The sequence below is a fragment of the Nesterenkonia sp. LB17 genome (assembly GCF_022565915.1).
Taxonomy (GTDB): Bacteria; Actinomycetota; Actinomycetes; order Actinomycetales; family Micrococcaceae; genus Nesterenkonia.
In genome coordinates this window covers 511325-568266 of the sequence record NZ_JAJOYX010000001.1, presented here as the reverse complement: position 1 = coordinate 568266, position 56942 = coordinate 511325, and the positions used below count along the sequence as shown (strand labels likewise).

Annotated in this window: 54 protein-coding genes (1 of these 54 cut by a window edge); 17 read left to right on the top strand and 37 right to left on the bottom strand. The window is 66.5% G+C overall.

All coding sequences use genetic code 11. The features are described 5' to 3' along the window. Window positions 1–828: the 3' portion of an IS110 family transposase gene (locus tag LTH96_RS02555; protein ID WP_241464156.1), read on the top strand. It extends 255 nt beyond the left edge of the window; the window shows 828 of its 1083 coding nt (coding positions 256–1083); its start codon lies off the left edge, out of view; the stop codon is at window positions 826–828. Window positions 829–865: 37 nt separating this feature from the next. On the opposite strand, the gene LTH96_RS02550 is transcribed toward LTH96_RS02555, so the two are convergent. The 3 genes from LTH96_RS02550 to LTH96_RS02540 form a co-directional block, all read right to left on the bottom strand. Next, entirely contained in the window at window positions 866–1927 is a 1062-nt protein-coding gene (locus LTH96_RS02550) for an IS110 family transposase (RefSeq protein ID WP_241464154.1), read from the bottom strand. A 350-nt stretch (window positions 1928–2277) separates the two neighbouring features. Then, on the bottom strand, window positions 2278–2985 hold the full coding sequence (locus tag LTH96_RS02545) for a hypothetical protein (RefSeq protein ID WP_241464152.1): 708 nt from the start codon (window positions 2983–2985) through the stop codon (window positions 2278–2280). An 87-nt stretch (window positions 2986–3072) separates the two neighbouring features. Continuing rightward, complete coding sequence (locus LTH96_RS02540) at window positions 3073–3771, bottom strand: DUF6308 family protein (RefSeq protein ID WP_241464150.1); 699 nt, start codon at window positions 3769–3771, stop codon at window positions 3073–3075. A gap of 213 nt (window positions 3772–3984) precedes the next feature. Here LTH96_RS02540 and LTH96_RS02535 point away from each other — a divergent pair, with 213 nt between their 5' ends. Both LTH96_RS02535 and LTH96_RS02530 read left to right on the top strand, forming a co-directional pair. Continuing rightward, window positions 3985–5088 (top strand): hypothetical protein, encoded by a 1104-nt coding sequence (locus LTH96_RS02535; protein ID WP_241464148.1) that lies wholly within the window; start codon window positions 3985–3987, stop codon window positions 5086–5088. Window positions 5089–5273: 185 nt separating this feature from the next. Beyond that, a complete protein-coding gene (locus LTH96_RS02530; protein ID WP_241464146.1) occupies window positions 5274–5807 on the top strand; it encodes a DUF805 domain-containing protein in 534 nt (177 codons plus the stop codon). A gap of 24 nt (window positions 5808–5831) precedes the next feature. On the opposite strand, the gene LTH96_RS02525 is transcribed toward LTH96_RS02530, so the two are convergent. The 3 genes from LTH96_RS02525 to LTH96_RS02515 are packed head-to-tail and all read right to left on the bottom strand — an operon-like array spanning window position 5832 to window position 8909. Next, window positions 5832–6890 (bottom strand): PPK2 family polyphosphate kinase, encoded by a 1059-nt coding sequence (locus LTH96_RS02525; protein ID WP_241464145.1) that lies wholly within the window; start codon window positions 6888–6890, stop codon window positions 5832–5834. Between the two features lie 47 nt (window positions 6891–6937). Next, window positions 6938–7828: a polysaccharide deacetylase gene (locus LTH96_RS02520; protein WP_241464143.1), complete on the bottom strand. Its 891-nt coding sequence runs from the start codon at window positions 7826–7828 to the stop codon at window positions 6938–6940. Between the two features lie 46 nt (window positions 7829–7874). Continuing rightward, window positions 7875–8909, bottom strand: a complete 1035-nt coding sequence (locus LTH96_RS02515; protein ID WP_241464142.1) for an asparaginase — start codon at window positions 8907–8909, stop codon at window positions 7875–7877. Between the two features lie 136 nt (window positions 8910–9045). Between LTH96_RS02515 and LTH96_RS02510 the strand changes: the two genes are divergently transcribed. The 3 genes from LTH96_RS02510 to LTH96_RS02500 all read left to right on the top strand — a co-directional run bounded on the left by LTH96_RS02510 (window position 9046) and on the right by LTH96_RS02500 (window position 12650). Then, window positions 9046–10107, top strand: a complete 1062-nt coding sequence (locus tag LTH96_RS02510; protein ID WP_241464140.1) for a hypothetical protein — start codon at window positions 9046–9048, stop codon at window positions 10105–10107. A 133-nt stretch (window positions 10108–10240) separates the two neighbouring features. Next, window positions 10241–10942, top strand: a complete 702-nt coding sequence (locus tag LTH96_RS02505; RefSeq protein ID WP_241464139.1) for a hypothetical protein — start codon at window positions 10241–10243, stop codon at window positions 10940–10942. 223 nt (window positions 10943–11165) lie between these two features. Next, entirely contained in the window at window positions 11166–12650 is a 1485-nt protein-coding gene (locus LTH96_RS02500) for a benzaldehyde dehydrogenase (RefSeq protein ID WP_241464137.1), read from the top strand. A 2-nt stretch (window positions 12651–12652) separates the two neighbouring features. Here LTH96_RS02500 and LTH96_RS02495 read toward each other — a convergent pair whose 3' ends face one another. Then, complete coding sequence (locus LTH96_RS02495; RefSeq protein ID WP_241464136.1) at window positions 12653–13258, bottom strand: TIGR03085 family metal-binding protein; 606 nt, start codon at window positions 13256–13258, stop codon at window positions 12653–12655. Window positions 13259–13308: 50 nt separating this feature from the next. Between LTH96_RS02495 and LTH96_RS02490 the strand changes: the two genes are divergently transcribed. Beyond that, entirely contained in the window at window positions 13309–13854 is a 546-nt protein-coding gene (locus tag LTH96_RS02490; RefSeq protein WP_241464135.1) for a TspO/MBR family protein, read from the top strand. 26 nt (window positions 13855–13880) lie between these two features. On the opposite strand, the gene LTH96_RS02485 is transcribed toward LTH96_RS02490, so the two are convergent. From LTH96_RS02485 to LTH96_RS02475, 3 genes are all read right to left on the bottom strand, one after another. Then, entirely contained in the window at window positions 13881–14585 is a 705-nt protein-coding gene (locus LTH96_RS02485) for a VIT family protein (protein ID WP_370642690.1), read from the bottom strand. An 81-nt stretch (window positions 14586–14666) separates the two neighbouring features. Continuing rightward, the gene (locus tag LTH96_RS02480; RefSeq protein ID WP_241464132.1) at window positions 14667–14927 is read right to left on the bottom strand and encodes a glutaredoxin domain-containing protein; all 261 of its coding nucleotides are present in this window, start codon (window positions 14925–14927) and stop codon (window positions 14667–14669) included. Between the two features lie 45 nt (window positions 14928–14972). After that, entirely contained in the window at window positions 14973–16499 is a 1527-nt protein-coding gene (locus LTH96_RS02475; protein ID WP_241464130.1) for a TIGR01777 family oxidoreductase, read from the bottom strand. 210 nt (window positions 16500–16709) lie between these two features. On the opposite strand from LTH96_RS02475, the gene LTH96_RS13140 reads away from it, so the two are divergent. Continuing rightward, window positions 16710–17603 carry a LuxR family transcriptional regulator gene (locus LTH96_RS13140; protein ID WP_241464128.1) on the top strand — a complete coding sequence of 298 codons (894 nt, stop codon included), beginning with the start codon at window positions 16710–16712 and terminating at the stop codon, window positions 17601–17603. Here LTH96_RS13140 and LTH96_RS02465 read toward each other — a convergent pair. Further along, entirely contained in the window at window positions 17600–18718 is a 1119-nt protein-coding gene (locus LTH96_RS02465; protein ID WP_241464126.1) for a class II histone deacetylase, read from the bottom strand. The genes LTH96_RS13140 and LTH96_RS02465 overlap by 4 nt on opposite strands. Window positions 18719–19044: 326 nt before the next feature. On the opposite strand from LTH96_RS02465, the gene LTH96_RS02460 reads away from it, so the two are divergent. The 3 genes from LTH96_RS02460 (at window position 19045) to LTH96_RS02450 (ending at window position 23480) form a co-directional block, all read left to right on the top strand. After that, window positions 19045–19437: an HNH endonuclease gene (locus LTH96_RS02460; protein WP_241464124.1), complete on the top strand. Its 393-nt coding sequence runs from the start codon at window positions 19045–19047 to the stop codon at window positions 19435–19437. 50 nt (window positions 19438–19487) lie between these two features. Beyond that, window positions 19488–21665, top strand: coding sequence for a RecQ family ATP-dependent DNA helicase (locus LTH96_RS02455; protein ID WP_370644359.1), 2178 nt, complete (start codon window positions 19488–19490; stop codon window positions 21663–21665). A gap of 150 nt (window positions 21666–21815) precedes the next feature. Continuing rightward, a complete protein-coding gene (locus tag LTH96_RS02450; protein ID WP_241464122.1) occupies window positions 21816–23480 on the top strand; it encodes an FAD-dependent oxidoreductase in 1665 nt (554 codons plus the stop codon). Here LTH96_RS02450 and LTH96_RS02445 read toward each other — a convergent pair. From LTH96_RS02445 to LTH96_RS02420, 6 genes are all read right to left on the bottom strand, one after another. Beyond that, window positions 23458–24360, bottom strand: a complete 903-nt coding sequence (locus LTH96_RS02445; protein WP_241464119.1) for a ribokinase — start codon at window positions 24358–24360, stop codon at window positions 23458–23460. The two genes, LTH96_RS02450 and LTH96_RS02445, sit on opposite strands and share 23 nt — an antisense overlap. Before the next feature lie 278 nt (window positions 24361–24638). Then, on the bottom strand, window positions 24639–24917 hold the full coding sequence (locus LTH96_RS02440) for a metal-sensitive transcriptional regulator (protein WP_036473958.1): 279 nt from the start codon (window positions 24915–24917) through the stop codon (window positions 24639–24641). A 33-nt stretch (window positions 24918–24950) separates the two neighbouring features. Further along, a complete protein-coding gene (locus tag LTH96_RS02435) occupies window positions 24951–25793 on the bottom strand; it encodes a sulfite exporter TauE/SafE family protein (RefSeq protein ID WP_241464118.1) in 843 nt (280 codons plus the stop codon). After that, complete coding sequence (locus LTH96_RS02430) at window positions 25790–26437, bottom strand: rhodanese-like domain-containing protein (RefSeq protein ID WP_241464116.1); 648 nt, start codon at window positions 26435–26437, stop codon at window positions 25790–25792. Before LTH96_RS02430 ends, LTH96_RS02435 begins: the two co-directional genes overlap by 4 nt. A gap of 57 nt (window positions 26438–26494) precedes the next feature. Continuing rightward, window positions 26495–27886, bottom strand: coding sequence for a rhodanese-like domain-containing protein (locus LTH96_RS02425; protein ID WP_241464115.1), 1392 nt, complete (start codon window positions 27884–27886; stop codon window positions 26495–26497). A 147-nt stretch (window positions 27887–28033) separates the two neighbouring features. After that, window positions 28034–28759 carry a metalloregulator ArsR/SmtB family transcription factor gene (locus LTH96_RS02420; RefSeq protein ID WP_241464114.1) on the bottom strand — a complete coding sequence of 242 codons (726 nt, stop codon included), beginning with the start codon at window positions 28757–28759 and terminating at the stop codon, window positions 28034–28036. 204 nt (window positions 28760–28963) lie between these two features. On the opposite strand from LTH96_RS02420, the gene LTH96_RS02415 reads away from it, so the two are divergent. From LTH96_RS02415 to LTH96_RS02405, 3 genes are all read left to right on the top strand, one after another. Then, complete coding sequence (locus LTH96_RS02415) at window positions 28964–30250, top strand: MFS transporter (RefSeq protein ID WP_241464112.1); 1287 nt, start codon at window positions 28964–28966, stop codon at window positions 30248–30250. A 50-nt stretch (window positions 30251–30300) separates the two neighbouring features. Then, on the top strand, window positions 30301–30603 hold the full coding sequence (locus LTH96_RS02410; protein ID WP_241464110.1) for a rhodanese-like domain-containing protein: 303 nt from the start codon (window positions 30301–30303) through the stop codon (window positions 30601–30603). Window positions 30604–30947: 344 nt separating this feature from the next. Further along, window positions 30948–32252: an MFS transporter gene (locus LTH96_RS02405; protein WP_241464108.1), complete on the top strand. Its 1305-nt coding sequence runs from the start codon at window positions 30948–30950 to the stop codon at window positions 32250–32252. Here LTH96_RS02405 and LTH96_RS02400 read toward each other — a convergent pair. The 15 genes from LTH96_RS02400 to LTH96_RS02330 all read right to left on the bottom strand — a co-directional run bounded on the left by LTH96_RS02400 (window position 32237) and on the right by LTH96_RS02330 (window position 46127). Further along, the gene (locus LTH96_RS02400) at window positions 32237–32515 is read right to left on the bottom strand and encodes a hypothetical protein (protein WP_241464107.1); all 279 of its coding nucleotides are present in this window, start codon (window positions 32513–32515) and stop codon (window positions 32237–32239) included. The two genes, LTH96_RS02405 and LTH96_RS02400, sit on opposite strands and share 16 nt — an antisense overlap. A 246-nt stretch (window positions 32516–32761) precedes the next feature. Then, window positions 32762–34999 (bottom strand): polyribonucleotide nucleotidyltransferase, encoded by a 2238-nt coding sequence (locus LTH96_RS02395; RefSeq protein WP_241464105.1) that lies wholly within the window; start codon window positions 34997–34999, stop codon window positions 32762–32764. Window positions 35000–35280: 281 nt separating this feature from the next. Next, window positions 35281–35550, bottom strand: coding sequence for a 30S ribosomal protein S15 (rpsO, locus tag LTH96_RS02390; RefSeq protein WP_036473966.1), 270 nt, complete (start codon window positions 35548–35550; stop codon window positions 35281–35283). A gap of 115 nt (window positions 35551–35665) precedes the next feature. Then, on the bottom strand, window positions 35666–36553 hold the full coding sequence (locus tag LTH96_RS02385) for a class I SAM-dependent methyltransferase (RefSeq protein ID WP_241464103.1): 888 nt from the start codon (window positions 36551–36553) through the stop codon (window positions 35666–35668). A gap of 14 nt (window positions 36554–36567) precedes the next feature. Beyond that, window positions 36568–37599 (bottom strand): bifunctional riboflavin kinase/FAD synthetase, encoded by a 1032-nt coding sequence (locus LTH96_RS02380; RefSeq protein WP_370644358.1) that lies wholly within the window; start codon window positions 37597–37599, stop codon window positions 36568–36570. Continuing rightward, window positions 37599–38066, bottom strand: coding sequence for a hypothetical protein (locus LTH96_RS02375; protein ID WP_370642648.1), 468 nt, complete (start codon window positions 38064–38066; stop codon window positions 37599–37601). The genes LTH96_RS02380 and LTH96_RS02375 overlap by 1 nt, the downstream gene beginning before the upstream one ends. Beyond that, entirely contained in the window at window positions 38048–38404 is a 357-nt protein-coding gene (locus LTH96_RS02370; protein ID WP_342357715.1) for a hypothetical protein, read from the bottom strand. The genes LTH96_RS02375 and LTH96_RS02370 overlap by 19 nt, the downstream gene beginning before the upstream one ends. A gap of 5 nt (window positions 38405–38409) precedes the next feature. Then, a complete protein-coding gene (gene truB, locus LTH96_RS02365) occupies window positions 38410–39501 on the bottom strand; it encodes a tRNA pseudouridine(55) synthase TruB (protein WP_241464097.1) in 1092 nt (363 codons plus the stop codon). Between the two features lie 27 nt (window positions 39502–39528). After that, window positions 39529–40026, bottom strand: a complete 498-nt coding sequence (rbfA, locus tag LTH96_RS02360; RefSeq protein ID WP_241464096.1) for a 30S ribosome-binding factor RbfA — start codon at window positions 40024–40026, stop codon at window positions 39529–39531. A 147-nt stretch (window positions 40027–40173) separates the two neighbouring features. Continuing rightward, on the bottom strand, window positions 40174–43065 hold the full coding sequence (gene infB / locus LTH96_RS02355; RefSeq protein ID WP_241464094.1) for a translation initiation factor IF-2: 2892 nt from the start codon (window positions 43063–43065) through the stop codon (window positions 40174–40176). A gap of 223 nt (window positions 43066–43288) precedes the next feature. Next, window positions 43289–43564: a YlxR family protein gene (locus LTH96_RS02350; protein ID WP_241464093.1), complete on the bottom strand. Its 276-nt coding sequence runs from the start codon at window positions 43562–43564 to the stop codon at window positions 43289–43291. Window positions 43565–43618: 54 nt separating this feature from the next. Further along, the gene (nusA, locus tag LTH96_RS02345; protein ID WP_241464092.1) at window positions 43619–44596 is read right to left on the bottom strand and encodes a transcription termination factor NusA; all 978 of its coding nucleotides are present in this window, start codon (window positions 44594–44596) and stop codon (window positions 43619–43621) included. Between the two features lie 24 nt (window positions 44597–44620). Continuing rightward, window positions 44621–45166 (bottom strand): ribosome maturation factor RimP, encoded by a 546-nt coding sequence (rimP, locus tag LTH96_RS02340; RefSeq protein WP_241464090.1) that lies wholly within the window; start codon window positions 45164–45166, stop codon window positions 44621–44623. Between the two features lie 164 nt (window positions 45167–45330). Further along, the gene (locus LTH96_RS02335) at window positions 45331–45687 is read right to left on the bottom strand and encodes an SHOCT domain-containing protein (RefSeq protein WP_241464088.1); all 357 of its coding nucleotides are present in this window, start codon (window positions 45685–45687) and stop codon (window positions 45331–45333) included. Then, window positions 45684–46127, bottom strand: a complete 444-nt coding sequence (locus LTH96_RS02330; protein ID WP_241464086.1) for a DUF6325 family protein — start codon at window positions 46125–46127, stop codon at window positions 45684–45686. The genes LTH96_RS02335 and LTH96_RS02330 overlap by 4 nt, the downstream gene beginning before the upstream one ends. A gap of 205 nt (window positions 46128–46332) precedes the next feature. Here LTH96_RS02330 and LTH96_RS02325 point away from each other — a divergent pair, with 205 nt between their 5' ends. Next, complete coding sequence (locus tag LTH96_RS02325; protein WP_241464084.1) at window positions 46333–46719, top strand: SHOCT domain-containing protein; 387 nt, start codon at window positions 46333–46335, stop codon at window positions 46717–46719. A 10-nt stretch (window positions 46720–46729) separates the two neighbouring features. On the opposite strand, the gene LTH96_RS02320 is transcribed toward LTH96_RS02325, so the two are convergent. Continuing rightward, a complete protein-coding gene (locus LTH96_RS02320) occupies window positions 46730–49174 on the bottom strand; it encodes a LuxR C-terminal-related transcriptional regulator (protein ID WP_241464083.1) in 2445 nt (814 codons plus the stop codon). Between the two features lie 254 nt (window positions 49175–49428). Here LTH96_RS02320 and LTH96_RS02315 point away from each other — a divergent pair, with 254 nt between their 5' ends. Both LTH96_RS02315 and LTH96_RS02310 read left to right on the top strand, forming a co-directional pair. After that, complete coding sequence (locus LTH96_RS02315) at window positions 49429–51234, top strand: proline--tRNA ligase (RefSeq protein WP_241464082.1); 1806 nt, start codon at window positions 49429–49431, stop codon at window positions 51232–51234. Between the two features lie 29 nt (window positions 51235–51263). Next, the gene (locus LTH96_RS02310) at window positions 51264–52058 is read left to right on the top strand and encodes a TSUP family transporter (RefSeq protein ID WP_370642650.1); all 795 of its coding nucleotides are present in this window, start codon (window positions 51264–51266) and stop codon (window positions 52056–52058) included. A 61-nt stretch (window positions 52059–52119) separates the two neighbouring features. Here the strand turns inward: LTH96_RS02310 and LTH96_RS02305 are convergent, their stop codons facing one another. From LTH96_RS02305 to ispG, 4 genes are all read right to left on the bottom strand, one after another. Beyond that, on the bottom strand, window positions 52120–53523 hold the full coding sequence (locus tag LTH96_RS02305; protein WP_241464080.1) for an FAD-binding oxidoreductase: 1404 nt from the start codon (window positions 53521–53523) through the stop codon (window positions 52120–52122). A gap of 205 nt (window positions 53524–53728) precedes the next feature. Next, entirely contained in the window at window positions 53729–54814 is a 1086-nt protein-coding gene (locus LTH96_RS02300) for a hypothetical protein (RefSeq protein ID WP_241464078.1), read from the bottom strand. Continuing rightward, window positions 54815–55723 carry a DUF4081 domain-containing GNAT family N-acetyltransferase gene (locus tag LTH96_RS02295; protein WP_241464076.1) on the bottom strand — a complete coding sequence of 303 codons (909 nt, stop codon included), beginning with the start codon at window positions 55721–55723 and terminating at the stop codon, window positions 54815–54817. It lies immediately after the preceding gene. Beyond that, complete coding sequence (gene ispG / locus LTH96_RS02290) at window positions 55683–56831, bottom strand: flavodoxin-dependent (E)-4-hydroxy-3-methylbut-2-enyl-diphosphate synthase (protein ID WP_255727281.1); 1149 nt, start codon at window positions 56829–56831, stop codon at window positions 55683–55685. The genes LTH96_RS02295 and ispG overlap by 41 nt, the downstream gene beginning before the upstream one ends. Window positions 56832–56942 lie beyond the last annotated feature (111 nt).

Here is a 56942-nt window from a genome sequence, read left to right as displayed (position 1 = left end):
ATGGCGGAAGCAGGCTACCGGGTAGTGGAAGCGCCCCCGCCAGCGAAGCAACGTGGACGAGCCAAGACCGATGGGCTTGATGCTTTCTCGGCTGCCCGATCGACGCTGTCGATGCCGGTGTCCGCTCTGCGAGACCGTAGAGCTGGCGAGATCCATGACGCACTACAGGTGCTCAACTCAGCTCGAGACCATCTCAACGTTGAGCGGCTCAGGTCCACTAATGCCCTGACGGCTCTGGTGAGGACCTACGATCTCGGTATCGATGCGCGCAAGGCGTTGAGCTCGCAACAGATTGAGCTCATCGCTGCATGGCGACACCGCGAAGAACCCGTCGGGGTGTGTGCCGCTCGGGCCGAAGCCGTTCGGCTGGCCCGAAGAATTCGTGTCCTGAATGTGGAGCTCTTTGAGAATCGCACGGTCATCACAGGGCTCGTCGAAGCTGCGGCCCCGCAGCTGCTTGAACTTCCCGGAGTTGGAGCTGTCACCGCCGCGGTGGTGCTCGCTGCGTGGGCCTATCCTGGCAGGGTCCGCGGGGAGGCCGCGTTCGCGCGCATCGCTGGTACTTGCCCGATCCCGGCCTCCTCGGGGAACACGGTGAGGCATCGGTTAAACAGAGGAGGAGATCGCCGACTCAACAGAGCGCTGAACACGATTGTCTTGACCCGAATGCGCACGGATCCCGACACTCGACGCTACATCGAGCGAAGAAGAGCAGAGGGACGGACCACCAAGGAGATCCGTCGCTGCTTGAAACGCTACGTCACCCGCCAGCTCTACCGCACCCTGTCCGCCGGAACTCAGGGCGAGGTGCTCACCACCATGGGTTGACTCACATAGAAGCATCCTGGGACGGTCCTATAGAGCGTCAAGGGACCCCGAGGTCGGTCTTGAGGTCGTTGTAGACCTCTCTCGCGATGTACCGCTTCAGGCATCGCAGAATGTCCTTCTTCGAGAGCCCGTCAGTCTGGCGCCGCTGCATGTAGGCACGTGTTCTGGGGTCGTACCGGAGTCGGCAGACTGCAATCATGTGCAGGGCTCTGTTCGCTTGCCGGTCACCGCCTCGATGCAGACGCATGCGGTGAGATTTGCCCGAGGACACCGGGATCGGAGCAACGCCGCACAAGCGTGCGAATGCTGCCTCCGAATGCAACCTGTCGATGTTCTCCCCGGCCGTGATCAACAATTGGGCGGCATGGCCGGTGCTGATCCCGACCCGGGTCAGAAGTGTGGGTGCGGCGTCTGCGACCATGTGGGCAAGGTGCGCATCCAGGGTCGCGATCTCCTCGTCGAAGCCTCTGATACGCACAGCCAACATGCGCAAGGCCAGCTTCGCAGCGTGTAATGGTTCACCCAGTCGACCCACGTCCGCGCGCAATCTCAGGCATTGAACGGCTTTGCCGGCACCCGATGACGCGGTGATGCGTTCGCGCACAGGATCTGGGGCGGTGATCAGCAGCGCCTGCAGCTGCACCAGCGCGCTTGATCGGGCTTTGACCGCTGAGTGTCTGGCCAGTGTCAGGTGGCGAATGGATTTGATGAGACCTGTGGTTGTTTTCGGCACCGCTGTTGCGTCACCAGCGAGCGTTTTGCGGGCGGCCGCCTCGTCGTCGATTGCATCACTCTTGCCGCGGCGTGCCTTAGTATGGGCGTGGGGCATATTGACTTCTCTCACATCGATGCCCTCTGCGGTGAGGAATCGAGTCAAACCCGCTGCATAGGATCCCGTCGATTCCACACCGATCCTATCGATGAGTCCGAATGCGGCGACCCAGTCCAGCAGTGCTCTGTACCCGGGTGGGCTGGCGGGGAACTGCTGATCACCGAGCAAGGCGCCGGTATGGGTGAGTACCGCAACGTGATGGGTGTCCTGATGGGCGTCAATTCCGGCGATCACGACTTCTTGGGTGACAAGAGATGGAACCGTCATGGTGAGATCGTCTCCTTCGCGAGAGCTTCGCGCTGGATGACTCTAGGCCGGGCTGGGCGGACACAACAGTGACGGGTCTCGTTGCACAGGGTCCTATGAAGTCACATCCCTGCTCGATCTGGGCATCCAGACCATTCAGCGAGAGCTCCGGGAGGAATCGACGGGTCCCAGGCAGGACAACACCGTTCGAGGGTGCGTCAGTTTGATTGGAAAGTCAGACCCCTCCCGAAGCCCTCCATCCCATTTTCACTATTGATGGAGACTCTGGTCTGCCCCGGGTTCCGAGGAGTTCACAATAGTTCGACGATGTCCTGCTCATGGACACGCATGGGCCCGACCACAGTGATGGATCAACGCACAAGCCAGTCTTCCTGCCACGCGGCTATGCGCCCCCGGCGGGCCGCGAGGAACTCCTCATGGCGCCGCCTGAATCCTGCGTAGGACTCGACTGACACGGGCACGCCGGAACTCCGGAAGCCATCGAATGGAAGGAAGAAGCTCACCTGCGAGGCATCTGGTATCACGAGATCTTGCAGATGAAAGAAGTCGATGTAGCCATGAAAGTCTTCGAACAGGTCGAAGAAGTCGGCGTAACGAGCAAGGGTCTCGGACAGCGGACTCTGCTCCCGCGCGTAGTGCCTGCGGACCACCTCGAGCGTCAGGTCCATCCGATCAGCGATCTTGCTGTTCAGGCCGCGGGCCGCGTTGATGGTTGGCTTTTTCTCGATCTGATTGCCCGGCCAGATGATGACCCCGGCAACGGAGTTCCCCAGCGCTCTGTAGTCCTCGTTCTCGGCCTCCGAAAAGCTCGACGCCAGGGCCTGGAGACGCCCACCCCACCCGGCGAGCCCCTGAGTGATCCGGTCGCTTGAGAGGAAAAATTCACCGAGGTCTGACTTGTGGTGCAGGTAGCAATTCCGCCGTGTCTCACTCAGGCTGAACGTCTCACCGCCAGGGAGCGGCTTGCTCCAGAGCACGCGGTGATACGTCCGCAGGGTGGGGCTGTGACGATCGGGGTCAAGTCCTGGCGGAGTGTCGGATCGGAAGTCGAACGTCACGTCGATTGACCGAAGGGTGGTGCTATCGGGTCCCACGTCCAAGAATCATCTCCATAACTGTTCCGACTCTGAGCTCAGGAGCGCACGCTACATTCCTCTGTTCTCGTCCCCACCAAATCGCCAGAGCGCCGCGTCCAATAACCGGAGGGGCTCCGCTTCGATGCTCAGTGGTGTCCCCTCATGTGCCTCACGCGCGAGATCTGGGAGCTCAGACAGCAGACCTTGAATCTCCTGATCTCGCAGAAGCTTACGGAAGACATACCAGTCCTTTTCTCGATCGTTGAGGTTCTGGATGCCAAGGTACTTGCACACAACTCGGTCTCGAACCGGGTAAAGCTCCGGACGCTTACGGGCAGTGATCTTGCTCGCCGTCACCCATGGATTTGATGACGCAGTGTCCGCTCGTGCCAATGAAGCCTTAACCAGGTCATAGAACTCACACATCGACGCGAAGTCAGCGGGCGTGGTTGATTCCAGCTTCACAGGTGGCAGCGCAGACAAAAGGCGAGAGAGTTCTCGCTGGGTCTCTGCGTCCTCCAAAATTCTGCGCACCGCGCGCGGCGGGATCGTCACCGAAAGAGTTCCGGTGGCCAACAAGTCGACCGCCGTCACTGCGTCAGAGTCGCGAGGACCCAATTGCGTGAAGGTTGACCCGGCGAAATTACTCTCGGGATCGTAAAACTTGCCGACTTTCTCCGCCGTACTCTCGTGCGATAAGGCCCGAAGCGCCTGGTCGCGAGCTTGCGTCTGAATCTTCGTGTCTACTGATGGAAAATCTACGATCATGGGCTTTTGACTCCTCCATTCGCTGAGCATCTAGTTGCATACTGAATTAAAAAGTACCTTAACGTCAGTCAGGAAACCCTAGGTGAGGGCATGATCTGTGCCGAGTCGGAGTCCGTCTCGCTTCTGCTACCGAAGTGAACAGTCCGTTCAGTAGCGTTGACCTTGCCCAATCGGATTGCGAACCACTCACGCTCAAAGACGGAGGAACAACCCATGCCGACACAGATCGGGGTGTGGCGTCTGGACGGACCCGCACCGAAACGACTTCCGCCTGGACATCTGCCAACTGAGGCCGAGTTGGAAACGTTCCTCGAGCACGACCCGTCACTCCTGGGTCAACGTCTGCTCGTCATCGGGCGACAAGTCAAGACCCCATACAACAAGTGGATTGACCTGCTCGCCATGGACAGTGACGCCAATCTCCACGTCCTCGAACTCAAAAGAGACCGAACCCCACGTGAAGTAACTGCCCAGATACTCGACTACGGGTCATGGGTCTCCACGCTGGACCCTGGCACCATCGTCGAGATCGCCAACGAACACCTTGCTAGGAACCGTCCCGCGATGGAGTTCGAACCAGCATTCAATGAGCTCTTCGGCTTTTCTCCGCCTGACGAACTGAACACCGAGAAGATCACTATGACGATCGTGGCGACGAGCCTCGACGACAGCTCGGAGCGGATCGTCAATTACCTCAGAGAGTTCGGCCTCGCCATCAACGCCGTGTTCTTCTCCTACTTGGAAGACGAAGACCGTCGCTACCTGGCACGCTCCTGGCTCGCGCCTGATTCACCGTCCGCCACTACTTCCAGCACACCCAGGGCGAGCAAGAAAGCAGAGTGGAACGGTCGCGACTGGTTCGTTACGTTCGGAGAGAGCGATCACCGCGACTGGGAGGATGCTCGGACTCATGGATTCGTCTCCGCAGGCGGAGGGGAATGGTATTCCAGGACCCTTCGCAGCCTGCCCGTGGGAGCAAGAATTTTCGTTCATATCCCCAAGTACGGCTACGTCGGTGTCGGTGAGACTATTGGGGAGGCGAGGAGCTTTGCCGAGGCAGAGGTCTTATCAAATGGCAGTTGGAAGCGACTGAGTCAGCATCCACTCAATGCTCCATATGAGCACGAGGACCCGGGGCTCGAGTCAGGGATAGACATGGCGGAATACGTGGTCCCAGTCCGGTGGGAAACCACAGTCTCGAAATCAGAGGCCTACTGGGTCAAAGGTATGTTCGCCAACCAGAACAGTGCAGGAAAACTCCGACAGGCTTTCACACTGGATCGGCTCATCGACCACTTCGAACTCCAGGATGAGTAGCCGTCCGACTCTCGACGTGACGGCCCCGGGAACCCGGCCATCACTAGGCCCGAGGGTGCGAACGAGTCCTTCGTAATGGGATCACTGACCCTGGAGATTTAGAGATTCACACTAAGTCTTCCCAGATCAGCGCCCTGCGCCTTAGGGTTGAACATACATAAGCGTCAACACCGGAGTGAATCACCGTGAGCAGCTACAGCACCGATCCGTCCCAGACTTCAGAAGCCTCTGCTCCCTCATTGAACGAGCCGCTCTACGGCGCCACACTCGGCCAAGCCGTGCGGCTTTTCTTCGGCAAGTACACGCACTTCAAGGGGTACGCCTCGCGCAGCGAGTACTGGTGGGTGCAGCTCTTCATGACCGTAGTCGGCGGGCTGATATCAATCCCGCACATGCGCACCTATGATCCAGCCCTGGGCTACTTCGACCTGACTCAGGGCACCGGCAACGTCGAGGGACTGGTTCTGGCGAGCTCGCTCGCGGCCTTTGTCTGGGGCGCTGTAACGGTTCTTCCGATGCTCGCGGTGAGCTGGCGCAGGCTGCACGACGCAGGGCTCCCAGGACCCGTCTATTTCCTGGGACTGATCCCCTTCATCGGCCCCATCATTGTTCTGATGTTGATGATCTTGCGGACGCGGTTCGATATACGGAACCCGAAGTGGGAGTACCCGACGGAACCAGCGCCCGAGGCGTCGAGCGCGGGACGCTCCCTCCCCTAGGCGCTCAGCTTCGTCAGCAGGCCCTCACGACTCCAGCAGCCGCGTCCGTTCCGTCTCCACGTCATAGTCCGCTGCGGGCCAGCGCAGCTTCAGGTCAGAGAGCGCGGCGATGAGCAGCTCCTGGACCGCAAGTCGGGAGTACCACTTCCGGTCCGCGCCGATCACATGCCAGGGCGCGTGGTCGGCGTCGGTGGCTTCCATAAGGCGAGAGTAGACCTCCTGGTAGAGGTCAAACTCGGCCCGGGCATCGGCGTCGGAGGGGTCGTACTTCCAGTGCTTCTCCTTCCGGTCCAACCGGGAAACCAGCCGGTCCAGCTGCTCCTCCTGGGAGATGGTGAGCTTGACCTTGATGATCACGAAGCCCAGCCGGACGAGTTCGCGCTCGAAGAGCATCAGCGCCTCGGTGCGGCGCTCGAGCTCCTCCGCGCTCTCGCTGCCAAGGATGGTGGGCACCAGCACGTCTTCGTAGTGGGAGCGGTCGAAGACTCCCACATGCCCGGGGCGTGGGAGCCTGCGGATGATGCGCTCCAGGTAGTGCTCGCGACTCTCCGCTGCGGTGGGCTTGCCGAACCCGGCCACGTCCACACCCATCGGGTCCATGGAGGTCACGACCTGCTTGACCACCCCGCCCTTGCCGGAGGCGTCCATGCCCTGCAGCACCAGCAAGATCCTGGGCCCCCGCGCCAGGTTGCTGAGCGCCTTCTCCACCTCGGGTGAGAACAGCTCCTCCCGACGGGCCTTCTCTGCAGGTGTTCGCCGAGGCACTCGGCCGGCGATGGCCTTGGCCACCTCGCGCTGGTCCTCTTCAGACGCTGAGACGACATGTGCCCACATCAGCTCCTGCAGGTCGGCCAGCATCTCGGCGCGTTCATCGAGCGCGTCCTCACCGTCGTCCTTCTTGCCCTTGAACCCGACCTTCTCACGGGTGGGGGCATCTGCAAGTGAGAACGGGGACGGGTATTGGTTCACCCGCCAGAGCTTGCGGGGGTCGCCCTCGAACGGGGTCTTCTTCGCGCCCTTGGGTCCGCGGACGCCGTCCAGGGGGACATCGAGCCGGTGGGCATTCTTCTCATTCTTGGACACGGTGTCTCCTTGTGGCAGATGCAGCGGTGGTTTCAGGGGCAGGAAGGTCAGTCGGTTGTGCGCGGTGAGCGGCGGATGAAGTCATCGGCGATGTCATTGAACTGCGCCCACTTCACGCCTTCGTGGGAGTTGATGTGTTCGATCAGCCGCTCCAGCATCAGCAGCACCTGCGGGCGTCCGGAGACGTCGGGGTGGATGGTGATGGTGAAGACCGCGTAGTCGCTCTCCCGGTAGACCCAGTCGAACTGGTCGCGCCACATCTCTTCGAGCTGGCGTGGGTTCACGAAGCCGTGGCTGTTGGGGCTGGACTTGATGAACATCATCGGCGGCAGGTCATCGAGGTACCAGGAGGCCGGGATCTCGACCAGGTCGGTCTCCTCGCCGCGGATCAGGGGCTTCATCCAGGAGCTGGCGGGCTTGTCGTAGTCGATCTTCGAGTGCTCCCAGCTGTCCCCGACGCGCACGTAGTAGGGCTCGAAGTCCCGGTGCATCAGCGAGTGGTCATACTTGATGCCCTGTTCCAGCAGCAGCTCATTGGTGACCGTCGAGAACTCCCACCAGGGCGCCACATAGCCGGTGGGGCGGCGCCCGGCGCGCTTCTCGATCAGATCGATGCAGTAGGTGAGGATCTCGGTCTCCTGCTCGCGGGTCATCGCGATCGGGTTCTCATGGCTGTAGCCATGGACTCCGATCTCGTGTCCTGCGGCGACCACCTGATCGAACTGCTCGGGGAAGGTCTCGATGGAGTGACCGGGCCAGAACCAGGTGGAGGGCAGGTCGTATTTGGCCAACAGGTTGTTCAGCCGGGGCACCCCGACCTCCCCGGCGAACATGCCGCGGGAGATGTCTCCCGGGGAGTCCTCGCCGCCATAGGAGCCGAGCCAGCCGCCGACCGCGTCGACGTCGATGCCCAGTGCTACGTAGATCTCTTTGGCCATGATGTGAGTACCTCTTCCGTGTCTGGTGCAGTGCGTCTGAAGTGTTCTAGGTCTGCGGGTTCAGCCGTGCCTTCAGCTGGTCTCTGGCTTGGGTGGGTGAATGGGCGCTCAGCAGCAGCGCCATCAGGATCCGGGCCTGGGTTGCGGGCAGGTCTGAAAGCGGGATGGCTCCGGCGGCGACGGCGTCCACCGCTCCCCCGCCTCCGTAGATCACCGCGACGGGCCCGGCCCCGGTGCGGGTGCCCAGACCCACCAGGACGCCCTGAGCGGTGGCCTGCGCGATGGCATCGGTGAGCGGAACACCGGGGTTGCCTGCCCCTGCGCCGAGCGCGACGACGCCGGTGGCCCCGGCCTCGAGAGCTGCGTGCATCAGCGCGGCGTCGGCCCCGGGATAGCCCAGGACCATGTCCACCCGCTGATCTTCGAATGCCGCGTTGGGCAGCGGGAGCGGCTCGGGTGTCAGCGCCTGGGCGAAGTAGTTGGTGCCGGAGCCGACGACGGCGCCCAGCACGCCTGCACTGCGGTGGCCGAAGGGCTGCGGGGCCAGGGTGTGGTTCTTGCGCAGACCCAGTGCGCTGTGGATCTCCCCGCCGAAGACCAGCAGCACGCCTTGGTCGCGGGAAGCTGGCGAGGCCGCGGTGTGGATGGCGTCGTGGAGGTTGCGTGGGCCGTCGCTGTCGGGGTGATCGGGGCTGCGTTGGGCTCCGGTGAGCACCACCGGCCGCGGATCATCATGGGTGAAGCCCAGCAGCGCGAGGGTCTCTTCCATGGTGTCGGTGCCATGGGTGACGACTACGCCGTCCACGTCTTCTCGGCGCAGGATCCGCGCGACCTCGTGGGCGATCCGGGAGAGGTCGGCTAGAGAAAAGTTGAAGGAGTTCTGCACCGCAACGTCCTCGGACTCGAGTTCGACGCCGGCTCCGAAGTCGTCGAGTCCGTGCGTACTCAGGGCGCTGATCAGGTCTGCGGCGTCATCCTTGGCGCGGGACCCGCCTGCCGAGCTCTGACGGGAGGAGATGGTTCCTCCGGTGGCCAGCACGACGATGCGGGTCATGTCAGCCTCGATTCTTGTGGTGGCCACTGTCTTCCTTGAGTCCATCACAGACCAGCGGTGAGGACAACGACGTTCACTGTAGTTACGCTCGAGGTGACGCCTCACGCTGATCTCTCCCGATATGGGCCTGGCTCTGCGCGGGGAGACTGAAGGAGAACCGCACATGTCATCCCCCGACACACCCTTGCGCTTGATGCTGATCGCGGATCCGGGAGTAGCCACCCGAAGGATCCAGGCGATCACCGAACGTTTCACCACCGAGGTGAGGCAGGTGCTGACGAAAGATGTCGAGGTGGAGGTCGAGACCCGAAGCGTGCGCATCGACACCGACGGCGCGCTCGACATCGTGGCCATCGGCGAACTCGACGCCGAGCACCTCGACGCTGATGCAGTGCTGGTGCTCACCGAAGTACCTCGCTACGAAGAAGGACAAGCCCTGGTCGCGGAGATCTTCTCCGACAAGCGAACCGCGATCATCTCTTTCCCCACTCTGGGCGTGTGGGACACGAAGCGCAGGATCCGCGAGATCTTCATGAACTGTCTTCTCAAGCTGCTGCCAGACGAGCACGGCCCGGTGGAGAAGAAATACTCCCAGCGATGGGCTCGCTGGAGGTCCACGGAACCAGGCGACCAACACCGCTTGTTTGCGCACACCGTGACCGGAGATCCGCGAACAATTCTAGGCATGACCGTCGCCAACGAGCCGATGCGAACCGCCCCCAAACTTTCAGGGGCACTCGCAGCAGCCTCAGCTGTTGGCGCGTTCGGCATCTTCTACTACTCGATCTGGCAGATGGCCGACGCACTGAGCACCGTGCGCCTGCTCTCCATCGGAGTCGCGGTGATCCTCAGCATGGTGGCATGGCTCATCTTCACCAACCGGCTGTGGGACAAACCCATCAATAAGCACGTGGGCCGAGTGGTCATGCTCTACAACGGCTCTACGATCCTGACGCTGCTGGTCGCCGTGACCATGCTCTACCTGGCACTTGTGGTGGCGATCTTCTTCGGCGCCCTCGTGGTCATCGACCCGGACTTCCTCGCTGATCTCATCGGCAGTGACGTAAGCCTGTTGAACTACCTCGACATCGCCTGGCTCAGCGCGGCGATGGGCGTCGTCGCCGGCGCCATAGGGTCCACTTTCGACTCCAGTATGGACATCCGCCGCGTGACGCACGGCCAGCGCGAGTTCCAGCGCCGATATACCGAAGATGATCCTCGGTAGTTGTTGTATCTGTTCGGCTCGCATTCATGTCCATGGTCGCACCTAAGGTGATTTTTACTGACGCAGAAAATGTTTTGTTCTCCGCGTCGGCGCACTGGATCTCCCAGTGAATGACCCGAGGGAAAGGAACACCATGAATCACTCGCACCAGGACCAGCACCCAACCGAGCAGCACCCCAACACTCAGTACTCCAATGAGCAGCACCAGCCTTACCCGCCGGCTGCAGGCGGTGCGGACTCACCGGAGAAGCCCAGGAAGAGCCGTCGCTGGCCGTGGATAGTCGGCATCGTAGTGGCACTTATTGCGGGGGTCGGTATCGGCAGCAGCGGAGAGCCCGAACCTGAGATCGTCACCGAGACCGAGACGGAGACCATCACCGAAGAGGTCGAGGTGGAAGTCGAAGTGGAACCGGCAGACCTCGAGGAGCGCCGCGAGGTCATCGCCGAAGACGAGGAATCCATCGAGATCCGGGCATCCGAGCTCGAGGACCGTGAAGATGCCCTGGACGCACGGGAGGAGGAGCTGGCATTGCAGGCCGAGGAGGAAGCCGAAACGGAAGCGGCCGAGCAGTCCGCACAGGAAGAAACATCAGCCTCGCATTCCGGATCCATCCCGGGCTCAGGAACGTTCCTGGTCGGCGAGGAGATCCAGCCGGGCACCTATCGCACCGAGAGCACCTCAGGGTTCTGTTACTGGGCCCGACTCTCAGGACTCAGCGGTGAGTTCGACGACATCATCACCAATGGACTCCCCGAGGGACAGGGATTTGTCACCATCGCCGAGACGGATGTCGCCTTCGAGACCAGCGACTGCGGCGAATGGACTGCACAGTAGAGATCTCGTCGACATCACCGGGTGAGTCCGGGTGCCCGGACTCACCCGGTTCCACGCTCAGAATGAGCTCTCAATGCCTGACTCAGGTCGTTGTCGCACTTCACCGCGACACATGTGAAAGTCGACTTTTTCGCACACGACACTTGAATTGAGCTGTGCGGCAGATCACTATGGAGATAGGCAAAATTGCCGTGCAGTCTTTCCCCTCCCGAGAGGTCACCACATGTCCACCACCTCCACGCTTGACACGACCACACTCCTCGACGACGCCCGCTGGGACAGCAAGGTCTTCACCGGCCAATGGCAGACCGGCGGGGGTGAGCTGATCCCGATCACCGAGCCCGCCACCGGCGACAGCCTCGGCACCGCCGGCGGCGCCTCCGTCGCCGACGTCGAGCGCTCCGCCACCGCGGCGGCCGCCGCGCAGAAGAAGTGGGCCGCGATGAAGCCCTCCGAGCGCGCCGCAGTGCTGCGCCGCGCCGGAACCCTCTTCGAGGAGCACGCCAAGGAGATCGAGACCTGGATCATCCGTGAGACCGGCGGAGTCCCGGCCAAGGCCGCGCTGGAATCCCACGTCGCCGCGGCCGAGTGCTTCGAGGCCGCCGCACTGCCCTCCGCTCCCGCCGGTGAGGTGCTGACCACCGAGCAGCCGCGCTGGTCCTTCGCGCGGCGCCGCCCCGCCGGCGTCGTCTCGGTGATCTCCCCGTTCAACTTCCCGCTGATCCTCTCCATCCGCTCCGTCGCCCCCGCACTCGCGCTGGGCAATGCGGTGCTGCTGAAGCCGGATCCACGCACCACCGTCTCCGGCGGCGTGACCATCGCCCGGATCTTCGAAGAAGCCGGCCTGCCCGCCGGCGTGCTGCACCTGCTACCCGGTGGCGGCGAGGTCGGCAAGGCGCTCACAGAGGCACCCGAGGTACGCATCATCTCCTTCACCGGCTCCACCGCGGCCGGACGAATGGTCGGTGAGACCGCGGGCAAGCTGCTCAAGCGCGCCCACCTGGAGCTCGGCGGAAACAACGCCCTGGTGATCCTGCCCGGTGCCGACCTGGACAAGGCAGCCTCGGCCGGTGCCTTCGGCTCCTTCCTGCACCAGGGTCAGGTCTGCATGACCACCGGACGCCACCTGGTGCACGAGTCCCTGAAGGACGAGTACATCGCAAAGCTGAGCCAGAAGGCGAAGAACCTTCCGGTGGGCAACCCGGCGGAGGACGGCATCGCCATCGGCCCCATCATCGACGCCAAGCAGCTCGACCGGATCCACTCGATCGTGGAATCCTCCACCGCAGACGGCGGCACGGTCGAGGCCGGCGGCGTTTTCACCGACCTCTTCTACTCCCCCACCGTGATCTCCGGGATCACTCCTAAGAACCCGGCCTGGACCGAGGAGATCTTCGGCCCCGTGGCTCCGGTCATCTCCTTCTCCACCATCGAGGAGGCCGTGGAGATCATCAACAGCAGCGAATACGGGCTCTCGGTGGGCGTGCTCGGCGATGTCGGCCTGGCCATGAAGATCGCCGACCAGGTCGACTCCGGCAAGGTCCACATCAACGAACAGACCGTGGGCGACGAAGCGAACGCGCCCTTCGGCGGGGTCGGCGATTCCGGCACCGGCTCCCGGCTCGGCGGCGCGAGCGCGAACATCGAGTCCTTCACCGAGACCCAGTGGCTGACTGTGCGCTCGGAGATCGCGTCCTACCCGTTCTAGATTCAGCCCTCGCTGATGCTGACCTGGGCCTTCTCCTCGCGGCCGAAGGCCCAGAGCAGCAGCTCCTCGGGCGCGCCCTGAATCTCCTGCAGCGGGGCGGAGGACGGTCCGCTCGTCGTCGCGCCGTAGCCGGGGCTGATGAACGTGATGCGCCGCTTCGCCTTGCGCGCGGCCATCGCGAACATCGCGGTGGAGCCCTGCTTCCAGAGTCGCCTGCGCAGCTTCTCGGAGATGCGGCGCGGGCTCTTCGGATCGAAGTCCGACTGCGCGCGCAGCACGTCCTCGGTGTGGATGTAGAACTCCGCGGTGTTCATCAGATCGTTGAGCGGTGGGAGGCTCTGCGGGAAGTAGAGAGGCGGCCCGGCCTCCGCCCGGTTGACCAGTGACTCATACCCGGTGGCGCGCAGCTTATCCAGGGTCCTGCGCGCCGCGTCGCCCACCAGCGGCAGCGCCGGACCGATGATCAGGTCCGGGCGGGAATCGCGGATCACGATGTGCAGAGCCAGGTCCTCGGCGGCCCACCCTTCGCAGAGCGTCGGGGCGTCGGCGGGGACACTGCGCAGTGCAGTGACCAGGGCTTGGCGTTGCTCAGAAGCTGTAGAGGTCATAGGCCCAAGTGTATGGTCGGGGCATCACTTGGGTACGGAAGGACCGTGAGATGACTCCGCAGGCACGCACCGAAACTTGGCTCGATCCACATGGCACCCCGGACTCCACGGTGAAGCAGCTCATCGCGCTGATCCTCTTCGTCGGGATCCCGCAGGCCGTGGGGTTCCTGGGCAACATTCTCACCGCCGATGAGACCGACGGTTGGTACGCCGACGCGGACAAGGCCGCCTGGACACCGCCGGATGCGGTCTTCGGTCCGGTCTGGACCGTGCTGTATCTGCTGATGGGCGTGGGCGCCTGGCTGGTCTGGCGCCGTCGGCACAGCGTCAACGCCACCCCGGCACTGGCGCTGTTCGTGGGGCAGCTGGTGCTCAACAGCATCTGGTCCCCGCTGTTCTTCGGCGGCTATCCGCTCTTCGGCACCGCAGCTCTTTGGGCCGCGATGGTGCTCATCGTGGTGTTGATCGTCGCGATCGGGCTGACCATCTGGCGGTTCTGGCCGATCTCCCGGGTGGGGGCATACTTGCTGCTCCCGTACTTGGCGTGGACGCTGTATGCCTCGACGCTGAACTTCTACATCGCGCTGATGAACTGAGCGTCCAGGGCTTGCGCGGGACTCGACTACCCGAACCCGGTGCCCAGCAGCGTGCCGATGATGAACGTGGCCGCGAGCGCGATCGCTCCGCCGATCACCACCCGCATGGTGGGCCGCAGCATCGGACTGCCGCCGAGCCGAGCACCTAGTGCCCCGGTCAGCGCCAGGGTCAGCAGCACCAGCGCGAAGGTCGCCGCGATCCGGATATCAGGCGGCAGCAGGATCGCGGCGAAGGGAATGATCCCGCCGACGGTGAAGGCCGCGGCCGAGGCGAACGCCGCCTGCCACGGGCTGATCAGGTCCTCCTGATCGATGTTGAGCTCGACGGAGAGGTGCGCCGCCAGCGCGTCATCCGCGGTGAGCTCCTCGGCGACCTTGCGCGCGGTCTCGGCGGAGAGCCCCCGCGCTTGGTAGAGGCCCGTGAGCTCGTCGAGCTCCTGCTCCGGCATCTGTGCGAGCTCTCCGCGCTCCTTCTCGATCAGCGCCTTCTCACTGTCGCTCTGGCTGCTGACCGAGACGTACTCGCCCAGCGCCATGGAGATCGCGCCGCCGACCAGGGCGGCGGTGCCTGCGGTCACGATGGGCGCGAGCTGGTTGGTCGCTCCAGCCACGCCGACGACGATGGCCGCGACGGAGATGATCCCGTCGTTCGCGCCGAGCACCCCGGCGCGCAACCAGTTCAGCCGTCCCGCGATGCCTGCGGTGTGCGGCTCTCCGGCGTGGACTGGCATATTCATCCGGCGTCCCTCAGGATTCGGCAGCTGGTCGGGCAGATCTGCTGCGCCCATTGGACCGTAGACCTGAGGCTCAGCTCAAGAGGTCGCGCCCAGCTCCCGAAGCTTGGCCTCGACATCGGCGTTGGAGGGCTCCACCTGGTGTGAGCCGTCGGGGTAGACGACCACGGGAATCTGCTTGCGTCCGGAGATCTCCTCGGCCACCTTCGCGGCGGCGACGTCGTGCTCCAGGTCGATGTAGTCATAGTCCAGCTCGAGCGCGTCGAGCTGGGCCTTGGTCCGCCGGCAGTCCCCGCACCACTGGGCGCCGAACATCCGGATCTTGGTGTCTTCTGTCATTGGGCAGTCTTCCTTCTCTGGACCAGGGTCAGCTGTCTGACGGTGTCAGCTGCCGAGCACGTGCTCGAGGGCCTCTTGCAGGGTGTGGTGGCGGAACGCGTATCCCAGGGACTGGGCCTTCACCGACGTGACCTGCTGATCCGCGCCGACGATCTCCTTGGCACCCTGCTCACCGAGGACCAGCTTCGGACCGAAGGCCGGCACCGGGATCGCCGAGGGGCGGCGCATGACCGCGGCCAGGGTCTTGGAGTACTGCTTGGCGGTGACCGGCTCAGGCCCGACACCGTTGACCGGACCTTCGGCGTGCGGGTTCAGCGCCAGGTGCACGATCAATGAGGCGATGTCATCGATGCTGATCCAGCTCTGCCACTCCTTATCACCCAGTGGTCCGCCAGCACCGAGGGTGTAGAGCGGCAGCAGCTGAGAAAGCGCGCCGCCGGCGGGGGTCTGCACGATCCCGGTGCGGACGATCCCGACCCTGACCCCGGCCTTCTTCGCCGGCGCGGTGCTCTCTTCCCACTTCTTGCAGACGTCAGCGAGGAAGTCAGTGCCCGCAGGTGAGTCCTCGGTCAGGATGGCGCTGCGGCTGGAGCGATCGGCCGGCGTCGCACCGTAGTAACCGATGGCGGAGCTGCTGATCAGCACGCGGCCGCGCTGATCGGCTTCTTCCAGGTGCGCGAGGGTGGTGGCGATCAGCGAGGTCCCCTCCACGCGGGAGTCGAGGACCTTCTTCTTGTGCTCATCGGTGAAGCGGGCGGCCAGCGGGTGTCCGGCGAGGTGGATGACGGCGTCCACGTCGCGCAGCGCCTCCGGGTCAAGGGTTCCGGCCTCGGGATCCCAGATGATCTCTCCGGTCTTTCCGCCAGAGGAGTCCCCGTGGCCGCGGACCATCCGGCGGACCTCGATGCCGGCACCGCCGAGCAGCGCGCAGACCTGGCGTCCGATCAGCCCGGACGCGCCGCTCACGGCGACCACCTTGATCGGGGCGACCTCGGGCACGTGGTGGGGGTCTTGGTTCAGCTGTGAAGCCAGGCGGCCGTGGGACTGCTGGAAGGCCAGGTCATCGCTGCTCTGTCGGCCGCGGTAGGCGAAGATCCGGTTCAGTTCGGCCTCGAACTGGCGAGCGACCACCTTCTGCACCGCGGCGGGGAGCTTGTCCACCAGGGGCAGCTCGTAGGTGACCTTTTCACGCAGGACCATCCCGGCGCCGTCGTCCTCGAAGCTGCGGTCATGCCGCCAGGACTTCGCGGGACCCGAGATCATCTCATCGGAGAAGCCATGTCCGGGCTTGAAATTGGTGTGCCGCGAGCGCCATTTGGTGTACCCGCGCATCGGCAGCGAGCTGGCCGCGCCGGCCATATCGGCGAGGGAGGACAGGGTGGTGCCGAAGAAGCTGGGCATGTTGATCCCGAGCACCGACTCCGACCCGTCCTGCAGACCATTGGTGGGCTCCTCGATCACTCGGCCGGCGAAGGGCGGATGCAGCCGCACCAGCGCACCCGGGCGGGCGTACCAGTCGAAGACGTCTTCACGGGAGAAGGGCAGGTGGGTCTCGTACTCGAAGATCGGCATAATGCCTCCTGGTAGACCTGGCGCGGCAGCTTAGCCGGAACGCTACCAGGCCTCACTGCCCGGTGTCTGGGAGGAGCCTTGCTTGGCACGCTGACTGGTCGGGCCTAGCCTCTACCTATGAGAGGGCTACCCAGTGAACCCCCACCGAGACACGGTCTGACGATGGCGCTTGGCCAATTGCAGCGCCACATACTCTTCGACTCGGCCCTGGTGATTCACCAGCCGGGGAGCGGCGACTCTCGGGTGGTCACCCGGCTCGGGTACAGCAACGGAACGGCCTGGGCGCTGCAGAACCTCTTCCCGCTGAACTACGAGATAGGTTTCACCGACCGCCTCGATCCAGTCGATCACCTGCCCCCTTCGATCAGTGACATCGGGGCGGACCTGCGTGAGCAGTTCGTCCGGACACCTCTGTTCCGCCGCTATCTGAGCACCGAGGGGTATCGCGACGGAATGAGCCTCGAGCTGTTCGACGAGTCCGAGTATCTTGGGCTCGTCCACTTCTCCGCGAGACAGTCCGGCACGTTTCAACCCGCCCAGCGGGCTTTGGCGCAGAGCTTGTCGGGCCTCCTTGCTCTGGGGCTGCGCAGTCATGCCGCTCGTCAGTCCACCGCAGAGACTGTGCATCTGCGGTGGACTGCGGGAACACCGTGCCCGTCGACGCAGGAGAGCGTCCCGCTGTTGAAGGATCCGAACTTCATCATGGTGGTGGCTGAGTTCTTGGAGAGTCCCCTCGACACTCTCCGATACATCTGGCATTTCGACGGCAGCTGGGTCCGCGTGACCTTGTCCCGGCGCTCAGAGAACGACGACCTCGCGGTGACCGCTCAGGAGGTCACGCGGGAAGATCTCTGGCAGCTGAGCCTGCAGGAGCTGCGCGTCCTGAGCGGCCTGGTCATCGGTCGGACAGACACAGAGATCGCGACGGCGCTCACGCTCAGCAAACGGACGATCAACACCCATATGGCCAGCATTCGGCGGAAGATGGGTGTCGGGAGGAGAGCGGAGGCCGCCGCAAGAGCTGCGACGGCCTCGATCTTCATTCCAGGTCCTTCCACTGCGCCTATCAGGGACCTTGCGCGGGTCTTCAACAGAGTGCGCTAGTGGATGTCTGAGACCAGCACGCCTGCCAGATCGACCGCCTCGCGTTCGTGGTCGAGAAGTTCATCGCCGCCCATGGCACCAAGGATCGGCGTGTAGGCATCCGACGTTCCTGTGTGTACGCCCGCCAGCTCTTCGATCACCGCGAGTCCACAGAACGGAACGTAGATGGGGCTGTATCCACCCTCCTGCAGACAGACGAGTCTGCCCTCGGACACCTCGGCGGAGAGATCCACCAGCTTTCGCGCCAGGCTTCGGAACCCATCACTGCGCATCATCATGCGCGCCAGCGGATCCATGATGGACGCATCGAAACCGCTGGCGACGATGATCAGCTCGGGCTGATAGGCCCTCACGGCGGGCAGAACGACAGTATCGAATGCGTACTCGTAGGCACCGTTTCCTCCGCCCGGAGGCAGTGGCACATTGAGCGTGTAGCCGAATCCTTCCCCCTCACCTCGCTCATCGCGAAAACCAGAATCAGAGGGGAAACAACGGTCTTGGTGCACCGAGATGTTCAGGACTTCGGCAGACTCGCGGAAGATGTCCTGAGCTCCATTGCCATGGTGGACATCCCAGTCCACGATGGCAACTCGCTTCAGACCCAGCACCTCGAGAGCGTATGCGGCGGCGATGGCTCCATTATTGAAGGTGCAGAAGCCCCTGCCGGTGCTGCGTTCGGCGTGATGCCCGGGAGGGTTGATGAGCGCGTAGGCGTTGCTGACATGACCCTCGACAACCGCGCGGACTGCCTCGATGGCCCCTCCGGCGGCCAGCAGGGCGATCCGGTGCCCCCCATTGCCGAACGGCGAGACCCCGTCACCGGCGTCGCCACCCTTGGGAAGGGCGCTTTCGGCGAGGATTCGGTCGTAGTGCGCCTTGTCATGGACCCGCAGGATGTCCGCTTCTGTCGCCTGCTGGGCGTCGATCTGTTCCAGGGAATCAATGAGCCCCGAGGCTGAGATCAGCTCATGCAGACGACGTTTGGTATCCGGGTGTGCCACATGATGTCCGATCGGCTGAGTCAGGGAATCGACGCTCGGCGGCAACAGTCCGCCGCTTCCCGTGTCAGTCCAGCCGTAGAGCGTGTTCCATATATAACCGGTGGTCGAGGTCATGAGGCCGTTCCTCTCGGGTAGTTTAGGGGCCGGTGTACGGCTGGTCTCAGCATCAGCCAGGACAGCCCCGAGGGCATCGGTAGTTCTACTGAGATGAATGATCGCTGTCACATGGCAGCTCGTCAGAGTGCTGTGACACCGGAACGCCACCCGAACTCACTGTTCGATGCCTGGGAGTGGTTCTCGTCATCAGTCTGCGGCCGGTTACCTAGTGATTCGACCGGATCATCGCGACCCTAAGGACGTGCCGGCTTCGGCGCTCAAGATTGCGATCCTCGGTGCGTGTGGCACCCGGAGGACGGCCCCCGCGGTGCTAATCTCGGGCCATGCCGGTTCGCAACACTCGCCGCGTCCGCGCCGCGCGCCGGCGGACCAGACGCGTCGCCGCCTCGGGAAGCGACCTGACGAAGGACCAGTGGTTCCGCATCCTCCAGGCGTGGGCACGCTGCGCCTACTGCGGCGCCGAAGGTGCTCCTCTCCAGAAGGACTGCGTATCCCCGATCTCCCGGGGTGGGCGTTACACGATCGACAACGTGGTGCCTGCCTGCCGTTCCTGCAACGCGAGCAAGTGCAATGACGAGGTCACCTCCTGGATGCGACGACGGCGCCTCGACGAGCCGGCGTTCCTGCGCCGCTGGGTCGAGATCACTCGGACCCTCCGCGCGGAGGATGCAGCGGTGGAAGATGCAGCAATGGATGATGAAACGGCGTTGAGCTGATCACATCTCGTCCCGGAAGCCGTGTCATAGGGCTGTGACAGAGTGGTCACGTGAGCATCCCCAGCACGAACACAGCCAGCCCTGACTCCTCCGCCGCCGAGCGCGATCCGGCCTTCTACACCGAGGCCCGCGAGCGCCTGGCCGCGCTGGCCGGAGCCGAGGTGGACTTCCGTGACGGCCAGTTCGAGGCGATCTCCGCGCTGGTGCAGGAACGACGCCGGGTGCTGGTGGTGCAGAAGACCGGCTGGGGAAAGTCTGCGGTCTACTTCCTGGCCGCTCATCTGCTGCGCAGCCGCGGACGCGGGGTCAGCCTGATCGTCTCCCCGCTGATCGCGCTGATGCGCGACCAGATCGCCGCCGCCACCCGCGCCGGGGTGCGCGCCCAGGCGGTCAGCTCCGCCAACGCCCACGAATGGGACTCCATCATGGAATCCCTGCGCAATGACGAGCTCGACGTGCTGCTGATCTCCCCCGAACGTCTGGCCAACCCGCGCTTCCGCGACGAGGTCCTGCCCGGGCTGCTGCAGCGTATGGGCATGCTGGTGGTCGATGAGGCTCACTGCATCTCCGACTGGGGTCATGACTTCCGGCCCGACTACCGCCGCATCGGGGAGATCGTGCGCAACCTCCCCGCCGAGGTCCCGGTCCTGGCCACCACCGCCACCGCGAACTCACGGGTGGTCGATGACATCGCCGCCCAGCTCACCCCTGCCGGGGAAGCTACCGGACTTCAGGGGGCTGACAAGGAGGTCCTGGTGCTGCGCGGCACGCTCAGCCGTGAATCCCTGCGCCTGGGCGTCCTCTCGCTGCCCGACTCCGAACAGCGCATCGCCTGGCTCACCCAACATCTGAAGGACCTCACCGGCAGCGGGATTGTCTACGCGCTGACCATCTCCCAGGCCACCGACCTCGCCGCGCACCTGAATTCCCACGGCTACAAGGTCGCCGCCTACACCGGGCAGACCGACCCGGATGAGCGCCAGCAGCTGGAGCAGGCGCTCAAGGACAACACGGTGAAGGCGTTGATCGCGACGAGCGCGCTGGGCATGGGCTTCGACAAGCCGGACCTCGGGTTCGTGGTCCACCTCGGCGCCCCTTCCTCCCCGGTCTCCTACTACCAGCAGATCGGCCGTGCAGGACGCGCGGTGGACAGCGCCGACGTGCTGCTGCTTCCCGGCAAGGAGGACATCCGCATCTGGGAGTACTTCGCCCAGGCCTCCATGCCGACCCAGGAACGCGCCGATGCCGTGCTGGGCGCCCTCTCCCCCGAGACCACGCTCTCGGTGGCCAAGCTCGAGGCCATGGTGGAGATCCGCCGCTCCCCGTTGGAGCTGCTGCTCAAGGTCCTGGAGGTCGACGGCAGCGTCCGCCGGGTATCCGGCGGCTGGCTCTCCACGGGCAGACCGTGGACCTATGACGCCGAGCGTTATGACACCATCCTCGCGATGCGCCGGGCCGAGCAGCAGCTGATGCTCGACTACGAGCGGCTCCCCGCCGGGGTCTGTCGAATGGTCTTCCTGGCCCACGCCCTCGACGACGAGGAAGCCCAGCCCTGCGGTCGCTGTGACACCTGCGCAGAGACCTGGTTCCCACACGATGTCTCCCAGTCGGCCCTCGCCGAGGCCAAAGACAGCCTGGACCGCGTCGGTCTGGAGATCGCCCCGCGCAAGCAGTGGCCCACCGGGCTGGACGCACTCGGGATCAACCTCAAGGGAAAGCTCCCGGCCGAGGCACAGTCTCAGCCGGGACGAGCACTCGCCCGGCTGAGCGACCTCGGCTGGGGCACCCCTGTCCGCGAGGCGCTCCAGGGCGCCGACGCGGAGGTCTCCGAACAGCTGGTGCGTGGAGCGATCCGGGTCCTGGCCGAATGGGGCTGGGCGCGTCGACCCGACGTCGTCGTCTCGATGCCCTCCCGGAAGCATCCGGTGCTGGTGGACTCCATCGCCCGGGCGCTGGCCCAGGTCGGTCGGCTGCCCTACGCCGGAGCACTGGAGTGGGTCGACGGCGGTCCCACCAGCACCCCGGACACCAACAGCGCCTTCCGGCTGGCCGGGCTCTTGGGGAAGTTCGCGGTGCCGAAGGAACTCGCCGAGAAGATCAACGGCGCCTCGGTGCTGCTGGTCGACGACGAGGTCGTCTCGCGCTGGACGCTCACCGTGGCAGCCCGGGAGCTGCGCGGGGCGGGTGCGGCAGAGGTGCTCCCCTTCGCGCTGGGCATGCGCGGCTGATCCCGACTCCCTGCAGGTGATTCGGGCGGGATGAACAGGCGGAGGGTACGGGCGTGAATGCTGGATACTCCCAGCTCCAGCCACCAGGATGAGGACCATCGCCGGGACTCCGCTCCCGGCCACCGGCAGCAGCCTGAGGAAGGACGACCTGTGAACTCACAGAGCCCGCACACCGCCTATGAGCCCTCGAACACCCACCGCTCGGTCTGGCTGGACACCTACTCCCCGGAGTCCATCCCCAGCGACTCCTTCACCGAGGGCGCGCACTATGACACCGTCGTCGCCGGAGCGGGCCTGACCGGTCTGACCACGGCGGTGCTGCTGGCCCGGGCAGGGCATAAGGTGGCGGTGCTGGAAGCCCGAGCAGTCGGGGTTGTCGCCACCGGCAACACCACCGCGAAGCTCTCTCTGCTGCAGGGCACCACGCTCTCCAGCATCCGCAGGCACCACTCCGCTGAGGTGCTGCAGGCGTATGTGGACGGCAACGATGAGGGCGTCTCCTGGCTGGTCCGCTATATGCAGGAACACGGGGTGCCCTATCAGCATCGCACCGCCTACACCTACGCCACCACAGAATCCGGACTCTCCTCGGTGCAGGAGGAGTTCGCCGCCTGCCAGGAGGCTGGGTTGCCGGTGACCTGGACCGATCAGACCGATCTGCCGTTCGAGGTCAGCGGCGCCGTGGCACTGGCGAAGCAGACTCAGTTCCACCCCATGGAGGTCCTCGCCGCCCTGGCCGAGGAGCTCCGTCAACGCGGCGGGGAACTCATCGAAGGGGTCAGGGTCACCGGGGCGACCTCCAACGGCTCCGCGGCTGGTGACGCATCCGACACTGCCGGGGGCGCCGGTGCGAAATCCCGTACGGGAACTCCCCGGGCCTCGGTGGAGGACGACACCGAAGGCTCCCCTCTGGACCCGGCAGTGGATGAGGCGCCGCTGACCGTGGAGACCTCCCAGGGTCAGGTGACCGCGGCGCGGCTGATGCTCGCCACCGGGGTCCCGGTCCTGGATCGCGGCGGCTATTTCGCCAAGCTCAAACCCAACCGCTCCTACGCGATGACCTATCGGGTGCCCGGCGCTCCGGTCAGCATCCCGAAGGGAATGTATCTCAGTGCCGACACCCCTGGCCGAACCCTGCGCACGGTCCCGGTGAACGGTGAGGAGCTGCTGCTGATCGGCGGCAACGATCACGGAGTGGGCCGTTCACCCTCCGAGCGCGCCGCCGTGGATGATCTCGAGGCCTGGGCGCAGGCCCATTTCCCCGGCGCGAGGCGCACCCACGTGTGGTCCGCCCAGGACTACCGCACCGCGCAATACGTCCCGTTCTTCGGCGCGCTGCCCCGCGGCGGCGGAAGGATCTATCTGGCCACCGGGTACAACAAATGGGGCATGAGCAACGCGGTGGCCGCGGCGCTGGCCATCTCGGCGCAGATCCTCGGCGGGCACATGGCCTGGGCCGAGACGCTGAGCAAACGGATGGTCACGCCTTCGGACGTGTTCACCGGGATCAAGGACAACCTGGAGGTGGGCGGGACCCTGGTGGCCGGCTGGGTGGGCGCCGAGCTGCGCTCGCTGCCCGAGGACACCCCCGAGGAGGGCGAGGCCAATGTGGGTCGCGACCATGGGAAACCTGTCGGGGTCTCCACCGTGGACGGTCAGACGTGCAAGGTCTCCGCGATCTGCCCCCACCTGGGTGGGGTGCTGAAGTGGAACGACGCGGCCCTGTCCTGGGACTGCCCGCTGCACGGCTCACGCTTCGCCGCCGACGGGGAGCTTCTGGAAGGGCCCGCGGTCACGAATCTGTCGCGATTGTGAAGTCCCGCGGGTAGGAGGCCTGGGCGCCGAGCCGGGTGGTCGTGGCGGCGGCGAACCTCGAGGCGATGGTCGCCGCCGTCTTCATACTGTCTCCGCAGGTCAGCCGTCCGAGCAGGGCGCCGGCGAAGGCGTCCCCGGCGCCGCTGGTGTCGACTGCCTGCACCTGGACGCTGGGCACATGCACCGGTTCCAAGCCAGATTCATGGATGCTCGCCCCGGCTGCTCCGCGCGTGACGATGAGGGTCTCGATGCCCAGCGCGCCGGTCGGGTCTTCGGGTGTCGGGGCCTGCGAGTGACGGTGGGCCGCGCCGGCATCCGCCAGCAGATGGTCGGCCTCACCTTCATTGACGATCACCAGGTCCACGTGGCGGAGATCCAACGTCTGCTCAGACAGTGGTGAGGCGTTCAGCGCCACGTTTGTCCCGGCCGCGCGGGCGCGGGCAGCCACCTCCAGGACGGTGTCCAGCGGGACCTCCAGGCTGAGCAGGATCCAGTCGGCCTGGTCCAGCAGCGCTTCCGGGCAGTCCTGGGCTTGGAGTTCCGCGTTGGCCCCGGGGACCACCACGATGGTGTTCTCCCCGTCAGCGCGCACGGTGATGAAGGCCATCCCCTGGGCGCCGCGGCCCGGAGCGACGGCGTCGACGTGAACCCCTGCCTCGCGCAGCGCGTTCACCGCTTCGGCCCCGGCGGCGTCGGACCCGCAGCGAGCGATCAGCTGCGCCTCGGCGCCGACCAGCGCTGCGGCCACTGCCTGGTTCGCACTCTTGCCCCCGGTGGCGGTCTGCGACGCGGTGGCCAGCAGGGTCTCTCCGGGCTGTGGGAACTCAGGCAGCCGCGCGGTGATGTCGCGGTTCACCGATCCCATGACCAGCAATGTCATATGTGTCCTCTCCTGTGCAGGGCAGCTGAGTCCCATGATGCCAGCGATGCACAGGGGCCTGCCGCCAGAGATGAGCACGGCTCGGAGCGGGTGCGCGGCAGCGTCTGGAATTGTGCCGCGGCGGCGAAGAACCCGATGCGAACGATCACGCGCGAAAGGCCCAGCCGATGTGCGGCTGGGCCTTTCGAATGTATGCACGGCGGTGAGCACGGCCGGCGTCATGCAGCCGGAAGCACCTCGGTGGCGCTGCCCTGACCCGCAGCCCCGGCCTGCTCAGCTCAGGAGAGCGAGAGGAAGAGCTTCTCGAGCTCCTCCACGGTCAACCCGTCCTCGGTCTCCGCCGCCCGCTCAGGGTCGGTGACGCAGAACTGCATCGCCGAGGAGACCACGCTGAACCCGGCGCGGTCCAGGGCGGTGGACACCGCCGCGAGCTGGGTGACCACGTCGCGGCAGCTGCCGCCGTTCTCCACGGCGTTGATCACCGAGTCCAGCTGGCCGCGGGCCCGCTTCAGGCGGTTCACGATCTTGCGCTGTGTCTCCGGATCGGCTTCTCTCATGATTCTCTCCCTGTTTCTCGCACTGATTCGTCTCTATGTTGCCAGCTGATCTCCGCGCCGGCGGTACAGCAGGGTCCCGAGCAGCACCACGATGGCCGCTGCGGCGCCCAGGCCGTAGGCCAGCGGCAGCTCCTGGAGGAACACCACCACGCCCATGGCCAACACCAGATATCCGAAGGCCTTCTTCAGCGCCTTCTCTGGGACGTGCTTGCCGAACGCGGTGCCGATCAGCGCGCCGATCACCGTGATCACGGTGATGATCAGCACCGGGACCCAGTCGATGCTCACCGAGGTCAGATACCCGGCGAGCCCGGTGAAGGACTTCATCGAGATGATCAGCAGCGAGGTGCCCACCGCGGCGGGCATCGAGAGCCCGCCGAGCAGCACCAGCGCCGGAACCACCAGGAACCCGCCACCGGCACCGACCATGCCGGTCACCAGACCGACCACGAGTCCTTCGATCAGGATCTTGGCCAGCGGAAGCTTCTTCCTAGGCTGACCAGAGGCTTTGGCGCGACGGTCCAGGATCATCGCCAACGCCGTGGCAACCATCATGATGCCGAAGGCCACCATCAGCACGACGCTGGGCAGTCGGCTCCCCAACAGTCCGCCGCCGAAGGCTCCCACCATGGCCGCGGCGCCGAAGATGAACCCGGTTCGCCACTGCACGTTCCCGCGCTTGGCATGGGCGACCACGCTGACCGCGGAGGTGACCCCGATGATGAACATCGAGGCGGCGATCGCCTCCTTCGGCGGCATTCCCGCCACGTAGGTCAGAAGCGGAACCGCAAGGATCGTACCCCCGCCGCCGAGCAGGCCCAGCGAGATCCCGATGATGACGGAAAGGATCATCGCCAGGATGAGACCGGTACTCACCCCCGCGACGCCGGAGTCTGGATCTGCGTGGAGCGAGGAATCTGCGCCAGGAATGCCTCCACGGTCGGGTCAGCCTCCACCTTGTTCCACGGCATCTTGTTCAGCGCCGCGGCCATCGCACAGGAATCGGTCGCCGCGGAGAAGGTCAGCCCCGCACCGATCGCGCCGGCGACGTAGCCGACCTTTGGGGAGATCAGCTTGCCGCCGAGGAACCCGGCGAGCACCAGCGATCCGGCGACCATCCGGACCTGGCGATCCATGGCCCAGCGCTGCTGGCCACGGTGCGTGTGCTGGCTGTGCTGCGCTTCCATGGCGACGACGCCGCCCTCGAGCACCCGTGCCGTGTCCACTCCTGCAGCGCGCAGGTGCTGCAGGGCCTGGTTGGCGCGGTTGCCGGTCTGGCAGATCAGCACGATATCGCCGTTGAACTGCTCGGCCAGGGTCTCCTTGTTCTTCTGCAGCAGATCCAGCGGGACGTTGTGGGACCCGGGGACCCGCAGCGACTCGTGCTCCGCAGGGGTGCGCACGTCGACGAGCAGCGGGGCGTTCTGTGAGCGGAGCTTCTCGACGAGTTCGGTGGGGCTCATCGGGGATGCGGCCGCCGTCGTCGTCGGGTTCAGGGTGCTCGTGGTGGTGTTAGCCATAGGGCTGGTGTTTCCTCTCGAAAAGTGTGTGGTGCTGCTGAGACCAGAACAGTCTGATCAGTGTGATTTGTTCCAGTCTGACCAGCCGGCATAGCTGCCGACGAGTTCGCGGACGTCATGGCCCTGCCGGCGCAGCGCGCTGGCGGCCACCGAGTTCCGGACCCCGGACTGGCAGTAGGTGACGATCGGGCCGGAAGCAGGAAGCTGATCCTGGTTCCACAGCACGCGGCCGGCGCTGAGCTGCTTGGAGCCGGGGACGTGGCCGTCGGCGTGTTCGGACTTGTTGCGCACATCCAGCAGCAGAGCAGGCTCGAAGTTCTCCAGCTCGGCAGGGGTGATGGTGGCCGGCTGAGTCTGCGGCAGGTCGGCGATGCTGACCGTGTAGCCCTTGACCGCATCGATGCCCACTCGCATCAGGTGATTCCGCATGTCCTCGGCCTGGTCCTGATCCGCGGCCAGGAGGATCAGCGGCTGCTGCTCCTTCTCCGGGTCGTAGGCCCAGGCGCCGTAGCTGGCGAACTTGCCGCCGGCGGGGATGTTCAGCGCAGCGAGGACGGTGCCCTGCTTGACCTCGTCGTTGGTGCGGGTGTCCACGAAGATCGCGCGGTCCTCTTCCAGGGCGCTGCGCACCTGGTCCGAGGTGAAGGCCTCGAGGGGGCTCAGCGGGCCGAGCACTGCGGGGCCTTCCTTGTTCTCGCGCTTCATCCGACCGAAGTAGGCGTGCGCGTCTGGCTGGCCGTCGAGCAGCTCATCGATGAAGCCCTGTTCATCGTCATTGGCCAGGTGCTTGGACCACCAGGCGTTGATCCGCTCGTAGCCGACCGTGGTGGCGGGAAGCGCGCCGAGTGCCTTGCCGCAGGCGCTGCCGGAGCCGTGGCCGGGGTAGACCAGCACATGATCGGGCAGCGTGAGGAACTGCTCTTTGAGGCTGGTGAAGAGCTGCTTGGCTCCCACGAAGCGGGTGTCCACTCCCCCGGCGGCTTCATCGAGGAGGTCGGGGCGGCCGAGGTCTCCGGCGAAGACGAAGTCTCCGGAGATCATGTAGCCGGGGTCGTTGCTGAAGGCGCCGTCGGTCACCAGGAACACCAGGTGCTCAGGGGTGTGGCCGGGGGTGTGGCGGGCCTCAATGGTGATGTTGCCCAGCTTGATGGTGTCCCCGTGGGTCAGCCGGGTGGCGTCGAAGCCGTACTGCCAGTCATCGCCGCCCTCGCCGGAGACGTAGGCCTCCGCGTTCGCGGCGGCAGCGAGCTCGCGGGTGCCGGAGAGGTAATCGGCGTGGATGTGGGTCTCGGCCACGGCGGTGATGCGCATGCCGTGGCGGGCGGCCAGTTCGAAGTATTCGCTGTTGTCGCGGCGGGCATCGATGACGATGGCCTCGCCCTTGGACTGGCAGCCGATGAAGTAGCTGGCCTGAGCCAGGTCCTCGTCGTAGATCCGTTCAAGAAGCATGAGATCCCTTCCTTTGAAAGTCAATGGATACCCCAGGGGGTATGTCACTACTCTCGCACATACCCCCTGGGGTATACAAATCTAGCCAAGTCACCCGGGCTCCATAGCGCTCTGGACCTTGCCGATGTGAGCTGGGAGAGGACGTCCTCACTGGTCATGCAGGCGTGCAGCCACTCCGGAGGCCACCAGGCCAGGGCCTGTGTCTACAGGCAGCTCGGTCAGGCGCCACTCCAGCATGCCCTCATGCAGCCGCCAGGCAGTCCGGCCGGCGGCACGCAGGAGATCCACCGCTTCGTACGCGAGCACACAGTAGGCACCACGGCAGTATGCAACGACGTCCTGACCGGACGGCAGCTCGTTGATCCGCCGAGGAAGCTCCTCCACCGGGATGGACACGGCACCTGGGATATGGGCGGCCACATACTCCTCGACAGGACGTACATCAAGCACCGTAACCTCGCCCGCGGCAACCCTGGCCAGAAGCTCGTCCCGGCCAACCTCGTCCTGCTCACCCGGGGCCCCGGCAGCCCGACCGCTGGCCAGATAGTCCTCCCGGGCGCGACCAACATCGGAGACTCGTTCACCGGCCACATTTCGAAGCTGCTCATAGAGCCGGATCACATCCAGGCCCGCCAAGCCGTAGTGCACCCGGGTACCGTCCCGGCGAGTGGTCACCAACCCAGCCTGCTTGAGCACCTGCAGATGAGCCGAGGTGGTGCTCAGCCCCAGCTGAGCTGCAGCCGCCAGGTGCTCGACGCTTCGCTCGCCCTGGGCAAGCAGATCCAGCAGCTCCAGGCGCTTGCCGCTGCCCAGCGCCTTCCCCACTCGGGCCAGCTGCTCGAACAGCACGGTCTTCTTCTGCCGATCACCCAATTGATCCTCCAGACTTCTTTGGATTATCATAACAACCAGTATTCTAGTTTTCTTTGGAATACGAGATCAGCCCGACTCCTCGGGCAGCGCCGGCCTAGGAAGGGCGAGCCTCATGAAGGGTTCGGGATGCACTCACATTCGCAGGAACGCTGGGGCCGCCGTCGAGCGGACCCAGCGCTTCACGGCGAGCCCGCAGGTGGAGACATGAGCGCGCGTCGGTCCCCCGCAGGGCCACCGACGCTGGGACTGCGCGCCAACATCTCCCAGTTCACCCTCCTCGTCGCGGTGAATGCCCTGGTGGGAGGCATGGTCGGCCAACAGCAGACGGTGCTCCCGCTGCTCGCGGAATCCGAGTTCGAGCTCACGGGCTATACGTTCATCTTCACCTACGTCGCCGCCTTCGGCGTCACCAAGGCCATCGCCAACTACTTCGCCGGGACCTTGTCGGACAGGTACGGCCGCAAGCCGGTACTTCTCATCGGCTGGCTCTTCGCCGTGCCCGTTCCGCTGATGTTGATCCTCGCGCCGGGCTGGGGCTGGATCATCGCCGCAAATGTCCTGCTGGGCATCAACCAGGGGCTCACCTGGTCCACCACAGTAGTGATGAAGATCGACCTCGTGGGGCCCACCAAGCGCGGCTTGGCCATGGGGCTGAACGAAGCCGCAGGGTATGGCGCTGTAGCCGTGACCTCCCTGCTGGCGGGATACCTGGCGGAGCAGTTCGGGCTGCGCCCGGCACCGTTCCTGTTGGGCCTCGCCTACACCGCCCTGGCGCTGCTGCTCTCAGGTGCGTTCGTGCGCGAGACTATCGGGCACGCCCACTTGGAGGCGGCCGAGCATGTGGCCCGTGCCGACGGCACCCACGATCACCTGCACGCAGACCTCACCAGCCGGCAGGTCGCAGTCCAGACGAGCTTCCGGGAACCGGCCCTCTCTTCGGCCAGCCAGGCTGGGCTGGTCAATAATCTCAACTTCGGTCTCTCCTGGGGTCTCTTTCCCCTGCTCTTCGCCACGGCCGACCTCTCGGTAGGCGAGGTCGGGCTACTCTTCGCGCTGTACCCAGGCGTGTGGGGAGCGGGGCAGCTGGTCACCGGCGCGCTCTCGGATCGGATCGGGCGCAAACATCTGATCACCGCAGGGATGTCCACGCAAGCCGTGGCTCTGATGCTGATCGCCTCGGGTGATGACTTCAGCAGCTGGGCCGCGGGCACGGCTCTGCTCGGGGCCGGCACTGCGATGGTCTACCCGACGCTGCTCGCCGTGGTCGGCGACGTCGCCCACCCGGCCTGGCGCGGTCGTGCGGTAGGCGTCTACAGGGTCTGGCGCGATCTCGGCTACGCAGCCGGGGCTGTGCTGGGCGGGATCGTGGCCGACCTGATGGGACTCTCTGCCGCGGTGTGGGTGGCTGCCGCCGTCAGCGCAGTCTCGGCCGCGATAGTGGCGGCACGGATGTACGAGACCCACCAGAGGCCCTCGATGAGCAGACATTGAACTGCACACAATTCAGTTTCGACCCTCGACCCATAGCCCAGGAGGCCACAATGCAGGAAGTCTCACCTTCAATGACGTTCAAACGGATGGAGACGGCTCAGATCGTTGACGTGCGAGAAGATGAAGAAGTCAGCGCTGGCATGATCCCGGGAGCCCTCCATATACCCCTGGGACAGCTGCAGACACGGCTGCCGGAACTCGACTCCGCACGGCCGACGATCACAGTGTGCCGCAGCGGTCGGAGAAGTCTGACGGCGGCGCAGACCCTGAGCGACGCAGGATTCACCGTCGAGAGCATGGAGGGCGGAATGACTCTATGGGCCAAAGAGGGTCATCCGACGGCACTCCCCTGAGAAGCCTCTGCAAGTCCTTGAACTCAGCACCTCCTCACCGGCACCCCTGGCGCCCCTGGACACGAGGCTGATGTCCACCGGTGGCCCTCTCTTCAGACAGCCCAGGCGCCGAGGAAGCCCTCCGGCGCGCGACGCGTTGAGCGCCGGAGGCAGGAAGTGCAGATGGCGCCAGCTGAAGGACAGCCGGTACGCTGAGAACTCTGCCCTCCCCCGGCCCGGTCCAGCTGCGGCCGCATCGCGGGAGCGCTGACATTTCGTGTATCAACCTGTCTCGGCGGCGGCCTCGCTGTGGAGTCAAGGCGGCACTGAGCACGCGAGAGCCGACTCCCGGAGGATCCACCACCATGCCCGCGCACCAGTCCGACGCCATGCAGCCGCGACCAGCTGCTGAGCCAGGCACTCGTCCCGCACCCAGCTTCCCCGGCTCCGACCCGCGGCAGACCCTGCGCGGCGCCGTGGGCCCCGCCTATTTCCCGGTGGCCCTGCTGGCGCGCTTCCCCTACGCGATGATGGTGGTCGGGGTGCTGACCCTGGTGGTGGCCGCACGGGATTCCATCAGCCTGGGCGGACTGACATCGGCCATGGTCGGTCTGGGCACCGCGATCTTCGGCCCGCTCATCGGAGCCGCGGCGGACCGCTGGGGCCAGCGCCGGGTGCTGCTGATCGCCGGCTCCGCCAGCAGCCTCTCGCTGCTCGCCATGGCCTGGGTGGTCTACAGCCCCTTCGGCACCTGGGCCGTGCTGACCTCAGCCTTCTTCGTGGGAGCCACCGCTCCGCAGGTCCCGCCGATGTCGCGCAGCCGACTGGTGGGCGTGATCTTCCGCGAGCTGCCCCCGGCACGGCAGCAGAAGACGATGAACTCCACGATGGCGTATGAGTCCGCCGCCGACGAGATCACCTTCGTCTTCGGTCCGGTCATCGTGGGCCTGCTCGCCGCCACGCTCGGCGGAGCGGCACCGATGATCGGCGCCGCGATCCTGACCCTGTGCTTCCTGATCACCTTCGCGCTGCACCGCACCGCGGACGTAGTGCCCAAGAACGCCGCCACCCACCAGGAGCCCGCACCGGTGCGGTCACTGTTCGCGCCGCGGCTGCTGGTGCTGATGGCCGGCGCGCTGGGCATCGGGCTGATCTTCGGCTCCACCTTGACCACGCTGACCTCCTTCATGGCCGACCTCGGCTACGCCGAACGCGCCGGGCTGGTCTACGGCGCGATGGGCATCGGCTCGGCGGTCTTCGCCCTCGCCGCGGCCCTGTTCCCGGCGAGCTTCAGCCTTCAGGCGCGCTGGCTGAGCTTCGGCGGCGTGCTGCTGCTGGGCACCATCGGACTGCAGTTCGCCTCGGCCCTGCCGGTGCTGCTGCTGGTGCTGCTGGTGATGGGAGTGGGGATCGGCCCGACCCTGGTCACCCAGTTCAGCCTGGTGGCCGAGCGGAGCCCGCGCGGGCGCTCCACCACGGTGATGTCGCTGCTGACCACGGCGATCGTGATCGGTCAGTCGTCCTCCTCGGCGATCACCGGGTATCTGGCTGAGGGCTTCGGGACCCAGGTCGCGGCGCTGGTGCCGCTGGTCGCCGCGCTGCTGATCATCCTCGCCGCGGTGGCCAATGCGCTGGGTGTGAGCAACGCGCGGGACTACTCCCGGGACTGACCCTCAGCCTGGTCGTGGTGCTGATCCTCCGCCTCGTTGCGGGGCTCCGCTCCCTCCGGCACGTCTTCGGGATGCTCTCCGGCGCGCGCGTCGAGGGTCGGCCAGACCCCGGCCGTGCCTGTTCTCAGCACCGGGCGCAGCACCGATTCCTGCAGCGAGGATCCGCGGCGTCGTTGTCGGAGGGCCAGCACCAGGCGGACCACCACCGCCCCGCCGAGCACGACCCAGAAGGCGAGGAACAGCCATCCCACCACATGGTCCATGGGACCCACCTTGCCATGGTCCATCGAGACGCTGAACCCCCGCCGCGTCATCGAGTGTGCAATTCGTGCAGATATTTTCCGGGATTCGGGCCCAGAACGCGGTCGAATTACACACTCGATGCGTGACAGAGCAGCTGGATGGGTGTGGGCCTGAGACCCCGTGACACAAGAACGGCCGGTGAGGCCCCGAAGGGAACCTCACCGGCCGTCCTAGCGGCTCAGCTGGAGCCGTTCAGCAGAAGCTGATCACGCGTCGTCGTTGTCCGACTCCGAGGAGCCGTCACCTTCGACGACGGGTGCCAGGCTGAGCTTTCCGCGGTCATCGACCTTGGAGATCTCGACCTGGATGCGCTGGCCGACGTTGACGACGTCTTCGACGTCATCCACGCGCTTGCCCTCGTTGAGCTTGCGCAGCTCGGAGATGTGCAGCAGGCCATCCTTGCCCGGGGTCAGCGAGATGAACGCGCCGAACGTGGTCAGCTTGACCACGGTGCCCAGGTACCGCTCGCCGATCTCGGGGACCTGCGGGTTGGCGATCGCATTGACCGCGGCGCGGGCTGCCTCAGCAGCTTCGCCGTTGGTCGCGCCGATCAGCACGGTGCCGTCATCCTCGATCGAGATGTCGGTGCCGGTGTCCTCCTGGATCTGGTTGATCATCTTGCCCTTCGGGCCGATGACCTCACCGATCTTGTCCACGGGGACCATCACCGAGATGATGCGCGGTGCGAACTCGGACATCTCATCCGGGGTGTCGATGGCGGCGGCCATGACGCTCAGGATGTGCAGGCGAGCTTCGCGGGCCTGCTTCAGCGCTGCGGAGAGCACCGAAGCGGGGATGCCGTCGAGCTTGGTGTCCAGCTGGATGGCTGTGACGAACTCGGAGGTGCCGGCGACCTTGAAGTCCATGTCGCCGAAAGCATCTTCGGCGCCGAGGATGTCGGTCAGGGCGGCGTAGCGGGTCTCACCGTCGACCTGGTCGGAGACCAGGCCCATGGCGATGCCTGCGACCGGAGCCTTCAGCGGCACACCGGCGTTGAGCATGGACAGCGTCGAGGCGCAGACCGAACCCATCGAGGTGGAGCCGTTGGAGCCCAGGGCCTCAGAGACCTGGCGGATCGCGTAGGGGAACTCCTCGCGGGACGGCAGCACCGGCATCATGGCGCGCTCAGCAAGAGCACCATGGCCGATCTCGCGGCGCTTGGGTGAACCCACGCGGCCGGTCTCACCGACCGAATACGGCGGGAAGTTGTAGTTGTGCATGTAGCGCTTGGTCTTCACCGGCGACAGCGAGTCGATGTTCTGCTCGAGCTTGAGCATGTTCAGCGTGGTGACGCCCATGATCTGGGTGTCGCCGCGCTCGAAGATGGCCGAGCCGTGCACCCGGGGAAGGACCTCGACCTCGGCGGTGAGCTGGCGGATGTCCGTCAGGCCGCGTCCGTCGATGCGGACCTGGTCGCGCAGGATCCGCTGGCGGATGACCTGCTTGGTCACCGCACCGAAGGCCTTGGCGACTTCGCCGCCGCGACCCTCGAACTCCTTGCCCTCGCCGGCGAGGTCCTCGCGGACCTCGGCCTTCAGCTCGGAGTCGGCAGCGTCGCGCTCCTGCTTGTCAGCGATCTGGTAGACCGCGCTCAGACGCTCCGAAGCGGAGGACTCCACCGCGGCCAGCACGTCGGACTCGTAGTCCACGAAGGTCGGGATGTCGATGGCGGGCTTGGCGGCGCGAGCTGCCAGGTCTGCCTGTGCGTCGCAGAGGACCTTGATGAACGGCTTGGCAGCCTCGAGACCCTCGGACACGATGTCCTCGGTGGGCGCGGTGCGGCCCTGCTCCTTGATGAGCTTCCAGGAGTCATCGGTGGCTTCGGCCTCGACCATCAGCACGGCGATGTCGTCGTTGACGACTCGACCGGCGACGACCATGTTGAACACGGCGTCCTTGAGCTGGGAGTGCTTCGGGAAGGCGACCCACTGGGCGCCTGAGCCGGTGTCCACGAGGGCCACGCGCACTGCACCGATCGGGCCGGAGAACGGCAGACCGGAGAGCTGGGTGGACATCGAGGCGGCGTTGATGGCGACCACGTCGTAGAGGTCGTCCGGGTTGATCGAGAGGATGGTCTCGACGACCTGGACCTCGTTGCGGATGCCCTTCTTGAAGGCGGGGCGCAGCGGGCGGTCGATCAGGCGGCAGGCCAGGATCGCGTCGGTCGAGGGGCGACCCTCGCGGCGGAAGAAGCTGCCGGGGATGCGACCTGCGGCGTACATGCGCTCTTCGACGTCGACCGTCAGCGGGAAGAAGTCGAAGCCCTCGCGGGGTGACTTGCCCACCGTGGTGGCCGAGAGCAGCGTGGTGTCCTCGTCCATGGTGACCAGGACGGAACCGGCGGCCTGCTTGGCGAGGCGGCCGGTCTCGAAGGAAATCGTACGTGTACCGAATGATCCGTTGTCGATCACGGCTTCGGTGTAGTGAATCTCGGGACCCTGCATTACAGGTGTCTCCTCTCAGTAGCGTGCATTGCTGGCGAGCCAGTGAGAGGAAAGGATCTGCGTACATACGGTCGGTCATCGATCGAAGCCCACGGGCCTGGCACGTGTCGTGCCTCCCGGAGGCTACTACCGAGGACCGGAACATATGAGTTCGATCCCTCTCACTGGCGGGTGCGCCACCCACTATCCTCGCATACAAAGCAGGCGGCTCCTACGGTCATGAAGACCGTTTCGGGAGCCGCCTGTTTCGTTGCTTGGTGATCAGCGTTTGACGCTGAAGCTCATCGGCGGATACCGAGACGCTTGATCAGCGAACGGTAGCGCTCGATGTCCGTAGCAGCAAGGTACTTCAGCAGACGACGACGGCGACCCACCAGGATCATCAGACCGCGACGGGTGTGGTGATCATGCTTGTGCACCTTCAGGTGCTCGGTGAGGTCGGAGATCCGACGCGTCAGAACCGCAACCTGGACCTCGGGTGAACCAGTGTCACCCTCGGAAGTTGCGTACTCCTTGATGATCTCCTGTTTGACAACGGGATCTAAAGCCATGGAAGAGCTCCTTCATTGTTGTACCGCGAACAGGACCGGGCTTTGCCCGTGAGGGCCAGGGACCAGTGTCAGCCACCGCGGACTGCAGCATGACGACGTCGCCGAAGCGACCTTTCTACGATACAGGAGCGCCTGGCACACGGGAAACGCTGGTGTGCAGCACGGTCAGGTACGGCAGCGCGACCGGCTCCCCCGGGGTGAGCTCCAGGTGTTCGTCGAGGTACCAGTCCAGGTTGGCCCGGCGGCGGGCTCGGGCGGGCTCTTCCGCGGAGAGCCAGGAGCTCAGCGTGGTGGAGAGCTCCCGGATCTGTTCAGGTGTCATCTTCCGCTCCCACCGGGTCTGAGTGGTGTCCCAGGCGGTGAAGCGTGCCGGGTCCACCGGCGGGGTCCAGCCCGGCCGGTAGACATCCCCGGCGCGCATGATCCGGGTCAGCCGGTGCACCCAGGGCACCGAGGTGTCCAGATAGTTCGCGACCACCCCCAGCACTCCCTGCGGCCGCAGGATCCGGCGCACCTCGTCCTGCACCAGGGCGTCATCGAACCAGTGCCAGGCCTGGGCCGCGACGACGACGTCGCAGCTCGCCTGCTCCAACCCTGTCGCCTCCGCCGTGGTGCGGTGCACCTGAAGGCGGTGCGGCGGGCGGGTCTGTCCGGGGCTCTGCTCCGGATTCTGCTCGACGCTGCGGGCGCACATGACCTCGGTCATGGCCGCAGAGGGCTCGACCGCGTGGACGCTGGCACCGCGGGCCAGCAGGGCCCGGGCCAGGATCCCGGTGCCGGCGCCGAGGTCTGCGACCACCGGCGGCCCGACGGAAGCGCAGGATCCAGCCACGCGCAGCAGCTGGTCCACCACCTCGTCGGGGTAGCGGGGACGGACCGCGTCGTAGCGCCGGGCCTCCTCGAGCGAGGTGTCATCGGCGAAGGAGGCACCCAGGCGACGTCGTCGTTCTGGGTCGGAGATCAGCGCCTGCTGGGCGGGCCGTGGCTTCGGGCGGGAGGGCACGTGCCGAATCCGGTCTACTCGACGGAGAGGCGGGCGAGGACCTGGCGGGTCTGCTCCACGTCCTGGTACATCTGCTCGACCAGCTTCTCCACGCCTTCATAGGCGACCATGCCGCGCAGGTGCTCGACGAACTCCACCCGCACGTGCTGGCCGTAGAGGTCGAACTCCTCCACCGCCTCGGTGGGCCGGTCGATCACGTGGGATTCCACCACCCGCTCGACCCCGTGGAAGGTCGGATTCGAGCCCACCGAGATCGCCGCGGGCCAGCGGGCGCCGGCGGCATCGACCAGCCAGCCGGCGTAGACGCCGTCGGCGGGGATCATGCCCTCGGAGTCGCGGCCCAGATTCGCGGTCGGGAAGCCCAGGTCGCGTCCGCGGGCGGCCCCGTGGACCACCTCGCCGAGCACCGCGTGCGGGCGTCCGAGCACCTCGGCCGCCGCGGCGACGTCGCCGGCCTCCAGGGCCTCACGCACCCAGGTCGAGGAGCAGCGCCGCTCGGTCTCGGCCACCGAATGCCCGATCAGCGCGAAATCATCCACGCCGAGCACGCTGAAGCCGTAGCGTCGGCCCAGCTCGACCATGGTCTCGAAGTTCCCGGAGTTCCCGCGGCCGAAGCGCACGTCGTGGCCGATGACGACCACGGAGGCGTTCAGCGTGTCCACGAAATAGGTCTTGACGAACTCCTCGGGGGTGAGCCCGGCGAGGTCGAGGTTGTAGTGCAGCACCAGCAGCGCGTCGATGCCGGTCTCGGCCAGGCGCTGGACCTTCTCCGCGGTGCCGGTGAGCATCTCCGGGGACTCTTCGGGCCGGTGGACCTGCAGCGGGTGCGGATCGAAGGTGATCGCCACGGCCTGGGCGCGCGGAGAAGCGTCCACTGCGGCACCATCGGCCGGCCCGTGGGCGGCGGCGACCAGACGGGTCAGGACCTCCTGGTGACCCAGGTGGACGCCGTCGAAGTTGCCGATGGTCACGGCGGTGGGTCCGAGCCCGCGGGGGACTTCTTCAAGACCATTCCAGAACTGCACGCCGATCAGCCTATCGCTCATCACTGGGTGTCCCGCGCGGCCTCGGTGCCCGGCCGGTGCCGCAGCAGCCAGAACAGGCCGATGAACGGCAGCAGCAGCGGCACGAACCCGTAGCCGGCACCGAAGTGGGACCACACGGTGGCCTCGTTGAAGAGCTCCGGATCCAGGTAGGTCCACAAGCCGACGCCGAGCACCCCGGTCAGCTCCACCAGCACCGCGATCAGGGCCACCAGCCAGGCGCGGGGGCCGATCCGAGCCAGGGCAAGGGTGGCGACGATGTAGACGGCGGCGGCGAAGGCGCTGAGCGAGTAGGACACCGGGGAGGCGTCGAAGTCGGTGAGGATCTGATACAGCGCTCGGGCGAAGGAGGAGACGGCAAAGATGCCGTAGGCGGTGATGATCAGCATGCCGACTCCGCGGTTGCGCGGAGTGGGCGAGGCGTTGGCCGGCACGTCCGGCGACGGCCGGGTCATAGCGCGCTTCCCCACCAGATCTCCTCCAAGCGGTAGACCATCACGAACACGACAAGTCCGACGAAGCTCATCACCAGGTTGGACCAGCGGGTCTTGTCGATCATGGCCCAGATGAACACTCCGACCGGAAGCAGAAGTGCAGTCAGGATATAGCCCCAGAACTCCCACGCCTCGCCGGCCACCGGAGCCCCGGCGATCTGCCGGATCCCGGCGTAGATGCCGTAGGCGATGAGGTAGAGCTCGATCGCGGCCAGCGAGATGATCGAGGAGTCCGCGGGGTGATCGCGGGCCGCGGTCATCACCCAGCAGACCAGCACGGAGAGCCCACAGACGATGGCGCCTATGAGGAACATCACCGTCATTCGGAGGCTCCGGGCGGCTGTGTGACGCCGGTTCCGGCGGGCTGAGCCCCGGTTCCGGCAGTCTCCGACCCTGAATCCACCGATGCTGAATCGGCCGAGCCAGGTCCGGTGCTGATCGCAAAGACCAGCTCGGGCTTGGCCTGGTAGTCGATGGAGTCGGAGTCCGCGGCATGGGCGGCGTCCGGTGAGGCCGAGGCGCCCTTCTTGGCGGGCACATCGATGAGCAGCGCGACCAGCTCCCCGTCGGGGTCGAAGGCCGCGGTGAGCTGCGGGTCCTCGCCGGTGCCCGAGGCGGTGATCCGCCGGCCGTAGCCGAGGTTCTCGGTCTCCTCCGCGGTGAGCTGACGCGCCGGGAAGAGGTGCTCGGCGGCTTCGGCGAGGCCGATGTAGCCGAAGTCCTCGTCCAGCTGGTCCAGGGTCAGGGTCTGGTCGATGCTGTAGGAGCCCACCGCGGTGCGGCGCAGCGCGGTGAGGTGACCGCCGACCTCGAGCGCCTCGCCCAGATCCCGGGCCAGGGCGCGCACGTAGGTGCCGGAGGAGACCCGGACCTCGATGTCGACGTCGACGAGCTTGCCGCCGTCGATCCGGCGGATCTCGAAGACCTCGAAGTCATGGACCGTGACGTCGCGGGACTTCAGCGCGACCTCTTCGCCGGCGCGGGCCCGGGCGTGGGCGCGCTGGCCGTCCACCTTGATCGCGGAGACCGTGGCGGGGACCTGCTGGATCGCGCCGGTGAGCTTCCCGATCTCGGCCGCGATGGCCTCCGGGGTCACCGCATTGGCGAACCGGGTCTGCAGCACCTCGCCCTCGGCGTCGTCGGTGGAGGTGGACTGACCCAGCCGCACGGTGGCGGTGTAGGTCTTGTCCACTCCGACGATATGGGTCAGCAGCCTGGTTGCGCGGTTGATCCCGACCACCAGGACGCCTGTGGCCATCGGATCCAGAGTGCCGGCATGGCCCACCTTGCGGGTCCCGGCGAGCTTGCGGATCCGTCCGACCACGTCATGGCTGGTCAGGCCGGCCGGCTTGTCCACCAGGACAAGTCCGGAGCCGACCTCCAGCTCTTCAGGCTTCTGCTTCTTCCCCATGCGTATCCAGCCTCAGCTTCCGTGCGCTCAGCGATCCGCGGAGCTGGAGCGGCCGGCGTCGTCGTCGGATGCGGCGTCGTCCTGCGATGCGGCCGGCTCCTCCTCGACCTGCCAGCGGTAGGGCTTCTCCTCCGAGGCGGGCTGGGCGTCCTTGCGCAGGGCGGCGACCTGCTCGTCCTGTTCGCGGGCCTTGCGCAGGAGGTCCTCCATGTGCGCGGCCGTCTCCGGGATCTCGTCGGCGACGAACTCCAGAGTCGGGGTCAGCCGGATGTTCAGCTGCCGACCGAGCTCGTAGCGCAGGGTGCCCTGGTTCGCGGCCAGGACGGCCTCGGCCCCTGCCCGGGACTCCTCGTCCGGGGCCATGACGGTGTAGTACACCGTGGAGTGCTGGAGATCATTGGTCACCCGGGCGTCGGTGACGGTGATCAGTTCTGCGCGCTCATCCTTGACCCGGCGGCGCAGCGCCTCGGCCACGATCACCTTGATGCGCTGCGCCAATCGGGCGGCGCGTGCTGGATCTGCCATGATGCGCTCCTTTCAGAAGACTTGTGTGTCCCTGGCCTGGATCCGCGCTTGATGCGGGGCCAGGTGGGTATGGTCTGCGGACAGGTCCGGGGACCCCGCCTGTGGCAGGGTCCCCGGAGCTGTCACCGGTGAAACCGGCGGGCCTGGTCAGGAGCGCGGAATTTCGCGCATCTCCCAGGTCTCGATGCTGTCACCTTCGCGGATGTCGTTGAACGATCCGAGGCCGATGCCGCACTCGAAGCCGTCGCGGACCTCGGTGGCGTCGTCCTTGAAGCGCTTGAGCGACTCGATGGTGAGGTTGTCTGCCACCACGTTGCCATCGCGCACCAGGCGCGCCTTGGCATTGCGGCGGATGAGGCCGGAGCGGACGATCGAACCGGCGATGCTGCCGAACTTCGAGGAGCGGAAGACCTCGCGGACCTCCGCGCTGCCCAGTGAAGCCTCTTCGTACTCTGGCTTCAGCATGCCCTTCAGGGCTGCCTCGATGTCATCGATCGCGGCGTAGATGACCGAGTAGAAGCGCATGTCCACGCCTTCACGCTCGGCCAGGTCGTTGACGCGCTCCGCAGGTCGGACGTTGAAGCCGATGATCACTGCGTTATCCACAGTGGCCAGGTTCACGTCGTTCTGCGTGATCGCACCGACGCCGCGGTGGATGACGCGCAGCTGCACATCGGCACCCACATCGATCTTGAGCAGCGCATCTTCCAGGGCCTCCACGGCACCGGAGACGTCGCCCTTGAGGATGAGGTTGAGCGTGTCGATCTTGCCGTCGGCCACAGCCTGGTCGAAGTCTTCCAGGCTGATGCGCTTGCGGCGCTTGGCCAGCTGAGCGTTGCGCTCCACGGCTTCACGCTTCTCAGCGATCTGCCGAGCAGTGCGGTCATCGGAGGTGGACAGGAAGGTGTCACCGGCGCGAGGCACCGAAGACAGACCCAGCACCTGCACCGGACGGGAGGGCAGGGCCTCCTTGACGGTCTCACCGTGCTCATCGAACATGGCGCGGACGCGGCCGTGAGCTGTGCCGGCGACCATGTTGTCGCCCACCCGCAGCGTGCCCGACTGGACCAGCACAGTGGCCACGGCGCCGCGACCCTTGTCCAGGTTCGCTTCGATGGCCACGCCGCGAGCTGCCTTGTTCGGGTTCGCGGTGAGCTCCAGGGCTGCGTCTGCGGTGAGCAGCACGGCCTCGAGGAGCTCGTCGATGTGCAGGTGCTTCAGCGCGGAGACGTTGACGAACATGGTGTCGCCGCCGTACTCCTCGGGCACCAGACCGTATTCGGCCAGCTGACCACGGACCTTGTCCGGGGAGGCGCCTTCCTTGTCCATCTTGTTGACCGCGACGACGACCGGCACGTTGGCGGCCTTCGCGTGGTTCAGCGCTTCGATGGTCTGGGGCATGACGCCGTCATCGGCGGCCACGACCAGCACCGCGATGTCGGTGACCTTCGCACCACGAGCACGCATGGCGGTGAACGCCTCGTGACCGGGAGTATCGATGAAGGTCAGGCCGCGCTCGACGCCCTCGTGCTCGACGTGGACCTGGTAGGCACCGATGTGCTGGGTGATGCCGCCGGCTTCGCCTTCGGTCACCTTCGCGCTGCGGATGGAGTCCAGGAGTCGGGTCTTGCCGTGGTCGACGTGACCCATGACGGTCACGACGGCGGCACGGGCGGAGAGCTCGTCGGAGCCCTCGGCTGCCAGCTCATCTTCGATGTTGATGTCGAAGGTGTTCAGCAGCTCGCGGTCCTCGTCCTCCGGGGAGACGATCTGGACCGGATAGCCCAGCTCATCGCCCAGCAGGTGGAAGGTCTCTTCGTCGAGGGACTGGTTGGCTGTGGCCATCTCACCGAGCTTCATCAGCACGGTGACCATGGCTGCCGGCTCGGCATTGATCTTCTCGGCGAAATCGCCCAGCGAGGAGCCGCGGCGCAGCCGCACGACGGTGGTGCCGTCTCCCTTGGGAACGCGCACGCCGCCGATCTCGCGGGACTGACGCTGCTCCATCTCCTGGCGCTTTGCGCGCTTCGACTTGCGAGCCTTGGCCTTGGAGCCGCCGCGACCGAAGGCACCTGCTGCGCCGCCACGGCGAGGACCGCCGCCGCGACCGCCGCGTGGCGGGCCACCGGCGGGGGCGCCGGGACGACCACCGGCAGGAGCCGGGGTCTGGCTGGGCATCATCGACGGCTTGGGACCGCCCGGACGTGGTGCGGCTGCGGGGCGGGCTGCGCCGCCTGCTGCCGGTGCGCCGGGACGTGAGGCGCCGGCCGGGCGAGGTGCACCCGGACGCGGAGCGCCGGCTGGTGCGCCCTGACCGCCGCGGGGACGGGGTCCACCGCTGCGCTCATTGCGCATGCCCTGCTGGGGTGCGAACGGGTTGTTGCCCGGGCGGGGTCCAGCCGGTTTGGGACCGGGGCGGGGGCCGCCGGTTCCACCGGGACGCGGGGCCTGGCGCTCGGCGCCCATGCCCTGGCTCGGTGCGTAGGGGTTGTTGCCCGGGCGGGGACCGCCGGGCTTGGCGCCTGATGCGGCGGGCTTGGAGGCGGGCTTCTCAGCCGGAGCCTCCGTGCTCGCAGCGGGCTTCTCGGCAGCCTTGGGGGCTTCAGCCTTGGGAGCTTCGGCCTCAGGAGCCGGGGTCTCGGCCTTCGGGGCCGACGCCTTGGGGGCAGCAGCTGCGGGGGCTTCGGGTTCGGGCGCTGCAGCAGGCTTCGGGCCGGGCCGGGGGCCGGGCTTGAAACCGCCGGGCCGTGGCGCGGAGGATCCTGATGCGGCGGGCTGCGCCGGGCCTGAGCTGTCAGCGGCGGGCGCGGAGGCACCGTCGGACTTCTTCGGACCTGGGCGGGCAGCGCCGTTGGACGCGGGGGCGTCGGCGGCGGGCTTGGCGTCAGGGAATGCCTGACGCAGCTTCTTCGCCACCGGGGGCTCCACGGTGGAGGAGGGCGACTTCACAAATTCGCCCATGCCCTGCAGTTTTGCGAGGGCTTCTTTCGAGGTGATGCCGAGCTCTTTGGCGAGCTCGTGTACGCGGGCCTTGGCCACATTTCTCCTTGTCTGGCCCACGCTTCCCCGCTGGCACCAGCGGGGCTGATGTCAGCGGTTCATCGGCGAAGGCCGTTTGAACTGTTCTGAAACCGTGACGGAGTTGCTGTGATGGGTCATCGCTGCGAACTCATGCGTCGGTCTTCATCGGGGATCCATCTCTCTGAACCCGCTTTCTGGTCTCTTCCGACTGTCCGCTGCATTGCTGCAGCCCCAGGCGGCGTCAACCGTTGGTGCCAATAATGTCGTGCAGGTCGAGCGTCCTCGGGTCCACGGTCCGGCGGAAGGCCCGGTTGAAGGCCTTGCGCTTGACGGCGGTCTCGAAGCACTCACGCTGCGGGTGCAGCCAGGCGCCTCGTCCGGGCAGGGCCCGATCGGTGTCCCACACCACCAGCGGCGGTGCAGGATCGGCGTTCTGGGCTGCGCTGAGTGCGAGCCTTATTGCCTTGTCCTGAGCGACCTCACGGCGACAGCCGATACAGGTACGCACTGGAACCATGACAGTCTACCCCTTCCGGCGGCGTCGAGCAGAAACGTGGGAGTGGGCGGCCGGTCAGGGTGCGGCGAGCGTGGCGTCGGAGACGATGTCGATCCGCCACCCGGTGAGCTTCGCGGCGAGGCGGGCGTTCTGGCCCTCCTTGCCGATGGCCAGGGAGAGCTGATAGTCCGGGACGACCACGCGGGCGCTGCGGGTGGCCTCGTCCAGGATGGTGACCGATTTCACCTTCGAGGGTGAGAGTGCATGGGCGATGAACTCGGCGGCGTCGTCGGAGTGATCGATGATGTCGATCTTCTCGTCGTTGAGCTCGTTCATGACCGCCCGGACGCGGGAGCCCATGGAGCCGATGCAGGCACCCTTGGCGTTGATCCCCGACTGGTGGGCGCGCACCGCGATCTTGGTGCGGTGCCCGGCCTCACGCGCGATGGCCGTGATCTCCACGGAGCCGTCGGCGATCTCGGGGACCTCATGCTCGAAGAGCTTCTTCACCAGGCCCGGGTGTGAGCGCGAGAGCGTGATGGAAGGTCCGCGCATGCCGCGGTGGACGTCGACGACGAAGGCGCGGATCCGATGACCGTGGACGTATTCCTCGCCGGGGACATGCTCCTGCGGGGGCAGCAGCGCCTCGACGCTGCCCAGGTCCACCTGGACCATGTTGGGGTTGCGGCCCTGCTGGATGGTGCCGGAGATCAGCTCGCCCTCGCGGCCCTTGAACTGGCCCAGGACCTGATCGTCCTCGGCGTCGCGGATCCGCTGCATGATGACCTGGCGGGCGGTGGAGGCGGCGACCCGTCCGAAGTCCCGGGGGGTGTCGTCGAACTCCCCGATGAAGGTGCCGTTCTCGTCCTGCTCCTTGGCCCACACCGTGACGTGGCCAGTGGACTGATCGATCTCAGCCCGGGCGTGCTGCAGCGCTCCGGGCGATTTGTGGTAAGCCAGCACCAGCGCCTGTTCGATGGCGGGGATCAGCCGCTGCAGCGGGATCTCTCGCTCTTTGACAAGCATGCGCAGTGCGCTCATATCGATATCCACTTGTGCCTCCGGTTAAGCCAGTATCTACTGCGTGTGGGAAAACTCTACCTGCACTCGTGCGTGGGTGATCGCCGCGAGACTGATCTCCGCGGGATCTCCGTACTTCACCGGCATCCCCTTCTTGGGGGTCGGCTTCTGCTCGACCACGGTGATGGAGCCGTCGCTGACCGCCTGCAGCCGGGCCAGGATCGGGCTGTGCCCGGCCTGGGTGATCTCCAGCATCCGGCCCAGGTTGCGCTCGAAGTGCCGCGGTGTGGTCAGCGGGCGGGTCGCGCCGGGGGTGGAGACCTCGAGGTCATAGCTGTCGAGTTCGGGCAGGACGTCGTCCTCGTCGAACCGGGCGGAGATGGCCTGGGACAGTTCGGCGATGGTGTCCAGATCCACCTGGTCGGTGCCGGTGAGCAGATCCACCGAGACCTTCAGCGTGGTGGTGGGCCCGTTTGCGGCGAGCTCGATCTCCTCGAGGTACAGCCCCTGCGCGGTGATCGCAGGCGTGATCAGCTCGGCGATCTTCGCGGCGCGGGCATCCTGGAAGCGCTGCTCACCGGTGGGGCGGGGGGCGGTGGCCATGACGGTCCTATCGGTGGTGGTCTGCGGTGCGTCTCTATTGTGCCTGAGACTCGCCGCACCTCCTACCGGGCCCTGTGGGTGCGCCCCGCTCAGCCCCGGCCCGCTGGCGGACCGAGTCTCCGGGAACGTCGGGGGTGATCGCTCGGCGGCGGCGCAGCGGCGGCTCAGCGGAGGAGCTTGCCCTTCGCGGCCGCGAACTCCTCCTCGCTGAGCAGACCCGATCGTCTCAGCTCGGCGAGCCGCTGCAGGTCATCCATGAAGCTCGTGCCGCTGGGAACTGCCAGCGGCACAGGTGCGAGCGGGGCCGGAGGAGCGGCATGGGCGATCGCCGCCAGCGCGGCTGCCTCGATGCGCGCCTGCTGATGGGCGGCGGCGTAGTGCTCCTGGTCGTCGCGGTCCCGTGCCCGACGCTGCTGATAGACGTCCCCCTCCCCGGTCAAGGCCTGGGTGGCGCCGAGCAGCACAGACGTTCGGGCAGCCAGTCCGATCAGCCCCGGGCGTCCGACACGTTCGATCGTCACGGCGGTCCTCCCTCCACGGGGTCATACAGGTCGATGAGTGCGTTGACGACCGGGGCCGGTACTCGCGTGGTGCGCAGGACCTCCGCCTCCCCCTGGGCCAGCCGGTCTGCGAGCATCAGCTCGAACCTGAGCTCCAGGGCCAGCACCACCGCCGAAGACCCGCAGGCCAGCGGCGCGGCGAGCTCGATGAGGTCCTCCTCGCCGATCAGCCCCTCGGTCACCGGGTCCGGCCCCACGCTCAGTCCCAGCCGGTCGCGTCCCGCCAGGTCGAGCATGGCCGCTCGTCCGGCCTCGTCCTTGCTCACCGCGACCAGGTCAAGGAGTCTCACCGCGCCGGTGGAGAGCACATCTGCCAGAGCGGTCAGGGCACCGGGGGCCGGCTCTTGTCCCTCGAAGGCGAGCAGATAGATCTCCACGGGGCCGTATCGAAAGTCAGGCATGGTCTTTTCCCTCTCCGGTGATCTCCGCGGTCCGGCAGAGCCCTGCAGCACAGGGGGTGTCTGATCCGATGCTCGCAGAGCCGACCGCGCGGCGGCGTTCTGCTCACCCGGAACGGGTGATTTTCAGTCCACCCGCCGCGGGGTCTGTGTGACGCTCAAGGTGTCAACTCCTCGACGGCGGCAGCGTGCACAGAAGGGCAATGTCATGGAATTCTGGGAATCGTTCTGGTCCATCATCTGGTGGTTCGTATGGGCCTTCGTGTTTGTGGCCTATCTGATGGTCATGTTCAGCATCATCGGAGACATCTTTCGGGACAGGAAGCTCGGCGGGTTCTCCAAAGCGGTCTGGGTGTTCTTCTTGATATTCCTGCCCTTCCTCACCGCATTGATCTATCTCATCGCTCGTGGCGGCGGGATGGCTGAGCGCGGCGCCGCAGCTGATCAGAGAAGCCATGAGGCGATGCTCGCGCGGCTGCGGGAGGTGGGCGTGACCAGTCCCAGCGTCGAGATCGAGAAGGCGGCCCTGATGCGCGATTCGGGCACCATCACCGAGGAGGAGTTCAGGTCGCTCAAGGCCAGGGCCCTCGCCTGAGGCTCCAGGTTCAGGGCGCGAGCTGCTGAGCCTCGCGGCGGGTCCGGACCCCCAGCTTCCGGTGGATCGCTCGCTGGTGGGTCTTGACCGTGTTCACCGAGACCATCAGCGCGTCCGCGATCTCCTGGATCGTCTTGGAGGTCTGGAGCAGGCGGTACACCTCGACCTCCCGGCCGGAGAGGGCCGCGAGGACCCCGCGGCGGCTCTGTTCAGCCGTCAGGGCGCTGGCGATGAAGGCCTCATGGGATGTGCGTCGGGTCAGATGGTCCGTGAGCAGCAGGCGAAGATTCAGGTCACCGTCGCAGAAGGGCTGGCGGATGTCTTCGCGCTCCGCGATGTCCAGGGCGTACTCACAGTATTCGTGGGCGACGTCCGGTTCCCCGCGCATCCGGTGGACCAGGGCAGCTGAGATTCGTGCGGAGATCGCCACGTAGGAGATTCCCATGAATGCTCGATGCCGGGACAGCAGGCGGAATGCGCGAGCGGGATCCCCGGCTCGCCGCAGAATGCCGGCCAGCACGACCCCGATCATCGGAAGGTCTGCCGCATCAGGGTGTCGCTCCACCAGCGCCAGGGCCCTCGGCCGGTGCCCCGCGACCTCCGCCAGCACGGCCTGCGCCGCATCCCGGAAGATCGGCCACTGCACCCCCTGGGCCTCCTCCCGTGACACAGCCTCCAGCTCGAGGGCAGCCCTTCGACACAGGGCCGGATCCCGGGCACCCGCAGCGCTGAAGGCCAGGAACGTCCGCACCGCGCCGCCGAGAGGAACAGGGGCGTCCCCCGCCTCGATGACGCGACCGAACCATTCGGTGGCGTCATCGAAGTCTGCAGACCAGTACGCCAGCAGTCCCATCGCGGTGCCGAGCGCACTGCCCTCGTAGTGTGTCGATATCGAGGTCGATGCCTGAAGCGGAGCATCGACCTCGCTCAGGATGCGACGGGCGCGGGCGTTCCTGCCATCCCACAGATCGACCATGGCGAGACTGCCCAGTGCGCTTCGCTCAAGCTGGGCCTCCCCCATCGCTCCCCACTCGCGGGCGGCGGCAGACATGATCTCGGGGGCAGACTCAGGGTGCAGGCGGAGCCGCAGCTCGGTCCAGGCCAGCAGGAACAGCACCCCGACCCGCTCCCGTCCCTCGAACTCCCCCGAGACAGAGAGCCGCGCATGGACGTCCCGCGCCGCCGTCAGCGCCGCTCTGGGGTCGTCGGTGAGGAACAGTCGCGCGACCCGGAGCACGGACTCCACACCCTCGTCCGTGGTGTCATCGGGCAGCGAGTCCAGCACCTTGCGGAATCGGGTGCGTGACACCTGATGCTCGCCCATGACATCTTCGGCGCAGGCGAGGATGAGCTGTGTCGTGGCCGCGCCGGATAAGCGCTGCGGAAGGCCCGCGCAGAAGGTGGCGACCTGTCGGGCGTGGTCCCCGATGATCAGCTCCAGCCAGTTCGCGACCAGCACCTGATGGGCACGATCATGATCCTGAGCCGCCTGGAAGTGGCGCAGTGCGCTCAGGGGGTTGGTGGACGACAGCTGCTCCCCTGCCCTGAGGTGGAGCAGGTTCAGCGCCGTCGGGTCCTGACGGCGCAGGATCTGGGTGCACTGCCGCGCGAAGATCGGATGCCACCGGTAGGTCGGGGTCTCGCCCGATTCGCAATGCCGACTCAGGAAGATGCCGCGGTCGACCAGCTCATCCAGCACCGCGGCAGCGTCGTCTCGACCGGACAGTGCGGTGGCGAGCTCGGCCGTCAGCTCCGTGCAGGCAGTCGTGGTGAGGATGAACACCGCCAGCGATTCACCCAGCCCGTCAAGGATCTGGGTCTGCACGTAGCTCCTCAACAGGTCCTCGAGGCTGTCTCCCGCTCCGGGAGGCCGCTGGCTGGCCAGCGCGGCCGTCTGCACGGCGATAGGCCATCCCTGCGTGCTCTCGAGCACCTCGCGCGAGTCCAGGCTGTTTCCGAATCGCTTCAGCAGGCCCTCGGTCTCTGACCGGTCGAAGGCCAGATCCGCTGCGGAGAGATGGACGGCCGAGCCCTCCAGGATCTGTTTCGCCAGCCAGGCCTCGATCGGGGTGGTTCCCAGGAACACCAGCCGCAGGTGTTCGGGGGCGTCGTCGACGAGCATGCCCAGCAAGCCGGCCCTCAACTGACCTGCGGCTCGCTGGGCGTCGTCGATCACCAGCACGGAGACAGACGCAGGCTGCTCGAAGGTCCGGCAGACCTGGTCGTAGAGCGTGTTCGCGTCGGAGCCCGGATCCAGCTCACCCAGCGCCTCGCGAAGATCATCGCCGGCGTGGAGCAGTCCGCGCAGGGCAGTGATGACACCCGACGTGAGCGCCGCCGGTTCATCGTCGGCCGGACCCAGGCAGAGCCAGGCGACCGGACGCAGCTGATGCCTCGCCCATTCGGCGGCGGCCCGAGTCTTGCCGTGACCGCTGGGGGCGCTGATGACGGTCATCCGGTGTCCTGTGACCGCGCGCTCGATGGCCGCGGTCACGCGGGGACGCGGCAACAGGTCCGGCCGACTCGCCGGAATGCGATAACGGGCCCATGGCACTGTCGGATGCGCTGGCCTCGAGGCGGCCACGCTGGGAGTATATCCACGCCGCGCGACGGCGCGGGAGGCCTGGTCGACGACGCGTGGGAGCTCATCTGCGAGCGCCCCTTAGACTTGGGCCGGTAGAAGATCCCTCACCGGAAACGAGTTCACCTGTGCCGCTCCGCCTGTCTCACCTGTTCCTCCGCACGCTGCGCGACAACCCGGCCGACGCCGAGGTCGCCAGCCACCAGCTGCTGGTCCGCGCCGGCTACATCCGCCGCGCCGCCCCGGGCGTCTACAGCTGGCTGCCGCTGGGGCTGACCGTGCTGCGGAAGATCGAGGCGATCGTCCGTGAGGAGATGAACCGGATCGGCGCCCAGGAGGTGCACTTCCCGGCACTGCTGCCCAAGGAGCCCTATGAGGCGACCGGCCGCTGGGACGACTACGGCGACGGGATCTTCCGGCTCAAGGACCGCAAGGACGCGGACTACCTGCTGGCACCCACCCACGAGGAGGTCTTCACCCTGCTGGTGAAGGACCTCTACAGCTCCTATAAGGACCTGCCGCTCTCGATCTATCAGATCCAGACGAAGTACCGCGATGAAGCCCGCCCCCGGGCAGGCCTGCTCCGCGGCCGCGAGTTCATCATGAAGGACTCCTATTCCTTCGCGCTGACCGAAGCGGACCAGAGCGCGGCCTATGCGGCCCACCGCGAGGCCTACCTGCGGATCTTCGACCGGCTCGGCCTGCCCGTGGTCCCGGTCAACGCACAGTCCGGCGCGATGGGCGGCTCGGCGTCCGAGGAGTTCCTCTTCCCCTGTGACGTCGGCGAAGACACCTTCGTGGAGTCCGAGGGCGGCTTCCGCGCCAACGTCGAGGCGGTGACCACTCCGGCTCCCGAGCCGCTGGACTTCTCCGGACTGCCGGAGGCCCAGGTCCACCACACCCCCGGCACCGACACCATCGCCACCCTGGTCGACGCCGCGAACACCCACCAGCCCCGGGCCGACCGCGAATGGACTGCGGCGGACACGCTGAAGAACGTCGTCGTCGCGGCCGTGCTGCCTGACGGCACCCGCCGGATCGTGGTGCTCGGCGTGCCGGGCAGCCGCGAGGTGGACCTCAAGCGCGCCGAAGCCACCATCGGCGGCCTCCTCGGCGTCGGCGGCGAGGTCGCACTGGAGGCCGCGAACGAGGCGGACCTGAAGAAGCACCCCGGACTCGTCCGCGGCTACATCGGCCCCGGACTCTCCCTGGACGCGCCGGTCCTGGGCGAGGAGTCCAGCACCGGCATCAGCTACCTGGTGGATCCCCGCGTGGTGTCGGGCACCAGCTGGATCACCGGTGCCAACGCATCTGACCAGCACGTGTTCGGCCTGGTCGCCGGGCGCGACTTCGGCTGGGACGGCATCATCGAGTCTGTGGTCGTGGAATCCGGTGACCCGGCCCCGGACGGCTCCGGTCCGCTGCGCACCCGCCGCGGCATCGAGATGGGCCACATCTTCCACCTCGGCACCCGCTACGCCGAGGCGCTCGGCCTGCAGGTCCTCGACGTCAACGGAAAGCTCGCCACCGTGACCATGGGCTCCTACGGCTTCGGCGTGACCCGCGCGCTGGCCGCCATCGCCGAGGCCACCCACGACGACAAGGGCCTGATCTGGCCCGCCGCGATCGCTCCGGCCGATGTGCATCTGGTCGCCACCGGCAAGGGCGAGGAGGTCTACGCGGCCGCCGAGGCGCTGATCAGCGAGCTCGAAGCCGCCGGCCTGACCGCGATCTACGATGATCGGCCCAAGGTCTCCCCCGGCGTGAAGTTCGGCGACGCCGAGCTGCTCGGGGTCCCGATGCTGGTCACCGTGGGCCGCGGCCTGAAGAACGGCACCATCGAGCTCAAGGACCGCCGCTCCGGTGAATCCCACGAGGTCCCGGTGGCCGAAGCCGCGGCGGCGGTGCTCGAACACGTCAAGGGTCTGCGCTGACCGAGACCCTCGAGGCCGCCACTGATCTCGTGATCGGTGGCGGCCTCGAGATCACCTGGGTGACCCTGCTGCTGCTGGTCATGGCCGGCTTCGCGGCCGGGTGGGTGGACGCCGTCGTCGGCGGGGGCGGGCTGCTGCAGCTGCCGGCGCTGCTGATGGTCCCGGGGATCACCCCGGTCCAGGCGCTGGCCACCAACAAGCTCGGGTCGATCTTCGGGACGACGACGTCGGCGATCACCTACGCGCGACGGGTCAGGCCCTCGATGACCACGGCGCTGCCGATGGCCGCGGCGGCGCTGCTGGCCAGCTACGGCGGCGCGGCGGTCGCCGCCTCGCTCCCGGAGCGGATCATCCTGCCGCTGATCCTGCTCGCACTGATCGGCGTGGGCGTGTTCACCGCAGTGAAACCCCACGTCGGGCAGCTGGAGAAGCTGCGGCACGCGGGGATGGGCCACCTGGCGCGCGCGGTGACGATCGGGCTGATCGTCGGCTTCTACGACGGTGTGCTCGGCCCAGGCACCGGCACCTTCCTGGTCATCGCCCTGGTCACCGTGCTGGGCTACAACTTCCTGAACTCCTCGGCGCAGGCGAAGGTGGTCAACGTGGCCACGAACCTCGGCGCGCTGCTGTATTTCTTCCCCGCCGGACACGTGTTCATCGGTCTCGGGCTGGTGCTGGGTGCCGCGAACATGGCCGGGGGCTACCTCGGCGCGCGGATGGCGATCGCCAAGGGATCCAAGTTCATCCGGGCGGTGTTCCTGGTGGTGGTCTTCGCGCTGGTGATCAAGCTGGGCTACGACGTGGCCATGGACCTCTTCGGCTGATCATCGACGGCGCGGCCTCCGTCGACGCCGGCCAGGTCCGCACCGTCTCGATCGACGCCGGCTAGACCGACGCCGGCCTGATGTTGTGGTTCAGCCGGAACAGGTTGGTCGGATCGTAGCGAGTCTTGATCTCGATCAGCCGTCGGGTCTTGTGCCCGCCGTAGACCTCCTGAACGGCCCCCGTCGGATCGGTCTCATGCTCAGCGCCGAGGAAGTTCACATACTGGCCGTCGTCGGCGTGGGGTTCCACGGCGGCGTGCGCCCGCCGAGCAAACGCCGTCAGGCGAGAGTCCTCGGACGGGTCCTGCCAGAACCCGTAGATGTTGAGCCAATAGCGGGCCGAGCGGTTGGGAAAAGCGGTGGCATCCTCGGCCACCCGGCCGAAGGCGCCGTCCATATGATGGATGTCGAAGCCCGTACCGATCCAGGTGAGCTCCCCGGCGATCTCCAGCAGCGCGTCGATGACCTCGTCATCGAGACGCGAGAAGGAGGCGTTCTTCCAATAGCCGCGCGCACCCTTGGGGAAGAGCCCGTCCATTGCCGACTGCCATGCAAGCCATTGGACCGGCTCGATCTCCTCGGCGTCGGGCGGGGCATGCTCGCGCAGCCGGTCCACCAGTCGCGAACCCTCATCCAGGTCTGCTCCGACCCAGACGACCCCGATGACCAGCACCGGCTCCTCGCCGACCCCGTACTCCGAGGGCAGCCGAATGATCGAGAGGATGCTGGTCATCTCGTCGGGCAGGTCCTCGGTCCACCGGGCGAACGCCTGCAGCGCCTGCCGCCAGTGGGGCCGGCCGTAGACCAGATTTCCACCCAGAACCTGTTCCGGCAGTCGCTGTGCCCGGTAGACGAAGGAGGTCACCAGTCCGAAGTTCCCGCCCCCTCCGCGGAGCGCCCAGAACAGGTCTGGGCTGTTCTGCGCATCTGCATGCACGTGCTCCAGGTTGCTGGTGATCACCTCCGCGGAGATCAGGTTGTCCAGCGTCAGGCCGCAGGCCCGGGTCAGCCAGCCGACCCCGCCACCCAGGGTCAGTCCAGCGACCCCGGTGGCGCTGATCACCCCGAGCGGGACCGCGAGGCCGTGCGGGACCGTGGCCGCGTCCACATCGGCGAGGGTCGCGCCGGGCTCGACCGTCACGATCTGAGTCTCAGCATTCACGTCGACGCCGCGCAGCAGGCTGAGGTCCAGGACCAGCCCTGCCTCGACGGTGCCGTGCCCGGCCACATTATGTCCTCCGCCGCGGACCGCGAGCGGCGTTCCAGTGCGTTGTGCGAGGTCGAGCACGGGCTCGACATCGGCGATGCTGCCGGCTCGGACCACGGCGCGGGGATGAACGTCCACCATGCCGTTCCATACCCGGCGCGCGTCTTCGTACAGCGGATGGTCCGGTTCGATCACCACGCCCGACAACGAGGATCTGAGTTCCTGCAAGGACTGGTCGAGGTCTCGATCTGTGTCCATGTCTGCGCCCTCCATGTGGAGGTTGTCTCTTGACGCCGGGCGCCCGATCGCCGGAGCGCTTCAATGCGGCGTGGTGGGGAATGACTTAATTCTGAGCAGGCCCGCGCAGCGCTGTCAACGGTGCATGAACGCTGGGCTGAATCACCTGTGACGGGGGCTTTCATCGACCGCCTGCGGCTGACCGATTCCTGTTTCGAGCAGGAGGTCAGTCGAGGCTCTCGAGGAGGTCGGCGGCTTCGGCCTGGAGCTCTTCGACGGCGACCTCGGCCTCCTCCTCGGAGAGCGCGTCTTCCAGCGGGACCGCCACCGTGACGATGTGCGAGCCGCCGCGCAGGGTGATGGCGGCATTGTGCTCGGTCTCGCCCTCAGCGCTGATCCGCCGGGTGGTGCCCAGTGCGGCGTCGGCGGTGGAGGAGACGTCGACGGTGTCCACCGAGGTGGAGGTCTCTGCGGAGTCCTCTCCGCCGCGGCTGGCGGTGTAGGAGTCGCAGGAGTCCAGTCCGTCCTCTTCCGCGGCGAGGTACGCATCCGCGGCGCGCCAATCGCGGAAGGTATAGATCACGGCCTGGCGCGCTCCGGGCAGGTCCACGGTGACGGGCTCGGGCTCGGGCTCTTCCTCGTCCTCGGAGCCGCCGTTCTCTGAGTCACCGGAGTCGTCGGAGTCGTCGGAGTCTCCGTTCCCTGGATCACCGGATGCGCCGTCGCCCTCAGGGTCGGCATCTTCTCCTGACTCGGATTCATCTGCAGAGTCATCTCCGGACTCGTCGTCCTCGGTGCTGGCGAGCTGGAAGCGCGCCCGGTCACCGAACGTACCGGCTTCGGGGTCGCCCTGGGCATCTTCGGGCTCCTCGGGCTGCTCATCGCTCCGGTCCTCAGCAGACTCGGTCGTCTCGTCCGCGTAGGCCACCAGCGCGCCGGCAGGAACCGGCACCGCCGAACGCACCACGAACTGCTTGCACTCAGGCGGGTCGACCACCAGCCGCTGCAGCTCGGTCTCGATGTCGCGCAGTCCCGCCCAGTACTCCGAGGTGTCGCTCAGCGCGGCATCCGGGTAGCGGGACTCCAGCTGCTCACGCATCTCCTCGTGGGAGAGCTGGTTGCCGGAGGGTTCAGGGACCTGCTGCTGGACTCCCCCGGTGCTGGTGTCCGGCTCGGCCGCCGGCGTCCCGGCCTGCTCCGCGGGGGAGCTCTCACAGCCGGTGAGCAGGAGCACTCCGAGGAGCCCGAGCGCTGCGCCGACGGTGGGACGGCGGCGGCGCTGCGCGGCGCGAGTGGAGGGGAAGAAAGTCATCTAGAACAGTATGGTCGCGAACGTCCCCACCTGGGTGAATCCAACACGCTCGTAGGCGCGAATCGCCGCAGTGTTGTAGCTGTTCACATACAGGCTCACGGTGGGCGCCAACTTGAGTCCGTGCTCGACCACGGCGGCCATCCCCGGCCCGGCCAGGCCACGTCCGCGGTGGCTGGGCCGCACCCAGACGCCCTGGACCTGGACCACCTCGGGGCTGACCGCGCCGAACTCGGCCTTGAAGACGATCTCGGAGGTCTCGGGATCCACCGCGATGATCGAGTGTCCTGCGTTGATGAGTCCGCGCACGCGCTCCCGGTACTGGCTTGCGCCCTGGGCGTAGGGGGAGAATCCCAGCTCTTCGGTGAACATCGCCGCACTGGCCGTCTCCACCCGGGGGAAGTCCCCCGACTGGGACAGCCGTGCCCCCGCGAGCGGCTCCACTTCAGACACCTCGGTGATCGACATCAGCGGCTGGTCCGGCCGGACGTCGCGTGCGCCGGTCCAACCGGTGGCCTCGAAGAGGTGCAGGGCAGCATCGGCGCCCCCGTAGATCGAGGCCACTCGTCGGCGCATCGCACCGACGGCCACCCCTAGGAGTTCTCCCTGGGCGGCGGTTGCCGCCACGGGGATGATGTTGCTGCCCGTCCAGCAGGCGGCGAGCAGCCCGTTCTCGCCGTCGATGCCGAGCACCACGGCGCCGTTGCGGCCCTTGCCGGGCGCGGCAGAGCGGCGGGCACGCACGGTCGCGGTGACCGAGACATTGGCCACCGGATCGGTGGCGAGCAGCTGCTCGAGCGCAGGGGTGTCCCCGTGTCCGAGCACACGGACCTCTCCGCGGGTGGCGCGGTGCACGCGTGCGGCTGCGGCGTCAGCTGACGGAGACCACAGGGGCACTCGCTGCCTGAGCATCTCCATCGGATTCGCGTTCCATCTCCTCGGCCAGCCGGTTGGCTTCTTCGATCAGGGTCTCCACGATCTGGTCCTCGGGCACGGTCTTGATGACTTCGCCCTTGACGAAGATCTGTCCCTTGCCGTTGCCCGAGGCCACGCCGAGGTCCGCGTCGCGGGCCTCGCCTGGTCCGTTGACCACGCAGCCCATGACGGCCACGCGCAGCGGCACGGTCATGCCCTCAAGGCCGGCGGTGACGTCATCGGCCAGGGTGTAGACGTCGACCTGGGCGCGTCCGCAGGAGGGGCAGGAGACGATCTCGAGCTTGCGCGGGCGCAGGTTCAGCGATTCCAGCAGCTGGTTGCCCACCTTGACCTCTTCGGCCGGCGGGGCGGAGAGCGAGACGCGGATGGTGTCGCCGATGCCCTGGGAGAGCAGCGCGCCGAAGGCCACGGAGGACTTGATGGTGCCCTGGAAGGCCGGTCCGGCCTCGGTGACGCCCAGGTGGAGGGGCCAGTCCCCGCGCTCGGCGAGCATCTGGTAGGCCTGGACCATGATCACCGGGTCGTTGTGCTTGACCGAGATCTTGAAGTCGTGGAAGCCGTGCTCCTCGAACAGCGAGGCCTCCCAGACGGCGGATTCGACCAGCGCCTCGGGCGTGGCCTTGCCGTACTTGTCCATGACCCGCTTGTCCAGGGACCCGGCATTGACGCCGATGCGGATGGAGACGCCGGCGTCGCTGGCGGCCCTGGCGATCTCGCCGACCTTGTCATCGAACTGTCGGATATTGCCGGGGTTCACGCGCACGGCCCCGCAGCCGGCCTCGATGGCGGCGAACACGTACTTGGGCTGGAAGTGGATGTCGGCGATCACCGGGATCTGCGACTTCATCGCAATGATCTTCAGCGCCTCGGCGTCCTTGTCCGTGGGGCATGCCACCCGGACGATGTCGCAGCCAGAGGCGGTGAGCTCGGCGATCTGCTGCAGAGTGCCGTTGATGTCATGGGTCTTGGTGGTCGTCATCGACTGCACCGAGACGCGGTGATCACTGCCCACACCTACTGACCCGACCTGGAAGTTGCGCGTCTTCCGGCGCGGCGCCAGCACTGGCGGCGGCGCGGAGGGCATTCCGAGATTGATCGCGGGCACAGACTCTCCTGATGGATCTTGAGTGTTGACGTCGGTCAGACGTCAGATTCTTGGGGCATCGGCGAGGGTCACCCGCCTCTCCCATGGTAC

Coding starts and splice junctions, on each gene's coding strand:
- LTH96_RS02330 (WP_241464086.1), bottom strand. CDS start 46,127: ATGCCTGACTTTCGATACGGCCCCGTGGAGATCTATCTGCTCGCCTTC.
- LTH96_RS02295 (WP_241464076.1), bottom strand. CDS start 55,723: ATGCTCAGGCAGCGAGTGCCCCTGTGGTCTCCGTCAGCTGACGCCGCA.
- LTH96_RS02410 (WP_241464110.1), top strand. CDS start 30,301: ATGCAGGAAGTCTCACCTTCAATGACGTTCAAACGGATGGAGACGGCT.
- LTH96_RS02380 (WP_370644358.1), bottom strand. CDS start 37,599: ATGAGCGATAGGCTGATCGGCGTGCAGTTCTGGAATGGTCTTGAAGAA.
- LTH96_RS02480 (WP_241464132.1), bottom strand. CDS start 14,927: ATGACAGAAGACACCAAGATCCGGATGTTCGGCGCCCAGTGGTGCGGG.
- LTH96_RS02520 (WP_241464143.1), bottom strand. CDS start 7,828: ATGGCCAAAGAGATCTACGTAGCACTGGGCATCGACGTCGACGCGGTC.
- LTH96_RS02305 (WP_241464080.1), bottom strand. CDS start 53,523: ATGGACACAGATCGAGACCTCGACCAGTCCTTGCAGGAACTCAGATCC.
- LTH96_RS02350 (WP_241464093.1), bottom strand. CDS start 43,564: ATGGTTCCAGTGCGTACCTGTATCGGCTGTCGCCGTGAGGTCGCTCAG.
- LTH96_RS02300 (WP_241464078.1), bottom strand. CDS start 54,814: ATGACTTTCTTCCCCTCCACTCGCGCCGCGCAGCGCCGCCGCCGTCCC.
- ispG (WP_255727281.1), bottom strand. CDS start 56,831: ATGCCCTCCGCGCCGCCGCCAGTGCTGGCGCCGCGCCGGAAGACGCGC.
- LTH96_RS02500 (WP_241464137.1), top strand. CDS start 11,166: ATGTCCACCACCTCCACGCTTGACACGACCACACTCCTCGACGACGCC.
- LTH96_RS02490 (WP_241464135.1), top strand. CDS start 13,309: ATGACTCCGCAGGCACGCACCGAAACTTGGCTCGATCCACATGGCACC.
- LTH96_RS02325 (WP_241464084.1), top strand. CDS start 46,333: ATGGAATTCTGGGAATCGTTCTGGTCCATCATCTGGTGGTTCGTATGG.
- LTH96_RS02415 (WP_241464112.1), top strand. CDS start 28,964: ATGAGCGCGCGTCGGTCCCCCGCAGGGCCACCGACGCTGGGACTGCGC.
- LTH96_RS02535 (WP_241464148.1), top strand. CDS start 3,985: ATGCCGACACAGATCGGGGTGTGGCGTCTGGACGGACCCGCACCGAAA.
- LTH96_RS02475 (WP_241464130.1), bottom strand. CDS start 16,499: ATGCCGATCTTCGAGTACGAGACCCACCTGCCCTTCTCCCGTGAAGAC.
- LTH96_RS02540 (WP_241464150.1), bottom strand. CDS start 3,771: ATGATCGTAGATTTTCCATCAGTAGACACGAAGATTCAGACGCAAGCT.
- LTH96_RS02430 (WP_241464116.1), bottom strand. CDS start 26,437: ATGGCTAACACCACCACGAGCACCCTGAACCCGACGACGACGGCGGCC.
- LTH96_RS02495 (WP_241464136.1), bottom strand. CDS start 13,258: ATGACCTCTACAGCTTCTGAGCAACGCCAAGCCCTGGTCACTGCACTG.
- LTH96_RS02440 (WP_036473958.1), bottom strand. CDS start 24,917: ATGAGAGAAGCCGATCCGGAGACACAGCGCAAGATCGTGAACCGCCTG.
- truB (WP_241464097.1), bottom strand. CDS start 39,501: ATGGGGAAGAAGCAGAAGCCTGAAGAGCTGGAGGTCGGCTCCGGACTT.
- LTH96_RS02505 (WP_241464139.1), top strand. CDS start 10,241: ATGAATCACTCGCACCAGGACCAGCACCCAACCGAGCAGCACCCCAAC.
- LTH96_RS02320 (WP_241464083.1), bottom strand. CDS start 49,174: ATGACCGTCATCAGCGCCCCCAGCGGTCACGGCAAGACTCGGGCCGCC.
- LTH96_RS02485 (WP_370642690.1), bottom strand. CDS start 14,585: ATGCCAGTCCACGCCGGAGAGCCGCACACCGCAGGCATCGCGGGACGG.
- rimP (WP_241464090.1), bottom strand. CDS start 45,166: ATGGCCACCGCCCCCCGCCCCACCGGTGAGCAGCGCTTCCAGGATGCC.
- LTH96_RS02465 (WP_241464126.1), bottom strand. CDS start 18,718: ATGACCTCGACCACCGGTTATATATGGAACACGCTCTACGGCTGGACT.
- LTH96_RS02400 (WP_241464107.1), bottom strand. CDS start 32,515: ATGGACCATGTGGTGGGATGGCTGTTCCTCGCCTTCTGGGTCGTGCTC.
- LTH96_RS02370 (WP_342357715.1), bottom strand. CDS start 38,404: ATGTTCCTCATAGGCGCCATCGTCTGTGGGCTCTCCGTGCTGGTCTGC.
- LTH96_RS02395 (WP_241464105.1), bottom strand. CDS start 34,999: ATGCAGGGTCCCGAGATTCACTACACCGAAGCCGTGATCGACAACGGA.
- LTH96_RS02510 (WP_241464140.1), top strand. CDS start 9,046: ATGTCATCCCCCGACACACCCTTGCGCTTGATGCTGATCGCGGATCCG.
- LTH96_RS02425 (WP_241464115.1), bottom strand. CDS start 27,886: ATGCTTCTTGAACGGATCTACGACGAGGACCTGGCTCAGGCCAGCTAC.
- LTH96_RS02550 (WP_241464154.1), bottom strand. CDS start 1,927: ATGACGGTTCCATCTCTTGTCACCCAAGAAGTCGTGATCGCCGGAATT.
- LTH96_RS02445 (WP_241464119.1), bottom strand. CDS start 24,360: ATGACATTGCTGGTCATGGGATCGGTGAACCGCGACATCACCGCGCGG.
- LTH96_RS02460 (WP_241464124.1), top strand. CDS start 19,045: ATGCCGGTTCGCAACACTCGCCGCGTCCGCGCCGCGCGCCGGCGGACC.
- rpsO (WP_036473966.1), bottom strand. CDS start 35,550: ATGGCTTTAGATCCCGTTGTCAAACAGGAGATCATCAAGGAGTACGCA.
- rbfA (WP_241464096.1), bottom strand. CDS start 40,026: ATGGCAGATCCAGCACGCGCCGCCCGATTGGCGCAGCGCATCAAGGTG.
- LTH96_RS02405 (WP_241464108.1), top strand. CDS start 30,948: ATGCCCGCGCACCAGTCCGACGCCATGCAGCCGCGACCAGCTGCTGAG.